The sequence below is a fragment of the Streptomyces sp. NPDC058231 genome, from assembly GCF_042882275.1.
Lineage (GTDB): Bacteria > Actinomycetota > Actinomycetes > Streptomycetales > Streptomycetaceae > Streptomyces.
Genome location: NZ_JBHVWN010000020.1, coordinates 24,615 through 82,285 on the forward strand (window position 1 = coordinate 24,615; position 57,671 = coordinate 82,285).

49 protein-coding genes and 1 tRNA gene (1 of these 50 only partly in view) are annotated in these 57,671 nt (G+C 70.6%); 41 read left to right on the forward strand and 9 right to left on the reverse strand.

Translation table 11 applies throughout. The features are described from left to right. Window positions 1-232 precede the first annotated feature (232 nt). From ACFVXE_RS16470 to ACFVXE_RS16490, 5 genes are all read left to right on the forward strand, one after another. Window positions 233-1,513 carry an ABC transporter substrate-binding protein gene (locus ACFVXE_RS16470; RefSeq protein ID WP_389671824.1) on the forward strand — a complete coding sequence of 427 codons (1,281 nt, stop codon included), beginning with the start codon at window positions 233-235 and terminating at the stop codon, window positions 1,511-1,513. 10 nt (window positions 1,514-1,523) lie between these two features. Next, window positions 1,524-2,516 carry a carbohydrate ABC transporter permease gene (locus ACFVXE_RS16475; protein WP_389671825.1) on the forward strand — a complete coding sequence of 331 codons (993 nt, stop codon included), beginning with the start codon at window positions 1,524-1,526 and terminating at the stop codon, window positions 2,514-2,516. Beyond that, on the forward strand, window positions 2,513-3,373 hold the full coding sequence (locus ACFVXE_RS16480; protein WP_389671826.1) for a carbohydrate ABC transporter permease: 861 nt from the start codon (window positions 2,513-2,515) through the stop codon (window positions 3,371-3,373). The genes ACFVXE_RS16475 and ACFVXE_RS16480 overlap by 4 nt, the downstream gene beginning before the upstream one ends. A gap of 11 nt (window positions 3,374-3,384) precedes the next feature. After that, complete coding sequence (locus ACFVXE_RS16485) at window positions 3,385-3,963, forward strand: hypothetical protein (RefSeq protein ID WP_389671827.1); 579 nt, start codon at window positions 3,385-3,387, stop codon at window positions 3,961-3,963. Between the two features lie 92 nt (window positions 3,964-4,055). Next, window positions 4,056-6,806 (forward strand): Tat pathway signal sequence domain protein, encoded by a 2,751-nt coding sequence (locus ACFVXE_RS16490; protein ID WP_389671828.1) that lies wholly within the window; start codon window positions 4,056-4,058, stop codon window positions 6,804-6,806. A 42-nt stretch (window positions 6,807-6,848) separates the two neighbouring features. On the opposite strand, the gene ACFVXE_RS16495 is transcribed toward ACFVXE_RS16490, so the two are convergent. Then, entirely contained in the window at window positions 6,849-9,395 is a 2,547-nt protein-coding gene (locus ACFVXE_RS16495) for an SCO7613 C-terminal domain-containing membrane protein (RefSeq protein ID WP_389671829.1), read from the reverse strand. A 48-nt stretch (window positions 9,396-9,443) separates the two neighbouring features. Between ACFVXE_RS16495 and ACFVXE_RS16500 the strand changes: the two genes are divergently transcribed. Both ACFVXE_RS16500 and ACFVXE_RS16505 read left to right on the forward strand, forming a co-directional pair. Beyond that, window positions 9,444-9,890 (forward strand): SRPBCC family protein, encoded by a 447-nt coding sequence (locus tag ACFVXE_RS16500; RefSeq protein ID WP_389671830.1) that lies wholly within the window; start codon window positions 9,444-9,446, stop codon window positions 9,888-9,890. Window positions 9,891-9,929: 39 nt separating this feature from the next. Continuing rightward, window positions 9,930-10,001, forward strand: a tRNA-Val gene (locus ACFVXE_RS16505). Window positions 10,002-10,123: 122 nt separating this feature from the next. Here the strand turns inward: ACFVXE_RS16505 and ACFVXE_RS16510 are convergent. After that, entirely contained in the window at window positions 10,124-10,849 is a 726-nt protein-coding gene (locus tag ACFVXE_RS16510) for a 3'-5' exonuclease (RefSeq protein ID WP_389671831.1), read from the reverse strand. Window positions 10,850-11,042: 193 nt separating this feature from the next. On the opposite strand from ACFVXE_RS16510, the gene ACFVXE_RS16515 reads away from it, so the two are divergent. From ACFVXE_RS16515 to thrS, 3 genes are all read left to right on the forward strand, one after another. Next, window positions 11,043-11,609 (forward strand): DUF4365 domain-containing protein, encoded by a 567-nt coding sequence (locus ACFVXE_RS16515; RefSeq protein ID WP_389671832.1) that lies wholly within the window; start codon window positions 11,043-11,045, stop codon window positions 11,607-11,609. Beyond that, a complete protein-coding gene (locus ACFVXE_RS16520) occupies window positions 11,609-12,889 on the forward strand; it encodes a hypothetical protein (protein ID WP_389671833.1) in 1,281 nt (426 codons plus the stop codon). The genes ACFVXE_RS16515 and ACFVXE_RS16520 overlap by 1 nt, the downstream gene beginning before the upstream one ends. Before the next feature lie 138 nt (window positions 12,890-13,027). Next, window positions 13,028-15,004, forward strand: a complete 1,977-nt coding sequence (gene thrS / locus ACFVXE_RS16525; RefSeq protein WP_389671834.1) for a threonine--tRNA ligase — start codon at window positions 13,028-13,030, stop codon at window positions 15,002-15,004. Between the two features lie 28 nt (window positions 15,005-15,032). Here the strand turns inward: thrS and ACFVXE_RS16530 are convergent, their stop codons facing one another. Then, window positions 15,033-15,710, reverse strand: a complete 678-nt coding sequence (locus tag ACFVXE_RS16530) for a potassium channel family protein (protein ID WP_389671835.1) — start codon at window positions 15,708-15,710, stop codon at window positions 15,033-15,035. A 66-nt stretch (window positions 15,711-15,776) separates the two neighbouring features. On the opposite strand from ACFVXE_RS16530, the gene ACFVXE_RS16535 reads away from it, so the two are divergent. Beyond that, entirely contained in the window at window positions 15,777-16,349 is a 573-nt protein-coding gene (locus ACFVXE_RS16535; RefSeq protein WP_389671836.1) for an HIT family protein, read from the forward strand. Window positions 16,350-16,414: 65 nt separating this feature from the next. On the opposite strand, the gene ACFVXE_RS16540 is transcribed toward ACFVXE_RS16535, so the two are convergent. Further along, entirely contained in the window at window positions 16,415-18,085 is a 1,671-nt protein-coding gene (locus ACFVXE_RS16540) for a hypothetical protein (protein ID WP_389671837.1), read from the reverse strand. 147 nt (window positions 18,086-18,232) lie between these two features. Then, window positions 18,233-20,458: an elongation factor G-like protein EF-G2 gene (locus ACFVXE_RS16545; protein WP_389671838.1), complete on the reverse strand. Its 2,226-nt coding sequence runs from the start codon at window positions 20,456-20,458 to the stop codon at window positions 18,233-18,235. A gap of 267 nt (window positions 20,459-20,725) precedes the next feature. On the opposite strand from ACFVXE_RS16545, the gene pgsA reads away from it, so the two are divergent. The 15 genes from pgsA (at window position 20,726) to ACFVXE_RS16620 (ending at window position 36,134) form a co-directional block, all read left to right on the forward strand. Beyond that, window positions 20,726-21,397 (forward strand): phosphatidylinositol phosphate synthase, encoded by a 672-nt coding sequence (pgsA, locus tag ACFVXE_RS16550; RefSeq protein WP_389671839.1) that lies wholly within the window; start codon window positions 20,726-20,728, stop codon window positions 21,395-21,397. After that, window positions 21,394-22,329 carry a phosphatidylinositol mannoside acyltransferase gene (locus tag ACFVXE_RS16555; RefSeq protein WP_389671840.1) on the forward strand — a complete coding sequence of 312 codons (936 nt, stop codon included), beginning with the start codon at window positions 21,394-21,396 and terminating at the stop codon, window positions 22,327-22,329. Before pgsA ends, ACFVXE_RS16555 begins: the two co-directional genes overlap by 4 nt. Next, the gene (locus ACFVXE_RS16560) at window positions 22,326-23,486 is read left to right on the forward strand and encodes a glycosyltransferase family 4 protein (RefSeq protein ID WP_389671841.1); all 1,161 of its coding nucleotides are present in this window, start codon (window positions 22,326-22,328) and stop codon (window positions 23,484-23,486) included. The genes ACFVXE_RS16555 and ACFVXE_RS16560 overlap by 4 nt, the downstream gene beginning before the upstream one ends. A gap of 111 nt (window positions 23,487-23,597) precedes the next feature. Further along, complete coding sequence (locus ACFVXE_RS16565) at window positions 23,598-24,143, forward strand: hypothetical protein (RefSeq protein WP_389671842.1); 546 nt, start codon at window positions 23,598-23,600, stop codon at window positions 24,141-24,143. A 256-nt stretch (window positions 24,144-24,399) separates the two neighbouring features. Then, complete coding sequence (gene pdxS, locus ACFVXE_RS16570) at window positions 24,400-25,320, forward strand: pyridoxal 5'-phosphate synthase lyase subunit PdxS (protein WP_148833401.1); 921 nt, start codon at window positions 24,400-24,402, stop codon at window positions 25,318-25,320. A gap of 6 nt (window positions 25,321-25,326) precedes the next feature. Continuing rightward, the gene (gene pdxT / locus ACFVXE_RS16575) at window positions 25,327-25,920 is read left to right on the forward strand and encodes a pyridoxal 5'-phosphate synthase glutaminase subunit PdxT (protein ID WP_389671843.1); all 594 of its coding nucleotides are present in this window, start codon (window positions 25,327-25,329) and stop codon (window positions 25,918-25,920) included. 62 nt (window positions 25,921-25,982) lie between these two features. Continuing rightward, window positions 25,983-26,735, forward strand: a complete 753-nt coding sequence (locus ACFVXE_RS16580) for a YebC/PmpR family DNA-binding transcriptional regulator (protein ID WP_389671844.1) — start codon at window positions 25,983-25,985, stop codon at window positions 26,733-26,735. A gap of 124 nt (window positions 26,736-26,859) precedes the next feature. Further along, the gene (gene ruvC, locus ACFVXE_RS16585) at window positions 26,860-27,429 is read left to right on the forward strand and encodes a crossover junction endodeoxyribonuclease RuvC (RefSeq protein ID WP_389671845.1); all 570 of its coding nucleotides are present in this window, start codon (window positions 26,860-26,862) and stop codon (window positions 27,427-27,429) included. After that, window positions 27,426-28,052, forward strand: a complete 627-nt coding sequence (gene ruvA / locus ACFVXE_RS16590; RefSeq protein ID WP_389671846.1) for a Holliday junction branch migration protein RuvA — start codon at window positions 27,426-27,428, stop codon at window positions 28,050-28,052. The genes ruvC and ruvA overlap by 4 nt, the downstream gene beginning before the upstream one ends. Window positions 28,053-28,135: 83 nt before the next feature. After that, window positions 28,136-29,209, forward strand: coding sequence for a Holliday junction branch migration DNA helicase RuvB (ruvB, locus tag ACFVXE_RS16595; protein WP_389671847.1), 1,074 nt, complete (start codon window positions 28,136-28,138; stop codon window positions 29,207-29,209). A 164-nt stretch (window positions 29,210-29,373) separates the two neighbouring features. After that, a complete protein-coding gene (yajC, locus tag ACFVXE_RS16600; RefSeq protein ID WP_389671848.1) occupies window positions 29,374-29,859 on the forward strand; it encodes a preprotein translocase subunit YajC in 486 nt (161 codons plus the stop codon). 144 nt (window positions 29,860-30,003) lie between these two features. Further along, a complete protein-coding gene (secD, locus tag ACFVXE_RS16605; protein ID WP_389671849.1) occupies window positions 30,004-31,740 on the forward strand; it encodes a protein translocase subunit SecD in 1,737 nt (578 codons plus the stop codon). A 1-nt stretch (window position 31,741) separates the two neighbouring features. Further along, window positions 31,742-32,854 (forward strand): protein translocase subunit SecF, encoded by a 1,113-nt coding sequence (gene secF, locus ACFVXE_RS16610; RefSeq protein ID WP_389671850.1) that lies wholly within the window; start codon window positions 31,742-31,744, stop codon window positions 32,852-32,854. Then, window positions 32,851-33,402 (forward strand): adenine phosphoribosyltransferase, encoded by a 552-nt coding sequence (locus ACFVXE_RS16615; protein WP_389671851.1) that lies wholly within the window; start codon window positions 32,851-32,853, stop codon window positions 33,400-33,402. Before secF ends, ACFVXE_RS16615 begins: the two co-directional genes overlap by 4 nt. A 179-nt stretch (window positions 33,403-33,581) precedes the next feature. Beyond that, entirely contained in the window at window positions 33,582-36,134 is a 2,553-nt protein-coding gene (locus ACFVXE_RS16620; protein WP_389671852.1) for a RelA/SpoT family protein, read from the forward strand. Window positions 36,135-36,327: 193 nt separating this feature from the next. Here ACFVXE_RS16620 and ACFVXE_RS16625 read toward each other — a convergent pair whose 3' ends face one another. Both ACFVXE_RS16625 and ACFVXE_RS16630 read right to left on the reverse strand, forming a co-directional pair. Next, complete coding sequence (locus tag ACFVXE_RS16625; protein ID WP_389671853.1) at window positions 36,328-37,557, reverse strand: DUF349 domain-containing protein; 1,230 nt, start codon at window positions 37,555-37,557, stop codon at window positions 36,328-36,330. A gap of 183 nt (window positions 37,558-37,740) precedes the next feature. Further along, on the reverse strand, window positions 37,741-38,535 hold the full coding sequence (locus tag ACFVXE_RS16630; protein ID WP_389671854.1) for a peptidylprolyl isomerase: 795 nt from the start codon (window positions 38,533-38,535) through the stop codon (window positions 37,741-37,743). A gap of 159 nt (window positions 38,536-38,694) precedes the next feature. Between ACFVXE_RS16630 and ACFVXE_RS16635 the strand changes: the two genes are divergently transcribed. The 4 genes from ACFVXE_RS16635 (at window position 38,695) to ACFVXE_RS16650 (ending at window position 43,294) form a co-directional block, all read left to right on the forward strand. Beyond that, window positions 38,695-39,381 (forward strand): MBL fold metallo-hydrolase, encoded by a 687-nt coding sequence (locus ACFVXE_RS16635; RefSeq protein ID WP_389671855.1) that lies wholly within the window; start codon window positions 38,695-38,697, stop codon window positions 39,379-39,381. A 10-nt stretch (window positions 39,382-39,391) separates the two neighbouring features. Then, window positions 39,392-40,654 carry a histidine--tRNA ligase gene (gene hisS / locus ACFVXE_RS16640; RefSeq protein WP_389671856.1) on the forward strand — a complete coding sequence of 421 codons (1,263 nt, stop codon included), beginning with the start codon at window positions 39,392-39,394 and terminating at the stop codon, window positions 40,652-40,654. 564 nt (window positions 40,655-41,218) lie between these two features. Beyond that, entirely contained in the window at window positions 41,219-41,854 is a 636-nt protein-coding gene (locus tag ACFVXE_RS16645) for a vitamin K epoxide reductase family protein (protein WP_389671857.1), read from the forward strand. A gap of 66 nt (window positions 41,855-41,920) precedes the next feature. After that, window positions 41,921-43,294 carry a replication-associated recombination protein A gene (locus ACFVXE_RS16650; RefSeq protein ID WP_389671858.1) on the forward strand — a complete coding sequence of 458 codons (1,374 nt, stop codon included), beginning with the start codon at window positions 41,921-41,923 and terminating at the stop codon, window positions 43,292-43,294. A gap of 9 nt (window positions 43,295-43,303) precedes the next feature. Here the strand turns inward: ACFVXE_RS16650 and ACFVXE_RS16655 are convergent, their stop codons facing one another. Further along, a complete protein-coding gene (locus tag ACFVXE_RS16655; RefSeq protein ID WP_389671859.1) occupies window positions 43,304-44,005 on the reverse strand; it encodes a DUF2470 domain-containing protein in 702 nt (233 codons plus the stop codon). A gap of 188 nt (window positions 44,006-44,193) precedes the next feature. On the opposite strand from ACFVXE_RS16655, the gene rpsD reads away from it, so the two are divergent. Next, complete coding sequence (rpsD, locus tag ACFVXE_RS16660) at window positions 44,194-44,808, forward strand: 30S ribosomal protein S4 (protein ID WP_389671860.1); 615 nt, start codon at window positions 44,194-44,196, stop codon at window positions 44,806-44,808. Window positions 44,809-44,825: 17 nt separating this feature from the next. On the opposite strand, the gene ACFVXE_RS16665 is transcribed toward rpsD, so the two are convergent. Then, the gene (locus tag ACFVXE_RS16665; RefSeq protein ID WP_389671861.1) at window positions 44,826-47,027 is read right to left on the reverse strand and encodes an ATP-binding protein; all 2,202 of its coding nucleotides are present in this window, start codon (window positions 47,025-47,027) and stop codon (window positions 44,826-44,828) included. 164 nt (window positions 47,028-47,191) lie between these two features. On the opposite strand from ACFVXE_RS16665, the gene ACFVXE_RS16670 reads away from it, so the two are divergent. The 10 genes from ACFVXE_RS16670 to ACFVXE_RS16715 all read left to right on the forward strand — a co-directional run. Beyond that, window positions 47,192-47,641 carry a DUF948 domain-containing protein gene (locus ACFVXE_RS16670; protein ID WP_389671888.1) on the forward strand — a complete coding sequence of 150 codons (450 nt, stop codon included), beginning with the start codon at window positions 47,192-47,194 and terminating at the stop codon, window positions 47,639-47,641. Window positions 47,642-47,648: 7 nt separating this feature from the next. Next, on the forward strand, window positions 47,649-48,002 hold the full coding sequence (locus tag ACFVXE_RS16675) for a DUF6167 family protein (RefSeq protein WP_389671862.1): 354 nt from the start codon (window positions 47,649-47,651) through the stop codon (window positions 48,000-48,002). After that, complete coding sequence (gene alaS, locus ACFVXE_RS16680; RefSeq protein WP_389671863.1) at window positions 48,002-50,671, forward strand: alanine--tRNA ligase; 2,670 nt, start codon at window positions 48,002-48,004, stop codon at window positions 50,669-50,671. Before ACFVXE_RS16675 ends, alaS begins: the two co-directional genes overlap by 1 nt. Before the next feature lie 17 nt (window positions 50,672-50,688). After that, window positions 50,689-51,153 carry a Holliday junction resolvase RuvX gene (gene ruvX, locus ACFVXE_RS16685; RefSeq protein ID WP_389671889.1) on the forward strand — a complete coding sequence of 155 codons (465 nt, stop codon included), beginning with the start codon at window positions 50,689-50,691 and terminating at the stop codon, window positions 51,151-51,153. A gap of 95 nt (window positions 51,154-51,248) precedes the next feature. Beyond that, window positions 51,249-53,141, forward strand: coding sequence for an endolytic transglycosylase MltG (gene mltG, locus ACFVXE_RS16690; RefSeq protein WP_389671864.1), 1,893 nt, complete (start codon window positions 51,249-51,251; stop codon window positions 53,139-53,141). Further along, entirely contained in the window at window positions 53,138-53,965 is an 828-nt protein-coding gene (locus tag ACFVXE_RS16695) for a shikimate dehydrogenase (protein ID WP_389671865.1), read from the forward strand. The genes mltG and ACFVXE_RS16695 overlap by 4 nt, the downstream gene beginning before the upstream one ends. Window positions 53,966-54,112: 147 nt before the next feature. Further along, on the forward strand, window positions 54,113-55,297 hold the full coding sequence (gene aroC / locus ACFVXE_RS16700; RefSeq protein ID WP_389671866.1) for a chorismate synthase: 1,185 nt from the start codon (window positions 54,113-54,115) through the stop codon (window positions 55,295-55,297). Next, complete coding sequence (gene aroB, locus ACFVXE_RS16705) at window positions 55,294-56,940, forward strand: 3-dehydroquinate synthase (RefSeq protein ID WP_389671867.1); 1,647 nt, start codon at window positions 55,294-55,296, stop codon at window positions 56,938-56,940. The genes aroC and aroB overlap by 4 nt, the downstream gene beginning before the upstream one ends. Next, a complete protein-coding gene (aroQ, locus tag ACFVXE_RS16710) occupies window positions 56,937-57,377 on the forward strand; it encodes a type II 3-dehydroquinate dehydratase (protein WP_389671868.1) in 441 nt (146 codons plus the stop codon). Before aroB ends, aroQ begins: the two co-directional genes overlap by 4 nt. Before the next feature lie 138 nt (window positions 57,378-57,515). Then, window positions 57,516-57,671, forward strand: the beginning of a protein-coding gene (locus tag ACFVXE_RS16715; protein WP_389671869.1) for a Pro-rich N-terminal domain-containing protein. 672 nt of this gene lie beyond the right edge of the window; only the first 156 of its 828 coding nucleotides appear in the window; it begins with the start codon at window positions 57,516-57,518; the stop codon falls past the right edge of the window.

Here is a 57,671-nt window from a genome sequence, read left to right on the forward strand (position 1 = left end):
AGATGTGTGTGGGGGTGGTTTTTTTTTTTATTAGACAGAAACCATTTACGCCCCACCCGCGCCCGCGGCCCCGTTTCTTTTTTATGGTTGGGGGCCGTCGGCGTTTCCGCGTGCTTCCGTTGAAGCGCTTCGATCGATTTTCGTCCGAACTGTTGACGCTGCCTGTGCCGCTCCCTACCTTGACCCGGCAAGCGCTTTCTAAAACGATTCAATCAAGGCGAGGGCGGAACCTATGTCTCGGACAGAAGGCATGGACCGGCGGCAGATGCTGAGACTTGCGGGCCTCTCGGCGGCCGGTCTCGGGCTGACTGCGGCCGGCTGCGGCTCGGGCGGTTCCAGCGGTCCCGTCACCATCAGGCATGCCTGGTGGGGGGCCGACGACCGGGCGAAGAAGATCCAGCAGTGCATCAAGCTCTTCGAGAAGAAGCACCCGAAGATCAAGGTGAAGACGGACTTCCAGCAGTACCCGGACTTCTGGAAGAAGTTCAACACCCAGGCGGCGGGCGGCAACGCGCCGGACGTCATCCAGAATGCCGTGACCTTCCTCCGTAAGTACGAGGCCAAGCACGTCCTGCTGGACCTCGACCCCCAGGTGCAGAAGGGCAACCTCAGCCTCGAGGGCTTCCGTGCCGGGCTGGAGAAGTTCGCCGAGGTCGACGGCAAGCTGCTCGGCGTCCCGGTCGGCAGCAACACGATGTCCCTGGTGTTCGACGAGAAGGTCTTCGACAAGGCGGGTATCAGCCCCGAGATGGGCTGGACCTGGGACGACTGGTACGCGGGCCTGCAGAGGATCCGGAGCGGCCAGAAGATCGCCGGCGACTCGGGGCCGCACGGCGTCATGTACCTGTACGACCTGGTCCTCCGCCAGAACGGCAAGGCCTTCTTCACCGCGGACGGCATGGGCTTCAGCGACGCGGAGCTGCTCCCCTACTGGACCGAGTCCCTCCAGCGGGTCAGGTCCGGGATCTACGCCGACCAGAAGAAGGTCGAGCAGATAAAGCCCGCCTCCGCCCTCGCCAAGGGGATCTCGGCGGGCGAGTTCACCTGGGACAACTTCTCCGTCCGCTACAGCGCCGAGGGCAGCAGCAGCTACGGACTGGCACCGATCCCGAGCACCGACGGCAAGAAGACCGGTCAGTACCTGGGTTCGCTGATGCTGAGCGGCTCGGCGCACACCAGGCACCCGGCCGAGGTTGCGACGTTCATCAACTTCATGACCCACGAACCCGCCGTCGCCCGGATCATGGGCTACGACCGCGGAGTGCCCGCCACCACCGCGCAGTTCGAGGCCTACGAGCCGAGCGACGCCCCGAACAAGGCGATCGCCGCGTACGAGACCGAGGTCGCCGACGCGGGCGTGCTGGAGACCATCACCCCGCACCCGGCCGGCGCCGATGTGATCGAGGCGGCCTTCCTGCGCATCGCCGGTGACATGTCGCTGGGCAAGGCGTCGCCGGAGGACTCCGTGAAGCAGTTCTTCTCCGAGGCGAAGACCGCCCTCGCCTCGAACTGAGAGGAAAGCGGTGACTCACATCCAGACCTCCACCGCCGGCCCGGCCGCCGGCGGCCACCGTGCCGCCGGGGAGCGGAGCGGTGCGGGGGACGACGGACGCCCCGCTGCCCCGCGGCCGCGGGGCAGCCGCGAGAACCTGGCCGGCTTCCTGTTCATGTCGCCCTGGATCGCGGGCTTCCTGTTCCTCGTCGCCGGGCCGATGGTGTTCTCGCTGTACCTGGCGTTCACCGACTACAACCTGTTCGACGCCCCGCGCTGGGTCGGGCTGCGGAACTTCACCGACATGTTCGCCGACCCCCGGTGGCGCCAGTCGGTCAAGGTCACCTCCTGGTACGTGGTGATCGGTACCCCGGTGAAACTGGCTGCCGCCCTCGCCGTGGCCATGCTGCTCGCCCGGAAGAGGTGGGGCCAGTCCTTCTACCGGGCGGCCTTCTACGCCCCGTCACTGATCGGCGCGAGCGTCTCCGCGGCCATCGTCTGGCGGGCGCTGTTCTCGGACGGTGCCGCCGTCGACCGTACGCAGAAGTTGTTCGGCATCGACGCTGGCGGCTGGATCGGCGACCCGGAGCTGATCATCTACTCGCTCGTGGCGCTCACCGTCTGGCAGTTCGGCGCCCCGATGGTGATCTTCCTGGCGGGCCTCAAACAGGTCCCACGCGAGCTGTACGAGGCGGCCGAGGTGGACGGCGCCGGCTCCTGGCGCAGGTTCTGGAACATCACTCTGCCGATGATCTCGCCGGTGCTGTTCTTCAACGTCCTGCTGGAGACCATCCACTCCTTCCAGATCTTCGCCTCGGCGTACATCGTCAGCAACGGCAGCTGCGGCCCGGCCGACGCGACGCTCGTCTACACCTGTTACCTGTACGACCAGGGCTTCGCGAACAGCCGGATGGGCTTCGCCTCCGCCATGGCGTGGATGCTGCTCGTCGCAGTGGGCCTGGTCACCGCAGTGCTGTTCTGGTCCCAGAAGCGCTGGGTGCACTACGAGGAGGGCGGCCGATGAGCCTGCCGACAGCAGCTGTACGGCGCCGCGGCCGTGGCGCCCTGGCCTGGCACCTCGGTGCGCTCGTCCTCCTCGTGGTGGTTCTCTACCCGGTGGTCTGGACGATCGGGGCGTCGTTCAAGCCGAGCGGGGACATCGTCGGCGCCCAGGGGCTCTTCCCCTCGCGTCCGATCGCCGACAACTACCGCCGGCTCACCGAGGGCATCGCCGGTATCCCGATCTGGCGGTTCTTCCTCAACTCCACGTACATCGCGGTCGGTTCGGTCATCGGCGTGGTGTTCTCCTGCTCGCTCACGGCATACGCCTTCGCGAGGATCCGCTTCGCCGGCCGGAACATCATGTTCACCATCATGATCGGCACACTGCTGCTGCCGTACCACGTACTGATCATTCCGCAGTACGTGCTCTTCCAGAAGCTGCAGCTGATCAACACCTTCACGCCGCTGCTGATCGGCAAGTACCTGGCCACCGACGCCTTCTGCGTCTTCCTGATGGTGCAGTTCATGCGCGGACTGCCCAGGGAGCTCGACGAGGCGGCGCGGCTGGACGGCTGCGGGCATCTGCGGATCTACTGGTCGATCGTGCTGCCGCTGTGCAGGCCCGCGCTCATCACCAGTGCGATCTTCACCTTCATCCAGGCATGGAACGACTTCATGGGCCCGCTCCTCTACCTCAACGAGCCCGACAAGTACACGGTCTCGATGGGGCTGAGGATGTTCATCGACCAGGACGTGGTGGCGGACTACGGCGGCATGATCGCCATGTCGCTGGTGGCGCTGCTGCCGGTGCTCGCCTTCTTCCTGGCCTTCCAGCGCTACCTCATCGACGGCATGGCCACCTCCGGCCTGAAGGGCTGAGGAGCGACGTGGTGACGAAGTCCGGTACCGCACGCAGGACTCCGTACGTCCTGGCGCGTTTCAGCGTGTTCTCCGAGTGTCTGCTCGCCGGCGTGTGGATCGCGCTCGCCGCTCTCCCGCTCGTCACGTTCCTCGCGGCCTTCGCCGCCGGGGCGCGGCACCTGCGGCGGTACCTGGCCGGTGAGCGGAGCGGTCTGTGGGAGTTCGTCGCCGATGTACGGGGAGCGGCACGGAGCGGGTGGCGGCTCTCCCTGCTGTGGTGGGCGGGGCTCGCGCTGCTCGCCTTCGACTGGCGGGTCGCCCGATCGGGAATGCTGCCGGGCGGCCGCGCGCTCGCCGCGGTGAGCGCACTCGGTCTGCTGGCCGTGGCCGTCTGGGGACTGCGTACGGCCGCCGCCTGGCGGTCCGGGGCCAACTGGTGGCACACCGCCAGGACCGCGGCCCGCCGGACCGTGACGGACCCGGCCGGTTCGCTCCTGCTCGTCGGCGGGTTCGTGGCGCTCGCCGTCGCCACCTGGCAGGTCCCGCCGCTGGCCGCGCCCGCCCTCGGCTGTCTCGCCGCGGCCGCCGTCGCCGCGGACCGCCGCTGACACCCTGCGCACCCCCCCCACGTGGAGCCTTCCTCCACCACGCACCACCACGCGATCAGTCATGCCCGTTTCCGCAACGAACTGGAGTCGTGATGTCCCCGATCCCCCGCCGTACCGTCCTCAGGGCCGCCGCCGTCGCCGGTGCGGCCACCCCCTTCTCCTGGGTGCTGAGCGACACCGCCCCGAAGGCCGCGGCCGTCCCCGCCGACGCGAGGACCGGCGATGGCCCCGTCGAGATCGGCTGGCTGGAGGAGGGCGGGCTCGGCGCCGCTCCCGGCGCCACCTTCGGTGTGCCGTGGGCGCAGGGCCGCTACCCGGCCGACCAGAAGTTCGCGCTCGCCACCGCCGACGGCAAGGACGTCCCCGTACAGACCTGGCCCACCGCCACCTGGCCCGACGGTTCCCTCAAGTGGACCGCGCACGCCGTCGGACCCGGGGCGGCGGGAGCGAAGAAGTTCACCCTCACCACCGGTGCGCCCGCCGCCTCCGACGCCGAGGTCAGCGTCAAGTCCACCGGCGGCGGGATCACCGTCTCCACCGGCGTCGTCACGGCGAGGATCGCGAAGACCGGCTCCTCCCTGATCACCTCCCTCAGCCGTGGCTCCACGGAGATCGCCAAGCACGGCAGGCTGGTGCTGATCCGGCAGGGCGAGATCGAGGACGGCGACCAGGGACAGGAGAAGTACGAGCGCTTCGAGAGCGCCATCACGAGGACCGAGGTCGAACAGAGCGGCCCGGTCCGCGCCGTCGTCCGTATCGACGGCAAGCACCGCAACGGCGGCCGCTCCTGGCTGCCGTTCTCGGTCCGGCTCTACTTCTACGCGGGCGCCGAGTCGTTCCGCATGATGCACACCATCACCTTCGACGGGAAGCAGGAACCCGGCAAGGCGAGCGGGGACTTCATCCGCGGCCTCGGCGTCCGCTTCACCGTCCCGATGCGCGACGAGACGTACGACCGGCACATCCGCATCGGCGGCGACGAAACCGGCATGCTCCGCGAAGCCGTCAAGGGCGTCACCGGGCTGCGCCGAGACCCGGGCGCCGCCGTCCAGGCCGCCCAGTTCGAGGGCACGAAGCTGCCCGATCCGGCCACCTGGGACCAGCGCGTCACCACCCGGCTGCCGCTCATCCCCACCTGGGGCGACTACACGCTGAGCCAGCTCTCCGCCGACGGCTTCTCGCTGCGCAAGCGCACCAGCAAGGGCCACGGCTGGATCGCCGCGGGCGGCGGCCGGCGCGCGGCCGGCTTCGGGTACGTCGGCGGGGCGAGCGGCGGACTCTCGTTCGGGCTGCGCGACTTCTGGGAGAAGTTCCCCGCCCAGCTCGACATCCGGGGCGCCGACACCGCGGCGGCCGAGGTGACGCTGTGGCTCTGGTCCCCCGAGGCCGAGCCGATGGACCTGCGCTTCTACCACGACGGCATGGGCCAGGACACCTACCCGGAACAGCTCGAAGGCCTCAACATCACGTACGAGGACTACGAGCCCGGGTTCGGCACCCCGTACGGCATAGCGCGCACCAGTGAACTCGTCTTCTGGGCCAACGACTCCACGCCCAGCGCCGAAGCGCTCGCCCAGCAGTCGCGCACCGTCCGCACGCTGCCGCAGCTCGTCGCCCCGCCGTCCCAGCTGATCGGGGCGAAGGTCTTCGGCGGGCTGTTCTCGGAGGTCGACCGGTCGACCCCCGCGAAGGCGAAGATCGAGGACCACCTGGACTTCCTCTTCACCTACTACAGGGACCAGGTCGAGATGCGCCGCTGGTACGGCTTCTGGGACTACGGCGACGTGATGCACTCCTACGACCCGGCCCGTCACCAGTGGCGGTACGACATCGGCGGCTACGCCTGGGACAACTCCGAACTCTCGCCCGACCTCTGGCTCTGGTACGCCTACCTGCGCTCCGGCCGCGCGGACATCTTCCGCTTCGCCGAGGCCATGACCCGCCACACCGGCGAGGTCGACGTCTACCACCTCGGCCAGTGGGCCGGACTCGGGACCCGCCACGGTGTCCAGCACTTCGCCGACAGCGCCAAGCAGCAGCGCATCGCCAACACCACGTACCGCCGCTTCTACTACTACCTCACCGCGGACGAACGCGTCGGCGATCTGATGCGCGCCAACGTCGACTCCGACGAGACCTTCCTCGTCCTCGACCCGCAGCGCAAGGTCCGGACCGATCCCTACACCCCGGACCGGCACGCGCTCTCCATCGGCTTCGGAACGGACTGGAGCGGGCTCGTCTCCGCCTGGCTCACCGAATGGGAGCGCGGCGGCCCGCAGGCCGCGAAGGCGAAGGACCGGGTCATCGGCACGATGGAGACGATCGCCGCCCAGCCCAACGGCTTCGTGCAGGGCAGCGGACTGTACGACCTCGACACCGGAAGGTTCGCGGTCGCCACCGAGCCCGTCGTCAGCGTCTCCCACCTGTCCGGCGTCTTCGGCCTGAACGAACTCTGCGCCGAACTGATCGGCCTCGTCGACATGCCGCAGTTCAAGGAGGCGTACCTGGACTACTGCCGGTACTTCAACGCCACGAAGGCGGAGCAGACCGCGCGATACGGATCGGACTTCGGGAGCCTGCTGCTGTTCCAGGGGCACTCGCGCATGGACGCCTACGCGGCCGTGCAGACGGGTGACGAGAAGCTCGCCGCCCGCGCCTGGGAGAAGTTCTACCGGAGTGACGGCTACCAGGAGTCCGCCCCCTGGAAGACGGAGAAGGTGAGCGGCCCCGTCACCACCGTCGCCGGCACCGAGGCCAACTGGGTGTACACCAACGACACCGCGCTGTACGGACTCGCCGCCATCGAGAACCTCGCACTCGTCGGGGACCGGATGCCGGCCTGAGCCCCGGGACGCCCGGGGCCGGCCCGCCCGGCGGATCCTCCGTCAGCGCATCCGGCCCAGGGCGTCCTTCAGCCGCCGCGCGTCCCGCAACCGCTTTTCGTACGTCGCCCCGACCACCAGCAGCACCACACCCGCCAGCGCGGGCGGCAGCCAGCGCGGTAGCGCACCGACGACCTGGACCACGTACGGCGCCAGTTCGTGCAGGGCGTCCAGCGCCAGCACCGCGCCACCGAGCAGCAGCAGCGCCTGGAGCCGCATCCGGGCGCCCGCGAGCGTGATCACCAGTGCCGCCGTGCCCAGCAGCAGCGGCCGCACCCAGGTGGGGTCGGCCCAGACCGCGAAGAGACTCGGCACCAGCGTCGCCGCGAGACCCGGTCCGTACGCCGTCCACGAGGACGCGGCCGGATCGCGGCGCCGCCGCATCAGACCGACCACGAGCGCGGGTACCGTCGCCGGCAGGGTGTACGCCTCCGGAGCCGACACCCCGGAAGCCGACAGCCGCACCCACGTCGCCAGGACGAACAGGACCACCGCGACCCGGCCGGCCACCTGCCGCCGCTCGGCGCGCACCGCGGTCCCGGCCGCCAGCACACCGCACAGTGCGAGCACCGTCGCCAGCATCGGCCTGTCCGGCACCGCCATCCCGACCGCCACCGCACCCGCCGCGGCGCCGGTCAGCTCGACCGGCAGCGCGGGCGGACCGCCCCGCAGCCGTGCCCCGAGCAGCGCCGTCAGCACGGGAACGACCAGCATGATCGGCGCGGCGGCCCGGTGGGCCGACGGCTCCAGCGACGCCCCGACGGCCCCGGCCAGCACCGCCGCGCACACCACGGCCGCGCACGCCGTCACGCCCTGCACCACCCGGGCCGCCGGCGGCCCTTCGGCGTGCGTCGCCACCGCCGCCGCGGCGAACGTCACCAGCAACGTGCCGAACACCGCGTACGTCGCGGGCTCCGCCGCCAGCGACAGCAGCCCCGCACTCGCCGCCCCGACCGAGCCGCAGGCCAGCGCCGCGGCCACGACCTGGCCCGGCCCGTGCCGCAACCCCCGTACCGCCACCGCGAGTACCGCCGCGACCAGCATCAACTCCACGGCCTGAACAGCCGCGTACGCAGCGTCCAGCGCAACGGGCAGCACCAGCAGCCCCGCCCACCCGAGCACCACCGCAGCTGCTCCCGCCGTGCCCCGTCCCGACCCGCCGGGCGCGACCACCGAACCGGCCACCCGCACCCACCGCGGCCACCAGCGGTACGCCGCGGCCAGCAGCGCGGCCACCACCAGCAGCACCACCGGTGCCGGGTACAGCTGCGACCCGGCCATACCCCGCAACGCCATCGCGCCGCGCACTCCGCCGTCCGGCGCACCCGACCACACCGCGGCGGTCCGCGACACCGGACCCACCACAACAGCCCCGGCCACCGGCACGGCGGTCAGCACCGCGCCCGCGACCACCGCCGCCGAGGCCCCCAGCACCCCCTGCCCGGCCGGACGCGGCAGCGGAGCCCGTACCGCCGCCGACAGCAGCAGACCGCAGAGCAGATACACCGGGACCGCCCACTGCACGGCGACCCCCGCGGCCGGCACGCCGCCCACACCGGCGACCACCGCCAGGCCGGCGGCCGCCCCGCCGGCCACCGCCACGGCCTTCGGCGCCTGCCAGGCGCCGAGGAGCGCGACCGCAGCCGCGGCCAGCAGCAGCGCCCCGGGGGCGACCGCGGACAGCGGTGAGCCGGCCGTCAGCGACTGCACCAGGGCCACCAGCGTCCCGGCCAGCCCCGTCACACACCCGCCGACGCACGCGGTCACCCGGGCACCCGCCCTTGTGCCCCACACGGCGATCGCGCAGTCCGCAGCCGCCGTCAGCAGCAGCGCCCAGCCGAATCCGGACGCCGACGCCCCCGCCGCCCACGCCCACAGCACCCCGGTGAACTGCGCGGCCACCACGGCCGCAGGCAGCGGCAGACGCAGCTTGCCGAGCGCCAGACCGTACGCCGCCCACAGGCCGGCCAGCACGGCCGACGCGACCGCGGCGAATCCGGGACCGTCGGTCTCCGGCGCCGCCACCGCATGCAGCGCGTACGCGTCGAGGACCGTCAGCACCAGAGCGAGCGCGCCGAGCGACTCGGCCGTCGACCTCAGACCGCGGCGCAGCAGCATCGCGGGCGCGGCCAGCGCGGCGACCGTCACCACGGTGAGCACCGCGCAGCGGCCGCCGATCCCCATCCGGCCCCAGCTGAGCAGGGTGAACGCGATCGCCGCGATCGTCAGCAGCAGCCCGCCGAGGCTCAGCAGCACGTTCTGCGCGCCGCGCCGCGAGGCCTGCGCCCCAGGAGTTCCGAACGGGCCCGCGGGCCGGTGCGGACGGGGCTGCCACGGACTGGCGGGAGCCCCTGACACCGGTCCGGAGGAAGAGCCGGGCGGGGTGGCGGGCGGCTGCAGCACACTCAGCAGCCACGCACGGCGGGTCAACAACTCCGACCGGCGGGCGTCCAGCCGGACCAGTTCACGGTCGAGGAGCGCCAATTCCTCGGCGGGCGGCGGCACATGTTCCATGACGGTGAGTGTGGCGCGGACCACACGTCCGGACATGCGCTCGGATACTCAGGTGAGGGAGTGAGTACGCGCAGACTGGGACCCATGGACTGGAACCACTACCGCTTCGTGAGTGTCTGGGACGTGTCCGCCCCGCCCGGCGCCGTGTACGAGGTCCTGGAAGCCGCCGAGGAGTACCCGCGCTGGTGGCCACAGGTCCGGGAGGTCGCCAGGGCCGACGGGGCCAGCGGGACCATGCGCATCCGCTCCGTCCTCCCGTACGACCTGGTCGTGACCGTCCGCGAGCGCCGCCGTGACCCGGCGGCCGGGATTCTCGAGGTGGACATCGGCGGGGATCTCGACGGCTGGGCCCGCTGGACCGTCACCGCGCACGGCAGCGGCAGCCGCGCCACGTACGAGCAGGAGGTCGGCGTGCGGCGGCGGTCGATGCGACTCCTCGCGGTGCCCGGACGTCCGGTGTTCCGGGCGAATCACGCGCTCATGATGCGTGCGGGACACCGCGGACTGGTGGCCCGTCTCGAAGGAGTTTGAACCACACCCGCCGGGACCTGTATGGTTCGTTGCGTTCCCGGGCGATTAGCTCAGTGGGAGAGCGCTTCGTTCACACCGAAGAGGTCACTGGTTCGAAACCAGTATCGCCCACCCCGGGAGAGGCCGGTCCGTCAGTACCACCGACGGACCGGCCTCTGCGTGTCCGGGCCACGGCTCACGGAACCGGCTGCTCCGCCTCCGCGTTCATGCCGAGCCCGGTCCCGTGCCCAGGATCATGCCGCGGCCGGCAGCTCCGGACGCAGCGGCCACGACGGATCCACCGGCTCCGGTGTACCGCTCTTCGCGAACCATGCCTGCAGCCCCCGCGCCTGCGCCGCGTGCCATGCCGCCTGCAGCGTGTGCAGCTCCGTGGGGGACAGCCGTTCCAGCCGCGACGAGAAGCGCCGCCCCACGGCCCGCACCAGCTCCAGCGAGGCCGCCGCGTCGGCCGCCGCGTCATGGGCGCCGTCCAGCACCACCTCGTACAGCGCGCAGAGGTCGGTGAGCGTGCGCCGCCCCTTGCGGTACCGGTCCAGATGCTTGTCCAGGACCCGTGGGTCCAGTACGCACAGCGGGTTGTTCTCCAGATAGCCGGCGAGCGACGACGCCCGGTGCCGCTTCAGCTCCCGGTCCAGCAGCGTCAGATCGAACGGCGCGTTCATCACGACGAGCGGCCGTCCGGCAGCGCACTGCTCGGTCAGCGCCCGGGCTATCTCCTCCACCACCGGCGCGGGCCAGCGGCCGTTGCGCTGCAGGTGGTCGTCGGTCAGGCCGTGGATCTCGGTGGCCCCCACGGGCACCGGCACCCCCGGATTCACCAGCCAGCGGGTGACGCGCATGCGCCCGCCCGCCGAGTCCTGGACCACCAGGGCGGCCGAAACGATCCGGTCCTCCTCGACGTCCACTCCCGTTGTCTCGGTGTCAAAAGCGGCCAGCGGCCCTTCGTACCAGTGAGTCATCCCCGAACTCCTCGTGCCCGAACGGCAGATGGCGTGATTCCCCTGCCCGATTCGGTGATACCCGCGCCCTTTGCCTGATACGCCGTTTGAGGAGCGCTCCGTGCGGTGACAACACAGGTGACAGGCGCGGAAGTTGCCTGCGCACCCACCACCGAACGAACCGATCGGCACAGCCCGGAAGGCATACGGAGCCATGGCGCTCGCGCAGCCCGACCCGAGCGGGCTGCTGCCCCAGCGGATCGCTCCGCTGCGCGGCACACTCGCCACCACCGCCTGCATGGAGACCCTCCAGGTGGGCTACCTGCACGCAGTCGCGGCCGCGGCGGGGTGCTCCCTGTCGCAGCCCTTCCCCGACAACGGCATCGACTGGCACGTCAGCCACGGCGCCCCCGGTCACACCGTCGACGACGAGGTGACCATCAAGGTGCAGCTGAAATGCACCTATCAGATTCCACCGCGCCCGCCCGGACCGACGTTCGCCTTCACGCTGGACAACGCCCACCTCGTGAAGCTCGCCCGGACGCCCGTGTCGGTGCACAAGATCCTGGTCGTGATGCTCGTGCCGCGCAGCCAGGACGAGTGGCTGAGCGCCGGTCACGACCGGCTCGACCTGCGGCACTGCTGCTACTGGACCAACCTGGCCGGCCATGCGGTGACAGGCCGGCACCGGACCACCGTGCGGATTCCGACCACGCGCATATTCGACGACCGCGCGCTCTGCGAGATCATGACGCGGGTCGGGGCGGGAGGGAGACCCTGATGCACCGGCCGATGGACGAGCCCGCTGACGACGCGACCCTGTCGGGTACGCGGCCACACCCCGGCGAGGAGATACGGCACCGCCCCGCGGCCCTGCCGCCCCCCGGGGACATCCCCGACCCGGCCCGCGTCGACCCGGCGGTCCTCGGCGCCCTGCTGGACCGGCACGGCTGGCACCGCCGCGGCGGCGCGGCCGGACGCTACAGCCGGTGGACCCCGCCCGGGGCGGTGGCGCTCTCCGGCGGTACGAGCCTCCTCGTGCCCGACACCACGGCTTTTCCCGACAGCGAGGACCTGCTCGGTGAGGCCCTCACCGCGCTCGCCCGCAGCGCCGCCCCCTCCGCCCGCGACGTGCTGGTCTCCCTCGCCGTGCCCAGCGACGAGATCCGCTGGTGGCGCGATGTCCCAGACGTCGCGGCCGGGCCAGCGAGCGCCGCCGGCGCGGCCGGCTGGACCGGTGCGGAGCAGCTGCGCACCGCGGCCCGGCAGATCCTGCTCGCCGGGGCGCTGGCCGCCCGGGCCCGCAGCGGGTTCCACGGCGCGCGCCACCGCCGGCGGGCGCTCGCCGCGCTCGAAGGCATCCTCGTCGGCCCCGCGCCCGGCGGCCGCGAGCTCACCGCTTACCTGCCCGTCGAACCGGGCCGGGCCGTCGCCGTTCGGCTCTACCACGCCCTGCACGCCACCCGCGAGGCCATCGACTTCCAGCGTGCCACCGGCGGTATGGAGGCTTTCGACAGCGCCGTCGAGGCCGGGGTCAGCCGGGAGCTCACCGAGGCCGTCATCGCGCTGGTCCGAGGCTCGGAAGGGACCCGTATCGCCCTCGCCTGGGCGCCCGCCGCGGGCACCCCCGACGCCTGCCCCGCCCGTCCGGAACCGGTGGAGTTCTCACCGGGCGACCTGCCCGCGCTGCGCCTGGCGGGGGCCCGCTACCAGCAGGAGGAGCCCGCCGTCACGGTACGGATCACCGGGGCCGTCGTCCGGCTGCGCCGGTCGGGACCGCGCGGATCCGGGGTCGTACGACTGCGGGTGCTGGCGGGCGCCGAGGTCCCGCACGTACGGCTGGAGCTCGACGAGGAGGCGTACCGGATCGCCGGTCACGCCCATCTGGTCGGACTGCCGATCCGGGTGGAGGGGCGGCTGGAGAGCCGGGGCGGCTTCCGGCGGCTGACGCGTGCCTCACAGGTCGTGCCCGTGGAGGTCGACGAAGCGGAACGGGACCGGCTGATGAAGTCGCTCCAGGAGAACCTCGACTTCTTCGAGGAGGCGTGCACGGGCGAATAGCGGCGCAGGGGGTGCCACGGGAGAGCCCGGGGGGCGGCCGGAGCGAACCCTTTCGCGAGGGGGGCCGTCGGCTCGGTACGATTCCTCTTGCGCGCGCAGTGGAACAGCGTGTGCGCCCCCTTCAGTCAGGAGAGACCGGTGTCAGACGTCCGTGTGATCATCCAACGCGATTCCGAGCGGGAAGAGCGCGTGGTGACGACGGGCACTACGGCTGCCGAGCTCTTTCCCGGCGAGCGCACCGTCGTCGCCGCCCGGATCGCCGGCGAGCTGAAGGACCTCGCCCACCTCGTGGCCGACGGCGAGGTCGTCGAGCCCGTGGAGATCTCCTCCGAGGACGGCCTGAACATCCTCCGCCACTCGACCGCGCACGTCATGGCGCAAGCGGTGCAGGAGCTCTTCCCGGAGGCCAAGCTCGGCATCGGGCCGCCGGTCAAGGACGGCTTCTACTACGACTTCGACGTCGAGAAGCCGTTCACTCCCGAGGACCTCAAGGCCGTCGAGAAGAAGATGCAGGAGATCCAGAAGCGCGGACAGCGGTTCTCCCGCCGGGTCGTCACCGACGAGGCCGCCCGTGAGGAACTGGCCGCCGAGCCGTACAAGCTGGAGCTCATCGGCATCAAGGGTTCGGCCTCCTCCGACGACGGCGCGGATGTCGAGGTGGGCGGCGGCGAGCTGACCATCTACGACAACCTCGACCCGAAGACCGGCGAGCTGTGCTGGAAGGACCTCTGCCGTGGTCCGCACCTGCCGACCACCCGGAACATCCCGGCGTTCAAGCTGATGCGGAACGCCGCCGCTTACTGGCGGGGCAGCGAGAAGAACCCGATGCTGCAGCGCATCTACGGCACCGCGTGGCCCACCAAGGACGAGCTCAAGGCCCACCTGGAGTTCCTGGAGGAGGCCGCCAAGCGCGACCACCGCAAGCTCGGCAACGAGCTGGACCTGTTCTCCTTCCCCGACGAGATCGGCCCCGGCCTCGCCGTCTTCCACCCCAAGGGCGGCGTCATCCGCCGGGCCATGGAGGACTACTCGCGCAAGCGGCACGAGGAGGAGGGCTACGAGTTCGTCTACTCGCCGCACGCCACCAAGGGCAAGCTCTTCGAGAAGTCCGGCCACCTGGACTGGTACGCCGACGGCATGTACCCGCCCATGCAGCTCGACGACGGGGTGGACTACTACCTCAAGCCGATGAACTGCCCGATGCACAACCTGATCTTCGACGCGCGCGGCCGTTCGTACCGTGAGCTGCCGCTCCGCCTCTTCGAGTTCGGCACGGTGTACCGGTACGAGAAGTCCGGCGTGGTGCACGGCCTGACCCGCTCGCGCGGCTTCACGCAGGACGACGCACACATCTACTGCACCAGGGAGCAGATGGCGGAGGAGCTGGACAGGACGCTCACCTTCGTCCTGAACCTGCTGCGCGACTACGGCCTGACCGACTTCTACCTGGAGCTGTCCACCAAGGACCCGGAGAAGTTCGTCGGATCGGACGAGGCCTGGGAAGAGGCCACCGAGACGCTGCGTCAGGTCGCCGAGAAGCAGGGGCTGCCCCTGGTCCCGGACCCGGGCGGCGCTGCGTTCTACGGCCCGAAGATCTCGGTCCAGTGCAAGGACGCGATCGGCCGTACCTGGCAGATGTCGACCGTGCAGCTCGACTTCAACCTGCCGGAGCGCTTCGACCTGGAGTACACCGGCCCGGACGGCACCAAGCAGCGCCCGGTCATGATCCACCGCGCCCTGTTCGGTTCCATCGAGCGCTTCTTCGCGGTGCTCCTTGAGCACTACGCGGGTGCGTTCCCGGTGTGGCTGGCCCCGGTCCAGGCGGTCGGCATCCCGATCGGCGACGCGCACATCCCCTACCTCCAGGAGTTCGCCGCCAAGGCGAGGGCCAAGGGGCTGCGGGTCGAGGTGGACGCCTCCTCGGACCGGATGCAGAAGAAGATCCGCAATCAGCAGAAGGCCAAGGTTCCGTTCATGATCATTGCTGGTGACGAGGACATGGCCAACGGCGCCGTCTCCTTCCGTTACCGCGACGGATCGCAGGAGAACGGCATCCCCGTCGAGGACGCCATCGCCAAGATCCAGCGGGCCGTCGAGGACCGCGTCCAGGTCTGACCCGGTGGGCGAAGAGGCCCCCGGAGCGCTAGCCGCGCTCCGGGGGCCTCTTCTCGTCCTCCCGCGTGAACAGCTGCACCAGCCACGACGAGAACGAGCCCGTCACCGCCCCCAGCAGCGCCAGACCGCAGAACATCAGCCCCACCGCGACGACCCTGCCCCCCGGCGTGATCGGCGTCATGTCCCCGTACCCGACCGTGGTGAGCGTCTCGCAGGTCCACCACACCGAGTCGCCGAAGGTCCGGATCGTGGCGCCCGGGACGGTGTGCTCCTGGTGGTACACGGCGAGCGCGGCCGAGAATCCGAGCAGCAGCGCGGTCAGCCCGGAGTAGGCGATCACCCGGGCGTACAGGCCCAGCCGCGGCTGGGCCCTGCGCCGCTGGACCGCCGCGTAGACCTCGACCAGGCGCAGCGGCCGCAGCAGCGGGAGCAGCAGCACCAGGGTGTCCAGCCAGTGGTCGCGGAAGAAGCGCAGACCCTGGCGGCTGAGCCGGATCCGCACGGCGTAGTCCACCGCGAAGACCAGCCAGGTGGAGCAGACCAGGATCAGGGCGATGCCGCGCCAGGGCTGGGCGTCGTGGGGGGCGAGGACCCGGACCGCGTACCCGAGGAGGAAGAGGAACGACGCCAGGAAGAGCGGACCCTCCGTCCTCCGGTCCCAGCGAGTGAACCGGGAGGGAGTGGAATCCGCGGGCTGCTCGCTCATTTCCTCAGGATCGCCGTCCGCCGGCGGGCGCGGCCCCGGCGACACGCTCCGCAGGAGTGAAGCAATATGCTGATCGGCATGACGACTGAGCCGGAGCAGCAGATCGGAGTGGGAACGCCCGACGCGTTCCAGCGCCTGTGGACGCCTCATCGGATGGCATACATCCAGGGGGAGAACAAGCCGACCGGCCCGGAGGCCGGCGACGGCTGTCCGTTCTGTGCCATCCCGGCCAAGTCGGACGAGGACGGGCTCGTCGTGGCGCGCGGCGAGAAGGTCTATGCCGTGCTGAATCTGTACCCGTACAACGGTGGGCATCTGATGGTGGTGCCCTACCGGCATGTCGCCGACTACACGGAGCTGGACGGGCCGGAGACGCTGGAGCTCGCCGACTTCACCAAGCGGGCGATGACGGCGCTGCGGGCGGCCTCGGGAGCCCACGGTTTCAACATCGGGATGAACCAGGGAGCGGTGGCGGGCGCGGGTATCGCCGCCCATCTTCACCAGCACCTGGTGCCGCGCTGGGGTGGTGACACCAACTTCATGCCGGTGGTCGGTCATACGAAGGTGCTGCCGCAGCTGCTCGCCGACACGCGGAAGATGCTGGCCGACGCCTGGCCCGCGGGCCGGGCCGGGCGGTAGGCAGGAGCACAGGGCGCCCGGGATTCTCCCGGGCGCCTTTTCCGTACCCCGGCGCCGCGCCCCGGCTAAGCCTCGTACAGGTCGGCCTTCCGCGGCGTCGGGTCCTGCACCAGTCCGCTGAGGATCATCGAGCGGGTGTCGAAGCGCTCGGTGTCGACGCCGTTCTCGTTCAGGACACGCATCGCCGCGCTGTGCACGGCACGCAGGACGGGGGTGGCGGCGCGCATCGCGTCGTCCGCCATGAAGCGGTGACGCCACGGCTTCTCGGCCCAGGCGTGGCGCAGCCCGAACGGCTCCGGGAGGGTGATCTTGCCGCCCAGGTAGTCGAGGAGCGGCGGGTACCAGGTGAAGGGCGCGCGCAGCGCGAGCCGGACGACCTCCTCGGACTCGACCAGCGGAAGCGTGATCTTGCGGGTCTCCCAGAACCTGACGGTCTTGTTGACCGTCTTCTCCTTGGCTTTCGGCTTGCTCGTGAAGAGCGAGTGGACGGGGCCCAGGGCGTGCCCGGTGACCTCGATCCGCAGCGTTTCGTGGAGCACCGTGACAGTGATCATCATGGTGATCACCAACTGGCCGTCCCAGAGGGTGAACTGGACGCCCAGGTAGTGCCGGTCGCCGCTGCCGAACTGCTGATGGTTGCAGATCCGCTGTATCTCGTGCGGCTTGATCTGGAAGGTGGCGACGTCCTCGCCGGCCGGGCGGGTGACCTCGTCGGCGTTCTCGCCGACGGGCGAGACGATCCAGTGCGTGACCGAGGGGGTGGGGAACCCGCCGGTGTGCAGCGGTCCGCGTTCCAGCATCTTGAGCTGGTCGTGGATGACGCGTATCAGGTCCCAGCTGCGGAACTGGTGGAATTCCTTGCCGGGCTCCTTGGAGACGAGCTCCTCGGCGAGCTGCCAGCTGCCCCAGCGGGTGCCCATCCCGAGGATGCCCTTGGGGCCGGCGTAGAAGACCGCGTTGGACTGCTGTTCGGCCGCCAGCTTCTCCAGCCCCTGGCGGAGCGCCTCACGGGCGGTCTCGTTGGGGTTCTTCGGCACGGCCTCGGGGATCTTGGCGATGACACCCCCACCGGAGAGCAGCCCGTTCCAGCGGGCGCGCATGTCCTTGGCGGAGGCCTCGGCGATCCGCTTGGCGATCAGCCAGCCGATGACCGGGGCGACGACCATCGCGCGCAGATACAGCGCGAGGAATCCGGTGACCGGCAGCTTGACCAGGAAGACGAGCGCCACGATGCCGACGAGGGGGAGCAGGGCGTTGCCGAGGGCTCCGAGAGCCTTGTCCTTGGTCCCACTCAGGCCGTCGCGGAGGCGGAACACGAGGACCCACAGCAGCAGTCCGGGCAGGAACAGGAAGCCGAACAACGCGGTCACCAGCGTCAGCCTGGTGTCCCGCGCCTTGCGCAGCCGGGTCGCGGACAGGCAGTGCTCGACCACCGTCTGCGGCTCGGTGCCGAAGGACTGGATGAGCGCCTTGCGGGCGCCGCCCAGCATGCGTTCCTGGACGGCTCGGGAGTAGGCCTCACCGAGGCTGGGGGCGAAGTACTTGCTCTTGAAGAGCTTGGAACGGCCCTCCTCGACTTTGGACTTGTGCCACTCGCTGTTGGCCTTGAGGATGTCCGACACCGGGCTGTCGCGGTACGCGGCGGAGGCCAGGGCGTTCGTCGCCACCGCCTGTCCGGCCGACCCCTGGAGCGGGATCTGCGCTCCGGGAGAGAAATCGAATCCGTTGCTGGCCACTGTCGCCCCCACTCGCCACCGAGGAACTGCTCCTGCGGCTGTTTCCCAACTGCCGTGCCCGGCACACCTTCTGAGCTGGGGTCAAAGCGTATCGTCCGGATCGGAACCCCGCCTGCCTCTGTGGACAAAGGCAGGCGGATCCGTCAACTATGCGCCTTTTGCCATACTTTCCTGCTGTTCGCGGAGGCGCTCGGCGAGCTGCGGGGGCATCGGTTCGTGCCGGGCGTACGCCCGGTCGAAGCGGCCGGTGCCGTGCGACAGGGAACGCAGATCGATCGCGTACCGGTCGATCTCCAGCTCCGGGACCTCGGCCCGGACGAGCGTGCGGCCCGGCCCGGACTGCTCGGTGCCGACCACCCGGCCGCGCCGCCCCGACAGATCGCTCATCACCGGACCCACGTAGTCGTCGGGGACGAGAACCTGCACCTCGGAGACGGGTTCGAGGAGCTGGATACGGGTGTCGGCGGCCGCCTCACGCAGGGCCAGCGCGCCCGCCGCCTGGAACGCGGCGTCGGAGGAGTCCACCGAGTGCGCCTTCCCGTCCCGCAGAGTGATCCGTATGTCGACGAGGGGGTGGCCGGCCACGACGCCGCGGGCGGCCTGGGCGCGGATCCCCTTCTCCACGGACGGGATGAACTGGCGCGGCACCGCCCCGCCCACCACCTTGTCGACGAATTCGATCCCCGAACCGACCGGCAGCGGTTCCACGTCGATCTCGCAGATGGCGTACTGGCCGTGTCCGCCGGACTGTTTGACGTGCCGCCCGCGTCCGGTCGACTGCCCGGCGAACGTCTCGCGCAGCGCCACCCGGTACGGAACCGCGTCGACCTGCACCCCGTACCGGGTCCGCAGCCGGTCGAGCGCCACGTCCAGATGCGCCTCGCCGAGGCACCAGAGCACCACCTGATGGGTGTCCTGGTTCTGTTCGAGACGCATGGTCGGGTCCTCGGCGACGAGCCGCGCGAGCCCCTGGGAGAGCTTGTCCTCGTCCGCCTTGCTGTGCGCCTCGATGGCGAGCGGCAACAGCGGGTCCGGCATGGCCCACGGCTCCATCAGCAGCGGGTCGTCCGGAGCCGAGAGGGTGTCACCGGTCTCGGCGCCGCCCAACTTGGCGACGCAGGCCAGGTCCCCGGCGATGCAGCTGGTCAGGGCGCGCTGCTGCTTCCCGAACGGGGCGGACAGCGCGCCGACGCGGACCTCCGTCTCATGGAGGGCGCCGGATCCCGGTCCGTGGCCGTTCGGGCCGTGGCCGAGGACATGGACGGCCTCGTCGGGACGCAGGGTGCCGGAGAACACGCGGACGAGCGAGACGCGCCCGACGTACGGGTCCGAGGCGGTCTTGACCACCTCGGCGACCAGCGGGCCCGCCGGGTCGCAGGACGGAGCGGGACGGGGGGCGCCCTGCGGGGTGGTGACATCGGGCAGCGGATGCTCCAGCGGGGTCGGGAAGCCGCCGGTGATCAGGTCCAGGAGTTCGACGGTGCCGATGCCCTGGCGGGCGCCATCGACTGCGGGCGCCGCCGTGAGCACGGGGTGGAAGGTGCCGCGGGCGACGGCGTGCTCCAGGTCGTCGACGAGGGTCGTGACGTCGATGTCCTCGCCGCCGAGATAGCGATCCATCAGTGTCTCGTCCTCGCTCTCGGCGATGATCCCTTCGATCAGCCGGTTGCGGGCGTCCCGGAGCGGTGCGTGCTGGTCGTCGGCGGGCGGCGTCTCCTTCCGCTCGCCGGACGAGTAGTCGAGGACCCGCTGCGTGAGCAGCCCGGTGAGCCCGGTCAGCGGGGCGTGCCCGTCCGGGCTCTCGGGGCCGAGCACGGGCAGGTAGAGCGGCAGTACCGCGTCCGGGTCGTCACCCCCGAAGATCTCGCCGCAGACACGGGTCATCTCGTCGAACGAGGTGCGTGCGGTGTCGAGGTGGGTGACGACGATGGCGCGCGGCATGCCGACGGCCGCGCACTCCTCCCACACGGCGCGGGTGGTGCCCGCGACGGCGTCGGCCTCCTGGGCGGCCGAGACGACGAAAAGGGCCGCGTCCGCTGCCCGCAGACCGGCCCTGAGTTCCCCGACGAAATCGGCGTATCCGGGGGTGTCCAAGAGATTGATCTTGTATCCGCCCCATTCGACGGGGACGAGGGAGAGCTGTACCGAACGTTGCTGGCGGTGCTCGATCTCGTCGTAGTCGGAGACCGTTCCGCCGTCCTCGACCCGGCCTGCCCGGTTGACCGCTCCGGCGGTCAGCGCGAGGGCCTCGACGAGGGTGGTCTTGCCCGATCCGCTGTGGCCGACCAGCACCACGTTCCGGAGGGAAGAGGGCCGGTCGGCCGTCGCTGCTCTGCCGGCGGCCCCGGTGTGTGCGTGTGCCTTGTCGCCCATGATGTGCCTCCCGGTGGTGTGCGCTGTGCGGGGAGATTGGCTGGCGCGGTGAGGGGAGAAATACGGGCGCGGGCACGTGGAGCCGCCGCGGCGGCTGCGGCGACGCCCGCGGTAATTCGAGCTTTCCACTCAGGTCAGGCTGCGTCCATACGTCGGACGCCGACGCCCGGGGACCGATGCCCCGACAGTGGACCGCCGCACTGGTGACTACGATGGGCCAGCCGGTGGCCGAAGGGGCCGCGCGGCCCACCGACCCTCGGGAAGGCCATGCTGAACAAGTACGCGCGTGCATTTTTCACGCGTGTCCTCACACCGTTCGCCGCACTGCTGCTCCGTCTCGGCGTGAGCCCTGACGCGGTCACGCTCATCGGTACCGCCGGAGTGATGGCAGGTGCGCTGGTCTTCTTCCCCATGGGGGAGTTCTTCTGGGGCACGATCGTCATCACGGTCTTCGTCTTCTCCGACCTCGTCGACGGCAACATGGCCCGGCAGGCCGGTATCTCCAGCCGCTGGGGCGCATTCCTGGACTCGACGTTGGACCGAGTCGCCGACGGCGCCATCTTCGGCGGGTTCGCGCTCTGGTACGCGGGCAACGGCGACGACAACGTGCTCTGCGCGGTGGCGATCTTCTGCCTGGCCAGCGGCCAGGTGGTCTCGTACACCAAGGCCCGCGGCGAGTCGATCGGCCTGCCGGTCGCGGTCAACGGCCTGGTGGAACGCGCCGAACGGCTGGTGATCTCACTGGTGGCCGCCGGGCTCGCCGGGCTCCACAAATTCGGAGTGCCCGGCATCGACGTCCTGCTGCCGATCGCGCTGTGGATCGTCGCCGCGGGCAGCCTGGTGACGCTCGTGCAGCGGGTGGTGACCGTGCGCCGCGAGTCCGCCGAGGCCGACGCGGCCGCTGCCGCGGCCGACCGGGGGAGCGGGGCCGCGCAGTGACCGGCGACAGCGGGAAGCCGGGGACCGGGCTGAGGGACCGGCTGACCGACGGGCTGTACGGACTCGGCTGGGGCGCGGTCAAGAAGCTCCCCGAGCCCGCTGCCCGGGCCCTGTTCCGCACCCTCGCCGACCAGGTGTGGAAGCGGCGGGGCAAGAGCGTGCTGCGGCTGGAGTCGAACCTGGCGAGGGTGGTGCCGGACGCGAGCCCGGCCCGGCTCGCCGAGCTGTCGAAGGCCGGGATGCGCTCGTACATGCGCTACTGGATGGAGTCGTTCCGCCTGCCCACCTGGAGTCCGGAGCGGATCAAGGCAGGCATAGACGTCACGGACGTCCACCGGCTGACCGACGGTCTCGACTCCGGGCGCGGCGTGCTCCTCGCCCTGCCGCACCTGGGGAACTGGGACCTGGCCGGGGCGTGGGTCACCACCGACCTGAAGGTGCCGTTCACCACGGTCGCCGAGCGGCTCAGGCCCGAGTCGCTGTACGACCGGTTCGTCGCCTACCGCGAGGGGCTCGGCATGGAGGTCCTGCCGCACACCGGCGGGTCCGCCTTCGGCACCCTGGCGCGGCGGCTGCGGGACGGCGGACTCGTCTGTCTCGTCGCCGACCGTGACCTCTCCGCCTCCGGTGTGGAGGTGACGTTCTTCGGCGGCACGGCGCGGATGCCCGCTGGACCCGCGCTGCTCGCGCAGCAGACCGGCGCGCTGCTGCTGCCCGTCACGCTCTGGTACGACGGGACGTCCGTGATGAAGGCGCGGATCCATCCGGCCGTCGAGGTACCCCCGTCGGGCACCCGCGCCGAGAAGACGTCGGTGATGACGCAGGCGCTGGCCGATGCCTTCGCCACCGGAATCGCCGAGCACCCGGAGGACTGGCACATGCTGCAGCGTCTCTGGCTCGCCGACCTCGAACCCCGTGGGGAGCAGCCGTGAAGATCGGCATCGTCTGTCCGTACTCCTGGGACGTGCCGGGCGGCGTGCAGTTCCACATCAGGGACCTGGCCGAGCACCTGATCCGGCTCGGACACCAGGTGTCGGTACTGGCCCCCGCCGACGACGAGACGCCGCTGCCGCCGTACGTGGTCTCCGCGGGCCGGGCCGTGCCCGTCCCGTACAACGGCTCGGTGGCCCGGCTGAACTTCGGCTTCCTGTCCGCCGCGCGGGTGCGCCGCTGGCTGCACGACGGCACGTTCGACGTGATCCACATCCATGAGCCGACCTCGCCGTCGCTGGGGCTGCTCGCCTGCTGGGCCGCGCAGGGACCGATCGTCGCCACGTTCCACACCTCCAACCCGCGCTCCCGGGCGATGATCGCCGCGTACCCGATCCTGCAGCCCGCGCTGGAGAAGATCAGCGCGCGCATCGCGGTGAGCGAGTACGCGCGCCGGACCCTGGTCGAGCACCTGGGCGGCGACGCGGTCGTCATCCCGAACGGGGTCGACGTGGGCTTCTTCGACAGGGCCGAGCCCAAGGCCGAGTGGCAGGGCGGGACGATCGGTTTCATAGGGCGTATCGACGAGCCCCGGAAGGGTCTGCCGGTCCTGATGAGGGCCCTGCCCGCGATCCTTGCCGCCCGCCCCGGGACCAGGCTGCTGGTGGCCGGGCGCGGCGACGAGGAGGAGGCGGTCGCCTCGTTGCCCGCGGAGATGCGCGAGCGCGTCGAATTCCTCGGGATGGTGAGCGACGAGGACAAGGCGCGACTGCTGCGCAGCGTCGACGTGTACGTGGCCCCCAACACCGGCGGCGAGAGTTTCGGGATCATCCTGGTCGAGGCGCTGTCGGCGGGCGCGCCGGTCCTGGCCAGCGATCTGGACGCGTTCACCCAGGTGCTGGACCTCGGCTCGGCGGGGGAACTGTTCGCCAACGAGGACGCGGACGCGCTCGCGGCGGCGGCCGTCCGGTTGCTGGGCGACCCGGAGCGGCGTGCGGAGCTGCGCGAGCGGGGCCGTGCGCATGTGCGGCGGTTCGACTGGTCGACGGTCGGGGCGGACATCCTCGCGGTCTACGAGACGGTGACGGACGGAGCCGCCTCGGTGGCGGCGGACGAGCGCACGGGGCTGCGGGCCCGGTTCGGGCTGGCCCGCGACTGACGAGGGGCCCGGGCGCAGGCCCGCGCGGGCGGTGCGGTCCCCGACCGGGCTGCGGTCGGGACCGGGCCGGGGGGACAGGCCGTGACGCCCGCGACGGTAGCCTTGCGGTCCGTGACCGAAACCCTCATCTGGATCGTCGTCGCGCTCGTCGCGATCGGCCTGTACCTCAGCTGGACCGCCGGACGGCTGGACCGGCTGCACACCCGCATCGACGCCGCCCGCGCCGCCCTCGACGCACAGCTGCTGCGCCGCGCCTCGGTCACCCAGGAACTGGCCACGTCCGGGGTTCTCGACCCGGCCGCGTCCATCGTGCTGTACGAGGCCGCACACGCCGCCCGGCAGTCCGAGGAGGAGCACCGGGAGGTCGCCGAGAGCGAGCTCAGCACCGCGCTGCGAGCCGTCTTCGGTGAAACGGCGCAGGTGGAGGCGGTGAAGGAGGTTCCGGGCGGCGAGGAGGCGGCAACCGAACTGGCCGCGGCCGTGCGCCGCGTCCCGATGGCGCGACGGTTCCACAACGACGCGGTGCGTGCGGCGCGGGCGCTGCGCCGACACCGCACGGTGCGCCTGTTCCGGCTGGCCGGACACGCGCCGTTCCCGCTGGCCTTCGAGATGGACGACGAGCCGCCGGTCGCCCTGGCCGACCGCCCGGTCAGCTGACCCGCCCCGCACACGACGGTCTCGCGCCCGCTGAGGCCGCTCCGCGCGCCCCGCGGCGGGTGCACCACGTCCCGTACCGGGCTCCGTCGTCCGGGTTCCGTGCCCGGGCGGCGGCCCGGGCCATACGCAGCCGTACGCGGCCAAAACGATCCACCGGCCTCTCATTGGCCCTTGCAGTGGACTGGTCCCGGGGAGTTTGCTCTGACTGCGTCAACCAGCACTTCCAGCATCTCTTTTCACCGAGTGAGGTCGATCCGTGTCCACGCTTCCCAGCACCCCGCAGTCCGCTGACTCCCCGGCCACCGGCACCGCCCGAGTCAAGCGCGGCATGGCCGAGCAGCTCAAGGGCGGCGTGATCATGGATGTCGTCAACGCCGAGCAGGCGAAGATCGCCGAGGACGCGGGCGCCGTGGCCGTCATGGCCCTGGAGCGGGTGCCCGCCGACATCCGCAAGGACGGCGGCGTGGCCCGGATGTCCGACCCGAACATGATCGAAGAGATCATCGAGGCCGTCTCCATCCCGGTGATGGCGAAGTCCCGCATCGGCCACTTCGTCGAGGCCCAGGTGCTGCAGTCGCTCGGCGTCGACTACATCGACGAGTCCGAGGTGCTCACCCCGGCCGACGAGGTCAACCACAGCGACAAGTTCGCCTTCACCACGCCGTTCGTCTGCGGTGCCACCAACCTGGGCGAGGCGCTGCGCCGGATCGCCGAGGGCGCGGCCATGATCCGCTCGAAGGGCGAGGCCGGCACCGGCAACGTCGTCGAGGCGGTCCGCCACCTGCGCCAGATCAAGAACGAGATCGCCCGTCTGCGCGGCTACGACAACAACGAGCTGTACGCCGCCGCCAAGGAGCTCCGCGCCCCGTACGAGCTGGTCAAGGAGGTCGCCGAGCTCGGCAAGCTGCCCGTGGTGCTGTTCTCCGCGGGTGGCGTCGCCACGCCGGCCGACGCCGCGCTGATGCGCCAGCTCGGCGCCGAGGGCGTCTTCGTCGGCTCCGGCATCTTCAAGTCCGGCGACCCGGCCAAGCGTGCCGCCGCCATCGTGAAGGCGACCACCTTCTACGACGACCCGAAGATCATCGCGGACGCCTCCCGCAACCTGGGCGAGGCCATGGTCGGCATCAACTGCGACACGCTGCCCGAGACCGAGCGCTACGCCAACCGCGGCTGGTAGTCACTGATGAGCGACACCCCTGTGATCGGAGTCCTGGCTCTCCAGGGCGACGTACGGGAGCACCTGATCGCCCTGGCCTCGGCTGACGCCCTGGCCAGGCCGGTCCGGCGCCCCGAGGAGCTCGCCGAGGTCGACGGTCTGGTCATCCCCGGCGGTGAGTCCACCACCATGTCCAAGCTGGCCACCCTGTTCGGCATGCTCGAACCGCTCCGCGAGCGGGTGCGGGCCGGCATGCCGGTCTACGGCACCTGCGCCGGAATGATCCTGCTGGCCGACAAGATCCTCGACCCGCGTTCGGGCCAGGAGACCGTCGGCGGCATCGACATGATCGTGCGCCGCAACGCCTTCGGACGGCAGAACGAGTCCTTCGAGGCGGCCGTCGAGGTCGCCGGGATCGACGGCGGCCCGGTCGAGGGCGTCTTCATCCGCGCCCCCTGGGTGGAGTCGGTCGGGGCGCAGGCCCAGGTCGTCGCCGAGCACGGCGGGCACATCGTGGCGGTGCGTCAGGGGAACGCCCTGGCGACGTCATTCCACCCGGAACTGACCGGGGACCACCGGGTCCACGCGCTCTTCGTCGACATGGTGCGCGCAATCGGCTGACTCGATCCCGGTAGGATCTCTCGGGTTCGTTAAGAAATTGGTGACGCGAAGGAGACAGGCAGATGTCCGGCCACTCTAAATGGGCTACGACGAAGCACAAGAAGGCCGTGATTGACGCCAAGCGCGGCAAGCTCTTCGCGAAGCTGATCAAGAACATCGAGGTCGCGGCCCGCACCGGCGGAGTCGACATCGAGGGCAATCCGACCCTCGTCGACGCGATCCAGAAGGCGAAGAAGAGCTCCGTCCCGAACAAGAACATCGACTCCGCGGTCAAGCGCGGTGGCGGTCTCGAAGCGGGCGGCGTCGATTACCAGACGATCATGTACGAGGGTTACGGCCCGAACGGTGTCGCGGTGCTCATCGAGTGCCTCACCGACAACCGCAACCGTGCCGCCTCCGACGTGCGTGTCGCGATGACCCGTAACGGCGGCTCGATGGCCGACCCGGGTTCGGTCTCGTACCTCTTCAATCGCAAGGGCGTCGTGATCGTCCCCAAGGGCGAGCTGTCCGAGGACGACGTCCTCGGCGCGGTCCTCGACGCGGGAGCCGAGGAGGTCAACGACCTCGGCGAGTCCTACGAGGTCGTGAGCGAGGCCACCGACATGGTCGCGGTCCGTACCGCGCTCCAGGAGGCCGGCATCGACTACGACTCGGCCGAGGCCAACTTCCTGCCCACCATGCAGGTCGAACTGGACGAAGAGGGCGCGCGCAAGATCTTCAAGCTGATCGACGCGCTGGAGGACAGCGACGACGTGCAGAACGTCTTCGCCAACTTCGACGTCTCGGACGAGGTCATGGAGAAGGTCGACGCCTGAGGCGTACTCGGCACAGCCGCTCTGCACGGGCCGACGGGGACACACCCCCCGTCGGCCCGTCGCATTGTCAGTGCGAGCCGATAGCCTGCGGGAACAGTTGACCGATCGGCAGAGGGGGCGCTTCATGCGGGTACTGGGCGTGGACCCGGGGCTCACCCGGTGCGGCGTCGGCGTCGTCGAGGGCGCCGCGGGCCGTCCGCTGACCATGCTCGGGGTCGGCGTCGTCCGCACCCCGGCCGACGCCGAGCTCGGCCACCGGCTGGTCGCCATCGAGCGCGGCATCGAGGAGTGGCTCGACGAGCACCGCCCCGAATTCGTCGCCGTGGAGCGGGTGTTCAGCCAGCACAACGTGCGTACGGTGATGGGGACCGCCCAGGCGAGCGCGGTCGCCATGCTCTGTGCGTCCCGCCGCGGCATCCCCGTGGCCCTGCACACCCCCAGCGAGGTCAAGGCCGCCGTCACCGGCAGTGGCCGCGCCGACAAGGCACAGGTCGGAGCGATGGTCACCCGGCTGCTGCGGCTCGACGCCCCGCCGAAACCCGCCGACGCCGCCGATGCCCTGGCGCTCGCCATCTGCCACATCTGGCGGGCCCCGGCCGTCAACCGCCTCCAGCAGGCGCACGCGGCGGCCGCCGCCCGCGTCCCGCGCGTTCCCCGTACGCCCGCAGTTCCCGTCCGGAAGGTCCCCCGATGATCGCCTTCGTCAGCGGCCCCGTCGCCGCACTCGCCCCGACCACGGCCGTGATCGAGGTCGGCGGCATCGGCATGGCCGTCCAGTGCAGCCCGCACACCCTCGCCGACCTGCGGATCGGTCAGGAGGCCAGGCTGGCCACCTCTCTCGTCGTACGCGAGGACTCGCTCACCCTGTACGGCTTCGCCGACGACGACCAGCGGCAGGTCTTCGAGCTGCTCCAGACCGCGAGCGGCGTCGGCCCGCGGCTCGCCCAGGCGATGCTCGCCGTGCACAGCCCGGACGCCCTGCGCGTCGCCGTCTCCACCGGCGACGAGAAGGCGCTCACCGCCGTCCCCGGCATCGGCAAGAAGGGCGCGCAGAAACTCCTCCTCGAACTGAAGGGCAGGCTCGGCGAGCCCGTCGGCGCCCACATCGGCCGGCAGGGCATCGGCACCGCCGTCACCTCCTCCTGGCGCGACCAGCTGCAGGCCGCCCTGATCGGGCTGGGGTACGCGACCCGTGAGGCCGACGAGGCGGTCACCGCCGTCGCACCCCAGGCCGAGGCCGCGCTCGCGGAGGGTGCCCAGCCGCCCGTACCGCAGCTGCTGCGTGCCGCGCTGCAGACCCTCAACCGTGCACGCTGACCGCAGACCGGCCGGACGCGACACGCCCGACGCACGGGCACCGCACGGCCCGTCACCGAAACACCCGAGGCGGGATTGACCGAATGAACTGGGACGAGACCGGACCCGACACCGGCGAGCGGCTCGACGAGCGGCTCGTCGACGCCGGCGCGGACGGGGAGGACACCGCGGTCGAAGCCGCCCTGCGCCCCAAGGACCTGGACGAGTTCGTCGGTCAGGAGAGGGTGCGCGAGCAGCTCGACCTGGTCCTGAAGGCGGCCCGCGCCCGCGGCGCCACCGCCGACCACGTCCTGCTCTCCGGCGCTCCCGGCCTCGGCAAGACCACCCTTTCCATGATCATCGCCGCCGAGATGGGCGCACCGATCCGGATCACCTCGGGCCCCGCCATCCAGCACGCGGGCGATCTCGCCGCGATCCTCTCCTCCCTCCAGGAGGGCGAGGTCCTCTTCCTCGACGAGATCCACCGCATGTCACGGCCGGCCGAGGAGATGCTCTACATGGCGATGGAGGACTTCCGGGTCGACGTCATCGTCGGCAAGGGCCCCGGCGCCACCGCCATCCCGCTGGAGCTGCCGCCCTTCACCCTGGTCGGCGCCACCACCCGGGCCGGACTCCTGCCGCCCCCGCTGCGCGACCGCTTCGGCTTCACCGGTCACATGGAGTTCTACGCCCCCGCCGAACTGGAACGGGTCATCCACCGCTCCGCCCGCCTCCTCGACGTCGCGATAGACGCCGACGGCGCCGCCGAGATCGCCGGCCGCTCCCGCGGCACGCCGCGCATCGCCAACCGGCTGCTGCGCCGCGTCCGCGACTACGCCCAGGTCAAGACGGACGGCCGGGTCGACCGCTCCGTGGCCTCCGCCGCCCTCGCGGTGTACGAGGTCGACGCGCGCGGGCTCGACCGGCTGGACCGGGCGGTACTCGGTGCCCTGCTGAAACTCTTCGGCGGCGGCCCCGTCGGCCTGTCCACCCTCGCGGTGGCGGTGGGGGAGGAGCGCGAGACGGTCGAGGAGGTCGCGGAGCCCTTCCTGGTACGGGAAGGGCTGCTGGCCAGGACGCCCAGGGGGCGGGTCGCCACTCCGGCGGCCTGGGCCCACCTCGGTCTCGTTCCGCCCCGGCAAGGCGGAATAGGACAACAGGGTCTCTTCGGGGCGTGATGCGTCACAGGTTCGCCCCCACAGGAACCAGGGTGCGATGCTGGGCGTTGTTCCATCGATGCGGACTCGCTTAGACTCCGCCGATGCCGCCTGTACAGGGCGGTGTACCCACCCCCGTAGATCAGGCCGCATTCCACCGCGGTCGTGCGAAGGAAACCCGTCCCGTGAATCCCGTGACTCTCCTCCCCTTCATCGTGCTTATCGGGGCCATGTTCCTGATGACCCGGTCCGCCAAGAAGAAGCAGGCTGCCGCCTCGCAGATGCGCAACGAGATGCAGGCCGGCACCGGCGTCCGCACGATCGGAGGCATGTACGCCACCGTCAAGGAGCTTCACGACGACTCGGTTGTCCTTGAGGTCGCGCCCGGCGTCCACGCCATCTATGCCAAGAACGCCATCGGCGCCGTCCTCTCCGACGAGGAGTACAACCGCATCGTCCACGGTGACGGCGACGACGACGACATCGACGGCGCGGTCGTGCCGGACGACGCCTCCTCGCTGACCGAGCCGGTCGAATCCGACGCGGACTCCTCGGACGATGCCAAGATCGACCTGGGCAAGAAGGCCGAGGCCGACGAGGCCGAGCCGAAGGACGCCAAGGCCGACGAGAAGTCCGAGGGCAAGGCCGACGGCGAGGCCGACGCGAAGTAGCTCACGTCCCGGGGATGCCGATTCCATCGGCGTCCGGCATCCCCAGGACCGTGCGATCTTCTGCGGGGGCAGGTCCCCACAACACTTCGTGGCCGCTCGGGCGCGTACCCGGCGCGGGGCGGTTGGACAGGGAGAAACGAGAAGGTGGCAGCACCGAAGAAGGGCCGAGGGCCGTCCGGCGGTCAGGGCAGGCCGGGGCGTGCCCTGGCTCTGATCCTGATCGCCATGGTCGCGCTCACCGGCGGGATGTTCCTGTCCGGTCACACCACGCCTCGGCTGGGTATCGACCTGGCGGGCGGCACGTCGATCACGCTCAAGGCGCAGCCCCAGCCGGGCAAGCCGGACGCGATCAACCAGACCAACATGGACACCGCGGTCAGCATCATCGAACGCCGTGTCAATGGTCTGGGTGTCTCCGAGGCCGAGGTCCAGACCCAGGGCCGGGACAACATCATCGTCAACATCCCCAAGGGGACGAACTCGAAGCAGGCACGGGAACAGGTCGGCACGACCGCCCAGCTCTACTTCAGGCCCGTGCTCGCCGTCACCGAGGGGAAGGCGACACCGGCCGGCACGGCCACCCCCTCGGCCTCCGGTTCCACGAAGCCGAGCGCGTCGCCGAGCACGAAGGAGACGGCCTCCGGCTCGTCCCCCACTCCCAAGGCGAGCGCCACCACCCAGGGCCGCGCGGTCACCGGCGCCCTGACGAAGGACACCTCGCCCAGCCCGAGCACCTCCGGCACGCCGAAGGCGGCGGCGACCCCGTCGGCCTCGGTCGACCCGGCCACCGCCGCGCTGCAGCAGAAGTTCGCCGCGCTCGACTGCTCCACCAAGACCGGCCGCGCGAAGGCCGGCGCCAACGCGAAGCCCACCGACACCACGATCGCGTGCAGCTCCGAGGGTGACGCCAAGTACGTCCTCGGCCCGGCCGAGGTCTCCGGTACGGACGTGGACAGCGCCAAGGCCACGATCGACCAGCAGCGCGGCATGTGGATCGTCCAGATGGACTTCACGGACAAGGGTTCGAAGAAGTTCCAGGCCATCACCTCCAAGCTGTCCACGCAGCAGTCGCCGATGAACCAGTTCGCCATCGCGCTCGACGGCGAGGTCGTCTCCGCGCCCCAGGTGAACCAGACGCTCAGCGGCAGCGCCGAGATCTCGGGCAGCTTCACCCAGCAGTCCGCCCAGGACCTGGCGAACGTGCTGTCCTACGGTGCGCTCCCGCTGTCCTTCCACGAGGACACGGTCACCACCGTCACCGCCGCACTCGGCGGCGAGCAGCTCCAGGCGGGCCTGATCGCCGGCGCCATCGGCCTGGCCCTGGTCGTCATCTACCTGGTCGCCTACTACCGCGGTCTCGCGATCATCGCGCTCCTCTCGCTGCTGACCTCGGGCATCCTGACCTACACGCTCATGGCGCTGCTCGGCCCGGCCATCGGCTTCGCGCTGAACCTCCCCGCGGTCTGTGGTGCCATCGTCGCCATCGGTATCACCGCGGACTCGTTCATCGTGTACTTCGAACGCATCCGGGACGAGATCCGTGACGGCCGCACCCTGCGTCCGGCCGTCGAGCGTGCCTGGCCGCGTGCCCGGCGCACCATCCTGGTCTCCGACTTCGTGTCGTTCCTCGCCGCCGCGGTGCTCTTCATCGTCACCGTCGGCAAGGTGCAGGGCTTCGCGTTCACGCTGGGCCTCACCACCCTGCTCGACGTGGTCGTCGTGTTCCTCTTCACCAAGCCCGTGATGACGCTCATGGCCCGTACGAAGTTCTTCTCCAGCGGCAACCCGTGGTCCGGCCTGGACCCGAAGCGGCTCGGCGCCAAGCCGCCGCTGCGCCGCTCGCGCCGTGTCAACGCCCCCACCGACCCGAAGGAGGCGTGAGATGTCGCGACTCGGCAGTCTCGGCGCCCGGCTGTACCGCGGCGATGTCGGTTACGACTTCATCGGCAAGCGCAAGATCTGGTACGGCGTCTCGATCCTGATCACCATCACGGCCATCGTGGCCCTGGCGGTGGGCGGCCTGAACATGGGCATCGAGTTCAAGGGCGGCGCGGTCTTCACCACCCCGTCCACCAGCGCCTCGGTCGCCCAGGCGGAGGAGTCCGCAGTCGCGGCCTCCGGCCACCAGGCGATCGTCCAGAAGCTCGGCAAGGGCGGTCTGCGCATTCAGATCACCGAAGTCGACCTGGCGAAGTCCGATGCGATCAAGGCGGAGCTCGCCAAGGACCTCAAGGTCCCCGAGGAGCAGATCAACGCCGACCTGGTCGGCCCCAGCTGGGGTGAGCAGATCGCCAACAAGGCCTGGACCGGCCTCGGCGTCTTCATGGTCCTCGTGGTGATCTACCTGGCCATCGCCTTCGAGTGGCGCATGGCGATCGCGGCGCTGGTCGCGCTGATCCACGACATCACCATCACCGTCGGGATCTACGCCCTGGTCGGCTTCGAGGTCACCCCGGGCACCGTGATCGGTCTGCTGACCATCCTCGGTTACTCCCTGTACGACACGGTCGTCGTCTTCGACAGCCTCAAGGAGGGCACGAAGGGGATCACCAAGCAGACCCGCTGGACGTACAGCGAGATCGCCAACCGCTCGATCAACGGCACGCTGGTCCGTTCCATCAACACCACCGTGGTGGCGCTGCTGCCGGTCGCCGGTCTGCTGTTCATCGGTGGCGGCGTCCTCGGCGCCGGCATGCTGAACGACATCTCGCTGTCGCTCTTCGTCGGCCTCGCGGCCGGTGCGTACTCCTCGATCTTCATCGCCACTCCGCTGGTCGCCGACCTCAAGGAGCGCGAGCCGCAGATGAAGGCCCTGCGGAAGCGGATCCTCGCCAAGCGAGCGGCGGCCGCCGCCAAGGGCGAGTCCGCGGAGGACGAGCAGTCGTACGACGACACCGACGACAACGGCGAGGAGGCGGCGCCCGCCGCCGCCGTCGTCGGCCAGCGCCAGCAGCCTCCCAGGGGCCACGGCCGGACCTCGGGGAAGCGTCGATGACCAGCACCACCGAGAGCACCAGGGAACTGCTGCTCAGCCGGATCCGTGACGTGGCGGACTACCCGAAGCCGGGCGTGATGTTCAAGGACATCACGCCGCTGCTCGCGGACCCGGTGGCGTTCACGGCGCTCACCGACGTCCTCGCGGAGTTGTGCGTCCGGCACGGCGCCACCAAGGTCGTCGGCCTGGAGGCACGCGGCTTCATCCTGGCCGCGCCGGTCGCGGTCCGGGCCGGGCTCGGCTTCGTACCGGTCCGCAAGGCCGGGAAGCTGCCCGGAGCCACGCTCAGCCAGGCGTACGAGCTGGAGTACGGCACCGCGGAGATCGAGATCCACGCCGAGGACCTCACCGCCGACGACCGGATCATGGTCATCGACGACGTGCTCGCCACCGGTGGCACCGCCGAGGCCTCGCTGGAGCTGATCCGGCGGGCCGGTGCCCGGGTCGCGGGCGTCGCGGTCCTCATGGAGCTCGGTTTCCTCGCGGGCCGGGCGAGGCTCGAGCAGGGCCTCGAAGGGGCCCCGCTGGAGGCCCTGATCACGGTCTGAGCAGGGGCCGCGCGGTTTCGGACCGTATGCGGACGGCACCCTTCGTACACAGGACGGGCACTCGGGAACACCCGGGTGCCCGTCCGCGTTGTGAGGGTCCCGAGGTCCCCGGGGGAGGTCTGGCCGCAGGGTCGATACGATGGCCTTTCCGGGTGTCCGGATCCGCACGAGGAGCGCTCTTGCCAGACGAGGCCCAGCCAGTCGCCGCCCCGCAGCCCGACAAGCCCGCGGCGGCCCCAGCCACGCCCGAGAAGAAGCAGCCCGCGGAGAAGGGGATGCCCAAGCCCCCGGCGCCCGAACCTGCGGACACCGTGTCGCGGACGCCCCCCCGAGCGAACGGCCCCGCCCCGGCCTCCCCGCCGCCGACCGCCCCGAAGCCCCCGGCCAAGCCCGCCGCCAAGCCCGTGGTACCGGTCGGCCCGGTGTCCCGCTCCAGCGGCTCCTCCAACCGGGTGCGGGCCAGGCTCGCGCGGCTCGGTGTGCAGCGCTCCAGCCCGTACAACCCGGTCCTCGAACCGCTGCTGCGAGCGGTCCGCAGCAACGACCCCAAGATCGAGACCTCCACGCTGCGCCAGATCGAGCGCGCCTACCAGGTCGCCGAGCGCTGGCACCGCGGCCAGAAGCGCAAGAGCGGCGACCCGTACATCACGCACCCGCTCGCCGTCACGACGATCCTGGCCGAGCTCGGCATGGACCCGGCGACCCTGATGGCCGGCCTCCTGCACGACACGGTCGAGGACACCGAGTACGGCCTGGACACCCTGCGCCGCGACTTCGGCGACCAGGTCGCGCTGCTGGTCGACGGCGTCACCAAGCTCGACAAGGTCAAGTTCGGCGAGGCCGCGCAGGCTGAGACCGTACGCAAGATGGTCGTCGCCATGGCCAAGGACCCCCGGGTCCTCGTCATCAAGCTCGCCGACCGGCTGCACAACATGCGCACCATGCGCTATCTCAAGCGGGAGAAGCAGGAGAAGAAGGCCCGCGAGACGCTCGAGATCTACGCGCCCCTGGCCCACCGCCTGGGCATGAACACCATCAAGTGGGAGCTGGAGGACCTCGCGTTCGCGATCCTCTACCCCAAGATGTACGACGAGATCGTCCGCCTCGTCGCCGAGCGCGCCCCCAAGCGCGACGAGTACCTCGCCATAGTGACCGACGAGGTCCAGTCCGACCTGCGTGCCGCCCGGATCAAGGCCACCGTCACCGGACGGCCGAAGCACTACTACAGCGTCTACCAGAAGATGATCGTGCGAGGCCGGGACTTCGCCGAGATCTACGACCTGGTGGGCATCCGCGTACTGGTCGACACGGTCCGTGACTGCTACGCGGCCCTCGGCACGGTGCACGCGCGATGGAATCCGGTACCCGGCCGGTTCAAGGACTACATCGCGATGCCCAAGTTCAACATGTACCAGTCGCTGCACACCACGGTGATCGGTCCCAGCGGCAAGCCCGTCGAGCTGCAGATCCGTACGTTCGACATGCATCGCCGCGCCGAGTACGGGATCGCCGCGCACTGGAAGTACAAGCAGGAGGCCGTCGCGGGCGCCTCCAAGGTGCGTACCGACGTACCCAAGAACACCGGCCGTGGCCAGGACACCGTCAACGACATGGCGTGGCTGCGCCAGCTCCTCGACTGGCAGAAGGAGACCGAGGACCCCAGCGAGTTCCTGGAGTCGCTCCGCTTCGACCTCTCGCGCAACGAGGTCTTCGTCTTCACACCCAAGGGCGACGTCATAGCGCTTCCCGCGGGTGCGACCCCGGTCGACTTCGCCTATGCCGTGCACACGGAGGTCGGCCACCGGACCATAGGGGCGCGGGTCAACGGGCGGCTCGTGCCGCTCGAATCGACTCTCGACAACGGCGACCTGGTGGAGGTCTTCACCTCCAAGGCGGCCGGCGCCGCACCGTCCCGGGACTGGCTGGGCTTCGTCAAGTCCCCCCGCGCCCGCAACAAGATCCGCGCCTGGTTCTCCAAGGAACGCCGCGACGAGGCGATCGAGCAGGGCAAGGACGCCATCGCGCGCGCCATGCGCAAGCAGAATCTGCCGATCCAGCGGATCCTGACCGGCGACTCCCTGGTGACGCTCGCCCACGAGATGCGCTACCCCGACATCTCGTCCCTGTATGCGGCGATCGGTGAGGGGCATGTCGCCGCCGCGGGCGTCGTGCAGAAGCTGGTCCAGGCACTCGGGGGCGAGGACGCGGCCAACGAGGACCTCGCGGAGAGCTCGCCGCCCTCGCGCAGCCGCGGCAAGCGCCGCTCCAACGCCGACCCCGGCGTGGTCGTCAAGGGTGTCGAGGACGTCTGGGTCAAGCTCGCCCGCTGCTGTACGCCGGTGCCGGGCGACCCGATCATCGGCTTCGTGACACGCGGCAGCGGCGTCTCCGTGCACCGTGCCGACTGTGTCAACGTGGACTCGCTGTCCCAGCAGCCGGAGCGGATCCTGGAGGTCGAATGGGCCCCGACCCAGTCCTCGGTCTTCCTGGTCGCCATCCAGGTCGAGGCACTGGACCGGTCGCGACTGCTCTCGGACGTCACCCGTGTCCTGTCCGACCAGCACGTCAACATCCTGTCGGCGGCCGTACAGACCTCGCGGGACCGGGTGGCCACCTCGCGGTTCACCTTCGAGATGGGTGACCCCAAGCACCTCGGACACGTCCTGAAGGCCGTACGCGGCGTGGAGGGCGTCTACGACGTCTACCGAGTGACCTCGGCCCGCAGGCCCTGACCCCGCTCGTCCCGGCAGCCCCTCGCACGCTCGTACGAGGGGCTGCCGCGCGTCGCGCCCGCACGGCTTCGGGGCGGGGCACGGCGCCCCGGCGGCGGCGCGGACACCCTCGTGCGCCGCGCCGGTCCGGTGGCCCACCGCACGCAGAAGGCCCTCCGTCACCGACGGAGGGCCTTCGCTGTCCAGCCGGCTGTCAGCCGCCGAACTCCTCCAGGCCCTTCAGCGCCTGGTCCAGCAGTGCCTGACGGCCCTCCAGCTCACGGCCCAGCTTGTCGGCCCGGGCGTTGTTGCCCGAGGCGCGCGCCGCGTCGATCTGCGTACGCAGTTTGTCCACGGCCGCCTGCAGCTGACCGGTCAGACCCGCGGCGCGTGCTCGCGCCTCCGGGTTGGTCCGGCGCCACTCCGACTCCTCGGCCTCCTGGAGCGCACGCTCCACCGCCTGCATCCGCCCCTCGACCTTCGGACGGGCGTCGCGCGGCACGTGACCGATGGCCTCCCAGCGCTCGTTGAGGGCACGGAAGGCGGCCCGGGCCGCCTTCAGCTCCTTCACCGGCACCAGCTTCTCGGCCTCGGCAGCGAGTTCCTCCTTCAGCTTGAGGTTCTCGCCCTGCTCCGCGTCCCGCTCGGCGAAGACCTCGCCCCGGGCGGCGAAGAAGACGTCCTGCGCACCGCGGAAACGGTTCCACAGATCGTCCTCGGCCTCGCGCTGGGCGCGGCCCGCCGCCTTCCACTCCGTCATCAGGTCGCGGTAACGCGCCGCCGTGGTACCCCAGTCCGTCGAACCGGAGAGCGACTCGGCCTCGACGACCAGCTTCTCCTTGACCTTGCGGGCCTCCTCGCGCTGGGCGTCCAGCGAGGCGAAGTGCGCCTTGCGGCGCTTGGAGAATGCCGAGCGCGCGTGCGAGAAGCGGTGCCACAGTTCGTCGTCCGACTTGCGGTCGAGCCGAGGCAGGCCCTTCCACGTGTCGACGAGCGCCCGCAGCCGCTCGCCCGCCGAGCGCCACTGCTCGCTCTGCGCCAGCTCCTCGGCCTCGACGACCAGCGCCTCCTTGGCGTGCTTCGCCTCGTCGGTCTGCTTCGCCTTCTGGGCCTTGCGCTCCTCACGACGGGAGTCGACCGTCGCGACCAGCGCGTCGAGCCGCACACGAAGTGCGTCGAGGTCGCCGACGGCGTGGTGCTCGTCGACCTGCTGACGCAGATGCTCGATGGCGGTCGTCGCATCCTTCGCCGACAGATCGGTGGTCTTCACCCGTCGTTCGAGGAGGCCGATCTCGACCACGATGCCCTCGTACTTGCGCTCGAAATAGGCCAGAGCCTCCTCGGGAGATCCGGCCTGCCACGATCCGACGACCTGCTCGCCATCGGCTGTACGCACGTACACGGTGCCCGTCTCGTCGACACGGCCCCACGGGTCGCTGCTCACAGCGCCTCCTCCACCTGATGCCTGCGAGGGGTCGCCCCCCTGGCATCGTCCACAGTTTCCTGGGGCGGGCTGCGCCCGCCCTGCACAACGCCAATCTAGGCGACCGGCCACCCGGCTGTCCGCACTAAGCGCGGCCGAAATTCTTCGGCCGCGCCCGGGGCCTCTCTTTCGGATCCGGCCGGATCAGGCCTTGTCGACGGCCGCCTTCGAGATGGTGACGGCCTTCTGCGGGGCGCCGTCGGCAGCGCCACCGGCGACACCCGCCTTCCCGACCTTCTGCACGGCCTTCAGCGAAGCGGCGTCCATCGTGCCGAACGGCGTGTAGGTCGGCGGCAGCTTGCTGTCCTTGTAGACCAGGAAGAACTGGCTGCCGCCGCTGTGCTGCTGGCCGGTGTTGGCCATCGCCACGGTGCCTGCCGGGTACGTCACCGTGCCGTCCGAGCCCGCCTTGCCGAGCGCGGTCAGGTTCTCGTCCGGGATCGTGTACCCGGGGCCGCCCGTGCCGTCGCCCTTGGGGTCGCCGCACTGCAGCACGAAGATGCCCTGCGTGGTCAGACGGTGACACTTCGTACCGTCGAAGAACTTCTTGTCCGCGAGCGACTTGAACGAGTTCGCCGTGTGCGGGGTCTTCGCCGCGTCCATCGTGAACGCTATGTCGCCCTGGCTCGTCTTGAGCGAGAACGTGTACTTCGCCTTCTTGTCGATCTTCATCGCAGGCTCGGGCGCACTGCTCTCGGTCGCCGAGGGCGACGCGGACGCGGACGGGCTCGCGCTCGCGGCCGCGTCGCTCTTGCCCTTGTCGTCGTCGTTGCCGACGGAGACATACGCGGCAACCCCGACGACCGCCACCACGGCCACCGCCGACGCGATGATGACGGTGAGGCGCCTCGTCCGCCGGCGGGCCTCCTCCCGGCGTTGCTGCTGCCGCTCGAACTTCTCCCTGGCGAGCTGCCGCCGCCGCTGATCGCTGCTGACCACCGGGTGATCTCCTTGTACGTCGTCTGATCGGGCCTGGGTTGCCCCGTACCGTATATGGGTTAGCTGTGGAATGAGGAGCGCCGGTAGGCTCTGAACTGCCGCGACCGCCTCAGCCGCGGTCACCGCAACCCCTCCGTCGGACGACCATTAAGGACGATCGTGCTCATTGCCGGGTTCCCCGCCGGGGCCTGGGGGACCAATTGCTACCTGGTCGCCCCTGCCGCAGGCGAGGAGTGCGTGATCATCGACCCGGGCCATCAGGCCGCCCAAGGTGTCGAGGAGACGCTGAAGAAGCATCGGCTGAAGCCCGTCGCCGTCGTGCTCACCCACGGCCACATCGACCATGTCGCCTCGGTCGTCCCGGTGTGCGGCGCCCACGACGTCCCCGCCTGGATCCACCCGGAGGACCGGTACATGATGAGCGACCCGGAGAAGGCCCTCGGCCGCTCCATCGGGATGCCGCTCATGGGCGAGCTGACGGTGGGGGAGCCGGACGACGTCAAGGAACTGGCCGACGGCGCGCTGCTGAAGCTCGCCGGTCTGGAGTTCGGTGTCGCGCATGCGCCCGGCCATACCAAGGGGTCGGTGACGTTCAGGATGCCCGAGGCCGCGGATGTGCCGCAGGTTCTCTTCTCGGGCGACCTGCTCTTCGCCGGCTCCGTCGGACGCACCGACCTGCCCGGCGGCGACCAGGCCGAGCTGCTCGAGTCGCTGGCCCGTGTGTGCCTGCCGCTCGACGACTCGACCGTGGTGCTGTCCGGCCACGGCCCCCAGACGACCATCGGCCGCGAGCGCGCCACGAACCCGTACATGCACGGCATGGACGCGCCCCGACGAGGAATGTGACGAGAGACCTGTGAGCACGTTCAAGGCCCCCAAGGGCACGTACGACCTGACCCCGCCCGACTCCGCGAAGTTCCTCGCGGTGCGCGAGGCGATCTCCGCCCCCCTGAAGAACTCCGGCTACGGCTACATCGAGACGCCCGGCTTCGAGGATGTCGCGCTCTTCTCGCGCGGTGTCGGTGAGTCCACCGACATCGTCTCCAAGGAGATGTACACCCTCACCACCAAGGGCGGCTCCGAGCTGGCACTGCGCCCCGAGGGCACCGCGTCGGTGCTGCGCGCCGCGCTGGAGGCCAACCTCCACAAGCTCGGCAACCTGCCGGTCAAGCTCTGGTACTCCGGCTCGTACTACCGCTACGAGCGCCCGCAGAAGGGCCGCTACCGGCACTTCTCGCAGGTCGGTGCCGAGGCGATCGGCGCCGAGGACCCGGTGCTGGACGCCGAGTTGATCATCCTGGCCGACCAGGCGTACCGCTCGCTGGGGCTGCGGAACTTCCGGATCCTGCTGAACTCGCTGGGCGACAAGGAGTGCCGCCCCGTCTACCGGGACGCGCTCCAGGGCTTCCTGCGTGAGCTCGACCTGGACGAGGAGACCCGCCGCCGCATCGAGCTCAACCCGCTGCGGGTACTCGACGACAAGCGCGCCGAGGTGCAGAAGCAGCTGGTCGGCGCCCCGGTGCTGCGCGACTACCTCTGCGACGCGTGCAAGGCGTACCACGAGGAGGTCCGCGACCTGCTGACCGCCGCCGGTGTGGTGTACGAGGACGACGAGAAGCTCGTCCGTGGCCTCGACTACTACACCCGCACCACCTTCGAGTTCGTCCACGACGGACTCGGCTCGCAGTCGGCGGTCGGCGGCGGCGGCCGCTACGACGGCCTGTCCGAGATGATCGGCGGCCCGGCGCTTCCGTCGGTCGGCTGGGCGCTCGGCGTGGACCGTACGGTGCTGGCGCTGGAGGCGGAGGGGATCGAGCTCGAACTCCCCGCGTCCACCAGCGTCTTCGCCGTACCGCTCGGCGAGGAGGCCCGGCGGGTGCTGTTCGCCAAGGTCACCGAGTTGCGCCGGGAGGGTGTCGCCGCCGACTTCGCGTTCGGCAGCCGCGGCCTCAAGGGCGCGATGAAGAGCGCCAACCGGTCCGGCGCCCGCTTCACCGTGGTCGCCGGCGAGCGTGATCTCGCCGAGGGTGTGGTCCAGCTCAAGGACATGGAGTCCGGCGAGCAGCAGCCCGTCGCCCTCGACGCGCTGGTCGCCGAGATCAAGCAGAAGCTCGCCTGATCCACCGCATACGGCTGTGCCCCGCCCGGACCGGGCGGGGCACAGCCGTATGGACCGGGCCGGCGCCTCGCACCGGCTCCGGCCCCGGCACGACGCCACCGGTGTCCTGGGGGCGGCGACGCCCGGAGTACGCGGCCGTCTTCCGTACCGTCAACCCGGCGGTCACCGATTCATCCTGCCGGACGGTCCCGGCCGGGGAACGCAGGTGGCGGCGCGTGGCTCGCGGCGCCGGAGCCGAATGTCGGGACCGTCCCCGGGCCGCGCGGTCCGACGCCCGGAGAGCCGTCACCGCCGCGCCCTTCCCGGCCCCGCCCGGCCCGCGGAGCCGTACGCGCCGGCGCGCCGGATCCCCAGGTCAGGCATGTCCGTGGCCGTCAGCTCCCCGTGCCCCCGCACGGTCCGCAGCGTCCGTGGCGCATGCGGCCGCGGCGTGAACCGTCCCGCGGAACCGCCGGGTTCCGTGCCGGTCGCGTGCACATGTTTATGTCCATCGAACGGTCGGCCGGTGAAGGGGTGCGGCACAATGACCATGCCCAGCAGGCCACTCACTGATGGAACGGCGATATGACGACTGCAGCGGTTGACCATCCCTCCTCCGACCAGGACGAGGACGGCGGGAAGAGGACCATCGGCGGCAGTCGCGCGTTCGCACTGCTGCTGGTGATCACGGGCGCTGCCGGCCTCCTCGCCGCCTGGGTCATCACGATCGACAAGTTCAAGCTGCTCGAAGACCCCAGCTTCACCCCCGGCTGCAGCCTCAACCCCGTCGTCTCGTGCGGCAACATCATGAAGAGCGAGCAGGCGGCGGCCTTCGGGTTCCCCAACCCGATGCTCGGGCTCGCCACCTACTCGGTGGTGATCGGGATCGGCATGGCGCTGCTCGCCGGGGCCCGGTTCCGCAGCTGGTACTGGCTCGGCCTGAACGCGGGCACGCTGTTCGGCGTCGGCTTCTGCACCTGGCTGCAGTACCAGTCGCTGTACAACATCAACTCGCTCTGCCTGTGGTGCTGCCTGGCCTGGGTCGCCACGATCTTCATGTTCTGCTACGTCACCACGCACAACATCAAGCACCGGATCGTGCCCGCGCCGAGCTGGCTGCGCAACGGGCTGACGGAGTTCCACTGGGTCCCGCCGGTCCTGTGGATCGGCATCATCGGCATGCTGATCCTGACCCGCTGGTGGGACTTCTGGACCAGCTGAGCCCGCCGGGTACGGGCGGGGACCGGCCCGGCGGTGTTGTCGGTGCGGTGACATAGGCTTCGAAACGTGGAGCCCGACCTCTTTACCGCAGCCGCCGAAGACCGCCAGGAGAAGGACCCGTCCAGCAGCCCGCTCGCTGTCCGGATGCGTCCTCGTACCCTCGACGAGGTCGTCGGGCAGCAGCATCTGCTGAAGCCCGGATCGCCGCTGCGCCGCCTGGTCGGGGAGGGGAGCGGCGGTCCCGCCGGCCCGTCGTCGGTGATCCTCTGGGGCCCGCCGGGCATCGGCAAGACGACGTTGGCGTACGTGGTCAGCAAGGCGACCAACAAGCGGTTCGTCGAACTCTCCGCGATCACCGCGGGCGTCAAGGAGGTACGGGCGGTCATCGAGGGCGCTCGCCGCGCCACCGGCGGCTACGGCAAGGAGACCGTCCTCTTCCTCGACGAGATCCACCGCTTCTCCAAGGCCCAGCAGGACTCCCTGCTGCCCGCTGTGGAGAACCGCTGGGTGACGCTCATCGCCGCGACGACCGAGAATCCGTACTTCTCGATCATCTCGCCGCTGCTGTCGCGCTCACTGCTGCTCACCCTCGAATCGCTCACCGACGAGGACCTGAGCGGGCTGATCCGCCGCGCCCTGACCGACGAGCGCGGACTCGGCGGCGCGGTCACGCTGCCCGGGGACGCGGAGGCGCATCTGCTGCGCATCGCCGGGGGAGACGCGCGGCGTGCGCTGACGGCGCTGGAGGCCGCGGCCGGTGCCGCCCTCGCCACGCAGGAGAAGGAGATCACCCTCCAGACCGTCGAGGCGACCGTCGACCGGGCGGCGGTGAAGTACGACCGGGACGGCGATCAGCACTACGACGTGGCGAGCGCCCTCATCAAGTCGATCCGCGGTTCCGACGTGGACGCCGCGCTGCACTATCTGGCCCGGATGATCGAGGCGGGGGAGGACCCCCGGTTCATCGCCCGGCGGCTGATGATCTCCGCCAGCGAGGACATCGGCCTCGCCGACCCGACGGCGCTGCCCACGGCGGTCGCGGCCGCCCAGGCCGTCGCCATGATCGGTTTCCCGGAGGCGGCACTCACCCTCAGCCACGCCACCATCGCGCTGGCACTCGCCCCCAAGTCCAATGCGGCGACGCTGGCGATCTTCGCCGCGCAGGAGGACGTACGGAAGGGGCTCGCCGGCCCGGTCCCGCCGCATCTGCGCGACGGCCACTACAAGGGCGCCGCCAAGCTGGGTCACGCGCAGGGATATGTCTACCCGCACGACGTCCCCGGCGGCATCGCCGCCCAGCAGTACGCCCCGGACGCGGTCCGCGACAAGCACTACTACCGGCCCACGCGGTACGGCGCTGAGGCGCGGTACGCGGACGTGGTGGACCGGGTCCGCGACCGGCTCGGCCGGGGTGGTGCGGAGGGCACCGCGGACGCCTGAGGCGCACGTTCAGCCGGCGGCCGCCTCGAAGAGCGTGTGCATGGCCCGGCGCAGTTCACCGATGTGGCGTACCGGCTCCGGGAAATCGAAGCGTGCGTCGAAGCAGCGGCCGTCGGCCTCGCAGAATCGCACGCGCAGGCCGAGGCGGTCGAGTGCGACCGGGACGACGTCGGGCCGCTGGGCCGCGCAGCGTTCGCCGGCCCGTCCCCCCAGCAGTCCGCACAGCCCGCCCAGCTGTTCGCCGTGGGCCGTGTGCAGATGCTGCAGCAGTTCCGCCTCGTGGGCGACGAGCGGATCGGCGGCGGCGTCCCGGAATTCCTCCGGCTCGACGTCCTGCGCGCCCCACAGGTCCTCGATGTACGCCTCACCGGTCTCCAGCCGCAGCAGCGTCCTGCCGGGCCCGGCCATCCCGGGTACGGTCGTGAGCCAGCCGGAGACACGGCAGCGGCCACGGATCCGGTACGGCACCGACACCGGGGCCACGTCCGTGATCTCCAGCACAGCGGTCAGCTCGTCGTCCTGGGCGTGCGTCGCGGCTCGTACGGCCGGGGAATCGGCGGGGAATTCGAGGAACAGATCGCCCTCGGGCCCCACGCTCCGGTCCAGCGGCACCAGCTGGTCGAAGCCCGTGGCGGTCAGGCCGGGGATGAGCAGCACCGCCGAACAGGTACTCTGTACGAGAGTTCGTGTGCGCTCGGCTGCTGACGGCATCCGTGTGTTTTCTGGCCCGCTGGGACGCGGCTGACCACGATCTGATCGGTCCTCCGTCGTATCGACGCCCTCGGTGGCGTCGACGCTGTCAGTGCTGTCCGTGACGTGTGTGGTGTTCCCAGGGCGAGACATGCGATCTCCTTGAGTAAGGTGAGCCTAACCTAACCCACAACGGAGGTCTGGAGAACGTGCCTAACCAGTCGCGTCCCAAGGTCAAGAAGTCCCGTGCGCTCGGCATCGCCCTGACGCCGAAGGCCGTCAAGTACTTCGAGGCCCGCCCCTACCCGCCGGGCGAGCACGGCCGTGGCCGCAAGCAGAACTCGGACTACAAGGTCCGTCTGCTCGAGAAGCAGCGTCTGCGCGCCCAGTACGACATCAGCGAGCGCCAGATGGCGCGCGCCTACGACCGTGCCAAGAAGGCCGAGGGCAAGACGGGCGAGGCGCTCGTCGTCGAGCTCGAGCGCCGTCTCGACGCGCTGGTCCTGCGTTCGGGCATCGCCCGCACCATCTACCAGGCCCGTCAGATGGTCGTCCACGGCCACATCGAGGTCGACGGCCACAAGGTCGACAAGCCGTCCTTCCGCGTCCGTCCCGACAACATCGTGATGGTCCGCGAGCGCAGCCGCGACAAGCACCCCTTCCAGGTGGCCCGCGAGGGTGGCTACGCCCCCGACGGCGAGACCCCGCGCTACCTGCAGGTGAACCTGAAGGCCCTGGCCTTCCGCCTGGACCGGGACCCGAACCGCAAGGAGATCCCGGTGATCTGCGACGAGCAGCTCGTCGTCGAGTACTACGCCCGCTGATCCAGGCGTAGCCGCTCTCACCAGCGCTCCGGCCCGCCCCTCCCCGGCATCGGGGAGGCGGCGGGCTTCCGCGTTCTGCCGTCCGGCACGGGACCGGGCCGCGACCCCTCGGCGCCCGGCCGCTGCGCGGGCCGGCTCGCCAGAGCCCTGGTCACCGCCGCGTCCGGATCCAGCCGCCCGCCCGCCCGCCGCCCCGACTCGTACGGTGCGTCGCCGAGCTCCTGCCGGGCCAGCTCCTCGCACTCGGCCCGGGGCCTTCCGTAATGCGCCGAACCGAACAGCGGCAGCCCCACCGACGGCCAGATCCGCTCGGCCGCCCCCTGCAGCACCGCCGCCTCCGTCGCATTCCCCTCGACCGCCGTGACCAGCGCCAGCAGTTCCAGTGCGAGCACCGTACCGAGCAGGTCGTCGAAGGTGTGACCGATCGCCAGCGACTCCCCGAGCAACTCCCGAGCGTGGTCCGGGCGCTCCCGCTTCAGGGCCGCATAGGCCAGTACGTAGAGCGCGTACGAGAGTGCCCACTGCTCGCCGTGGTCCTCGCAGATCTCCCTGACCTCCTCGCAGATCGTCGCGGCAGCCTCCAGATCCCCGCGGAACCCGACCGCCATCGCCAGTTCGACCTGCGCCATCAGGACGTTGCTGTTCAGCTCGCCCAGATCCCGGTAGCGGCGCAGCGCGTCCTGCAGCAGCTCCTCCGCGCGGAGCATGTCGTCCGTGACGAGGGCCAGACAGCCCGTGCGGTGCACCGCGTAGGCCAGAGCTGTCTCGTCACCCACCCGGTCCGCCTCCTCCCGGCACTCCTGCAGCGCCGAGATCGCGCCGACCGGATCGCCCTGGAGCACCGCCACGTGGCCGAGCACCCACAGCGCCTTCAGCCGCGCGGCGTCGTGCGGTGACTCCTCCTCCAGAACGTGGGCCAGCCAGTACCGCCCCTCCGAGAGGCGCCCGCAGCCGACCCAGAGGAACCAGAGTGTGCCCGCCAGGTGCTGCGCGAGATGGACGTCGTCCGGGCTCTCCAGCGAACACTCCATCGCCAGACGGAGGTTGGGCAGTTCGCTTCCGGCCCGGGCCGCCACCTCGCCCTGCCGGGGGCCGAACCAGTCGAGTTCGCACCAGGTGGCGAACCCCAGGAACCAGTCCCGGTGACGCCGTCGCAGCCGGTCCGTGTCTCCGGTGGCGGCCAGCCACTCGGCGCCGTACTCACGCACCGTGTCCAGCATCCGGTAGCGGGTGCCCGCCGCCGAGTCCTCGCGCAGCACCACGGACTGCGTCAGCAGCCCGGTGAGCGCGTCGAGCACCGATTCGGCCGGCAGGTCGGGGCCGCTGCAGATGTATTCGACCGCCTCCAGATCGAACTGTCCGGCGAAGACCGAGAGCCGGGCCCACAGCAGCCGTTGTTCCGGTGCGCACAGCTCATGGCTCCAGCCGATGGCCGTACGGAGCGTCTGGTGGCGCGCCAAGGAGCCGCGGCTGCCGCCGGTCAGCAGCCGGAAGCGGTCGTCGAGGCGCTGCAGCACCTGATCCGTGGACAGGGCGCGCAGCCGGCCGGCGGCCAGCTCCAGCGCGAGCGGGATCCCGTCCAGCCGGCGGCAGAGCTCCCGCGCGGACTCGCGGTTGTCCTCGGTCAGCCGGAAGTCCGGCCGCACCGCGGCGGCCCGGTCGGCGAAGAGCGCCATCGCGTCGTCGTCGGCCATCGGCGCGAGCGGGTAGCCGATCTCTCCGTCCAGCTCCAGGGGGAGCCGTCCGGCGGCGAGCACGGACAGCTGCGGGGCCCGGCGCAGCAGTTCCCGTACCAGTCCGGCGCAGGCGTCCACGAGGTGCTCGAAGCCGTCGAGCACCAGGAGGAGTTGGCGATCGGTGAGATGTTCGAGGAGTGTCGCGCGGGCCGGTCTGTTGGTGTGATCGGTGAGTCCCAGTGCGTCGGCCACGGCGTGTTCCAGGAGCTCGGCATCGTGGACGGCGGACAGTTCCACCAGCCAGACCCCGTCGCAGTACCGTTTCTCCACAAGCGCGGCGGCCCTGCTGACGCAACGTGTCTTTCCCACGCCGCCCACCCCGACCACGGTGACCAGTCTCGACTCCCGCAGCAGGCGGCCGAGATCGGCCAGCTCGTTCTCGCGTCCCACGAATCGGTTCAGTTCCGCCGGGAGATTGCCACGAGTCGCAGTGCCCGGGCTCGGATCGTCGGGGGAGGCGCAGGGGGGCTGGGGGCGTTGCATGAAACACGCAGAGTACTGCGGTGAGCGCTCTCCGTACAATCTCCATTGTGCAACGCCCGCCCCGCCCACCAGGAATGCGGTAGGGGACGAGTCCCCCGGCGCGATAGGGTCGGGATACGACGATTCGACAAGCCAGAGAGCGGTGCACTGTGTCCGGTGGAGAGGTGGCCGGGATCCTGGTGGCCGTCTTCTGGGCGATTCTGGTCTCGTTCCTCGCCGTCGTCCTGGTGAGGCTGGCCCAGACGCTCAGGGCGACCACCAAACTCGTGGCGGACGTGACCGAGCAGGCGGTTCCGCTGCTCGCCGACGCGTCCGCGACCGTGCGCTCCGCGCAGACCCAGCTCGACAAGGTCGACGCGATCGCGACGGACGTCCAGGAGGTCACCTCCAACGCGTCCGCGCTCTCCACCACGGTCGCCTCGACGTTCGGCGGACCGCTGGTCAAGGTCGCCGCCTTCGGCTACGGGGTGCGACGGGCCATCGGCCTGCGCACCGCGCCGGAATCCGAGCCGGCCGGCCGGGCGTCCCGCCGCACCGTGGTCGTCGGCCGCACGGTGCCGTCCGCGCGCACAAGGAAGCGCAACGGCAGAAGCTCCCGCGGATCGAAGGACTGACGCAGCGATGTTCCGCCGTACGTTCTGGTTCACCGCCGGCGCCGCCGCCGGCGTCTGGGCCACCACCAAGGTCAACCGGAAGCTCAAGCAGCTGACCCCCGAGAGCCTCGCGGCGCGCGCCGCCGACAAGGCGATCGAAAGCGGTCACAAGCTCAAGGACTTCGCCCTCGACGTCCGCGACGGCATGGTCCGGCGCGAGGCCGAACTGGGCGAGGCGCTGGGCCTCGAGGCGCCGGTCGACCCCGAACTCCCCGTGCGGCGTCACCTCGCGGTCGGAGCGGCCGAGCCCGCCCCGGACGGTGACGCCGCCACGTACCGCACACTTCCCTACAACTCGTACAACCGGAATGAGGACCACTGATGGAGTCGGCTGAAATTCGCCGCCGCTGGCTGAGCTTCTTCGAGGAGCGCGGGCACACCGTCGTGCCTTCGGCGTCGCTCATCGCGGACGACCCGACTCTGCTGCTGGTCCCCGCGGGCATGGTCCCCTTCAAGCCGTACTTCCTCGGTGAGGTCAAGCCCCCCGCCCCGCGCGTCACCAGCGTGCAGAAGTGTGTGCGTACGCCGGACATCGAAGAGGTCGGCAAGACCACCCGGCACGGCACCTTCTTCCAGATGTGCGGCAACTTCTCCTTCGGCGACTACTTCAAGGAAGGCGCCATCAGCTACGCCTGGGAGGCGCTCACCACCTCCGTGGCGGACGGCGGCTTCGGCCTCGACCCCGAGCGACTGTGGATCACGGTCTACCTCGACGACGACGAGGCCGAGCAGATCTGGCGCGACAAGATCGGTGTCCCCGCCGAGCGCATCCAGCGCCTGGGCAAGAAGGACAACTTCTGGTCCATGGGCGTCCCCGGCCCGTGCGGTCCCTGCTCCGAGATCAACTACGACCGCGGCCCCGAGTTCGGCGTCGAGGGCGGCCCGGCCGTCAACGACGAGCGGTACGTGGAGATCTGGAACCTGGTCTTCATGCAGTACGAGCGGGGCGCCGGCGACGGCAAGGAGGACTTCCCGATCCTCGGCGACCTGCCGTCCAAGAACATCGACACCGGCCTCGGCCTCGAGCGCCTCGCGATGATCCTGCAGGACGTGCAGAACCTGTACGAGATCGACACCTCGATGGCCGTCATCGAGAAGGCCACCGAGCTGACCGGGGTGCGCTACGGCGAGAACCACACCTCCGACGTCTCGCTCCGGGTCGTCACCGACCACATGCGTACGTCCGTCATGCTCATCGGTGACGGTGTCACCCCCGGCAACGAGGGCCGCGGCTACGTGCTGCGCCGCATCATGCGCCGCGCCGTCCGCAACATGCGCCTCCTCGGCGCCACCGGGCCGGTCGTGGCCGAGCTCGTCGACACGGTCATCAAGTCGATGGGCCAGCAGTACCCGGAGCTGATCACCGACCGCAAGCGCATCGAGACCGTCGCGCTCGCCGAAGAGGCCGCCTTCCTCAAGGCCCTCAAGGGCGGCACCAACATCCTCGACACCGCCGTCACCGAGACCAAGGCCGCAGGCGGCAAGGTCCTCGCCGGCGACAAGGCGTTCCTGCTCCACGACACCTGGGGCTTCCCGATCGACCTCACCCTGGAGATGGCCGCCGAACAGGGCCTCGCCGTGGACGAGGACGGTTTCCGCCGCCTGATGAAGGAGCAGCGGGACCGCGCCAAGGCTGACGCCAAGGCCAAGAAGACGGGGCACGCAGACCTGTCGGCCTACCGCGAGGTGGCCGACCGCGCGGGCTCCACGGAGTTCACCGGCTACACCGCCACCGAGGGCGAGTCGACCATCGTCGGCCTCCTCGTCGACGGCGTGTCGTCGCCCGCCGCCAGCGAGGGCGATGACGTCGAGGTCGTCCTCGACCGCACCCCGTTCTACGCCGAGGGTGGCGGCCAGCTCGCCGACCAGGGCCGGATCCGGCTCGACACCGGCGCCGTCATCCAGGTGCGCGACGTCCAGCAGCCGGTCCCGGGCGTCTCCGTCCACAAGGGCACGGTCCAGGTCGGAGAGGTGACGGTCGGCGCCTCCGCCTACGCCGCCATCGACAACACCCGCCGCCGCGCCATCGCCCGCGCCCACAGCGCCACGCACCTCACGCACCAGGCGCTGCGCGACGCCCTCGGCCCGACGGCCGCCCAGGCCGGTTCGGAGAACTCGCCGGGCCGCTTCCGCTTCGACTTCGGTTCGCCCGCCGCCGTACCCGGCACCGTCCTCACCGACGTCGAGCAGAAGATCAACGAGGTCCTCTCCCGGGAGCTGGACGTCCAGGCCGAGGTCATGTCGATCGACGAGGCCAAGAAGCAGGGTGCCATCGCCGAGTTCGGCGAGAAGTACGGCGAGCGGGTCCGCGTCGTCACCATCGGTGACTTCTCCAAGGAGCTGTGCGGCGGTACGCACGTCCACAACACCGCCCAGCTGGGTCTGGTGAAGCTGCTCGGCGAATCCTCCATCGGTTCCGGTGTGCGCCGTATCGAGGCCCTCGTCGGCGTCGACGCCTACAACTTCCTCGCCAAGGAGCACACGGTCGTCGCCCAGCTCCAGGAGCTGGTCAAGGGCCGCCCGGAGGAGCTTCCGGAGAAGGTCTCCGCCATGCTCGGCAAGTTGAAGGACGCCGAGAAGGAGATCGAGAAGTTCCGCGCGGAGAAGGTCCTGCAGGCCGCCGCCGGACTCGTCGAGTCCGCCAAGGACGTACGCGGTGTCGCCGTGGTCACCGGTCAGGTGCCGGACGGGACCTCGGCCGACGACCTGCGCAAGCTGGTCCTCGACGTCCGCGGGCGCATCCAGGGCGGCCGTCCGGCCGTCGTGGCCCTGTTCACCACGGCGAACGGCCGCCCGCTGACGGTCATCGCCACCAACGAGGCCGCTCGCGAGCGCGGTCTCAAGGCCGGCGACCTGGTCCGTACGGCCGCCAAGACCCTCGGCGGCGGAGGCGGCGGCAAGCCGGACGTGGCCCAGGGCGGCGGCCAGAACCCGGCCGCCATCGGCGAGGCCATCGCCGCTGTCGAACGCCTCGTCACCGAGACGGCGTGACGGCGGAAGTGACGCAGATGCGCCGCGGACGCCGCCTCGCGATCGACGTCGGGGACGCCCGGATCGGGGTCGCTTCGTGCGACCCCGACGGGATCCTCGCCACGCCGGTGGAGACCGTGCCGGGACGAGACGTCCCGGCCGCCCACCGGCGGTTGCGGCAGATCGTCGAGGAGTACGAGCCGATCGAGATCATCATCGGTCTGCCCCGCTCCCTGGGCGGCGGTGAAGGGCCCGCGGCCGCGAAGGTACGGCTCTTCGCCCAGGAGTTCGCCCGCTCGGTCGTACCCGTTCCGGTGCGGCTGGTGGACGAGAGAATGACCACGGTGACGGCCGGCCAGGGACTGCGCGCCTCGGGCGTGAAATCCAAGAAGGGCCGGTCCGTCATCGACCAGGCCGCTGCCGTGGTGATCCTCCAGAACGCACTGGAGTCCGAACGGGCGTCAGGTAAAGCTCCGGGCGAGGGCGTCGAAGTGGTTGTCTGATCGCGATACGGTAACGTTCCGCGCGATGCGGCGGTGTTCGAACAAACACCGCACAGCAAAGAGACGGAGCATCGTCTCGCGGCTCAAGGGGATCGATGACTGAGTATGGCCGGGGCCCCGGCTCCGAACCGTGGCATCCCGAGGATCCCCTTTACGGGGACCAGGGATGGGGAGGCCAGCAGGCCGCCCACGGCCAGGGCCAGTACGACGGCGGTCAGCCGGCCTACCCGCAGGACCCCTCCGCCCAGCAGCCGCAGCAGGCGTACCAGCAGCCACAGCAGCCGACGCACCAGCAGTACGGGGCTCCGCAGGACCCGTACGCGCAGGACCCCTATGCGCAGCAGCAGCACGATCCGTACGGCCGGCAGCCGCAGCAGCAGCACGATCCGTACGGTCAGCAGCCGCAGCAGCAGCACGATCCGTACGGTCAGCAGCCGCAGCAGCAGCACGATCCGTACGGCCGGCAGCCGCAGCAGCAGCACGATCCGTACGGCCGGCAGCCGTACCAGCAGCACGATCCGTACGGCCGGCAGGCGCCCCACCAGTCGCCGCAGTACGACGGCGGCTGGGACACCGGCCGGCAGGCGGCTGCGATGCCGTACGACGGCCATCCGCAGGACCCGTACGGGAACCGGACCGCCGGCTACGGCGAATCGCAGGACCACTACGGCACCCCCGACGCGTACCCGCCGCCGCAGCCACCGGGCAGGCGCCAGGACGTTCCCGAGGCGGCTCCACCGCAGAACCCCGACTGGGACCCGGACGTGCAGGAGGAGGAGACGCACCCCTTCTTCACGGGCGCCGACGACGACGGTGACGGCCGGGACCCGCAGGACGACGACGAGTACGACGACGACCCGCGCGACGGGCGCAGGGGCGGTGGCGAGCGCCGCGGCAAGGGCAAGAAGAAGAACCGCAACGGCTGCGCCTGCCTCGTCGTCGCCCTGGTGCTCGCCGGAGGGGTCGGCGGGGCGGGGTACGTCGGCTACACGTACTGGCAGAACAAATTCGGTGCGGCACCCGACTACTCGGGCCAGGGCTCCGGCAGCGTCGAGGTGCAGGTCCCCCAGCACGCCCTGGGCAATGAGATCGGCAACATCCTGAAGGAGCGGGGCGTCGTCAAGAGCGTCGACGCCTTCATCGCGGCGCAGGCCGCGAACCCCAAGGGGAACTCGATCCAGGCGGGTGTCTATCTCCTCAACAAGCAGATGTCCGCCGCCGAGGCCGTGAAGATGATGCTCGACCCGAAGAGCCAGAATCTGCTGATCATTCCTGAGGGCCTGGCCAACAGGAACGTCTACAAGCTGATCGACAAGAAGCTCGGGCTCAAGGACGGCACCACCAGCGGGGTCGCGAAGAAGAAGGCGGGCAGTCTCGGACTGCCGGACTGGGCCGAGGACGACCCGGTGGTCGACGACCGGCTGGAGGGCTTCCTCTACCCGGCGGCCTACCCGGTCACCAAGGAGATGAAGCCGGAGGACGTCCTCAAGTCGATGGTGTCCCGGGCCGACGACGAGTACGGCAAGGTCGACCTGGAGGCGAACGCCAAGAAGCTCGGCCTGAAGAGCCCCTGGCAGCTGATCACGGTCGCGAGCCTCGTCCAGGCGGAGGGCAAGTACAAGCGGGACTTCGACAAGGTCGCGCGGGTCGTCTACAACCGGCTCAAGCCGAACAACACCGAGACGTACGGGCTGCTCGACTTCGACTCCACGGTGAACTACGCCAAGGCGCAGAGCACCCTGGACACCGGCGCGGTGTCGGACCTGCGCAAGTTCAAGAACCCGTACAACACGTACTACGTCCATGGCCTGCCGCCGGGTCCCATCAACAACCCAGGGGCGGCCGCGCTGCATTCGGCGATCAAGCCGACCCCCGGGCCCTGGTACTACTTCGTGTCCGTGACCGAGGACAAGACGCTGTTCGCGGTGACCAACGAAGAGCACGAGCGCAACCGCAAGAAGTACGAACAGGAGAAGTCGGGCCAGTGAGCACCATTCGGCGGGCGGCCGTTCTGGGGTCGCCCATCGCCCACTCGCTCTCCCCGGTCCTGCACCGGGCCGCGTACGCCGAACTCGGCCTCGATCACTGGTCGTACGACCGCTTCGAGGTGGACGAGGCCGGGCTCCCCGGCTTCGTCGAGGGGCTCGACGCCTCGTGGGCCGGCCTGTCGCTGACCATGCCGCTGAAGCGGGCGGTCATCCCGCTGCTGGACTCCGTCAGCGAGACCGCCTCCTCGGTCGAGGCCGTCAACACGGTCGTCCTCACGGAGGACGGCCGCCGTGTCGGCGACAACACCGACATCCCCGGCATGATCGCCGCCCTGCGCGAACGCGGCGTGGAGAAGACCGAGTCCGCCGCCGTCCTCGGCGCCGGCGCGACCGCCTCCTCCGCACTCGCCGCACTGTCGGAGATCTGCACCGGCCCGGTCACCGCCTTCGTGCGCAGCCGGCATCGCGGCGACGAGATGCGCGGCTGGGGCGAACGGCTCGGCATCGACGTACGGGTCGCCGACTGGGCGGAGGCGGAGCAGGCGCTGCACGCGCCGCTGGTGATCGCGACCACCCCGGCCGGCACCACGGACGCGCTCGCGGGCGCGGTACCGGACGCTCCCGGCACGCTCTTCGACGTGCTGTACGAGCCCTGGCCGACCGCACTCGCCACCGCCTGGTCGGCCAGGAACGGCGCAGTCGTCGGAGGTCTCGACCTCCTGGTGCACCAGGCCGCCCTCCAGGTCGAGCAGATGACGGGCCGCTCGCCCGCTCCGCGCGCGACCATGCGACGGGCCGGCGAACAGGCACTCGCCGCCCGCTGACCGCACGCGTTCCGCGGCCCGATCCGTCCGTCTGCTGGACCGGCGGCCGGTCCGGTGCCCCGGGCGTGGGAAGATCGAGGGCGGCGGGCCAGGGCCGCGCACCCGGTCGCGCCGTTGCAGTTCCAGGCGCGAGCATGAGGAGCACCGTTGAGCAGGTTGCGCTGGCTGACCGCGGGGGAGTCGCACGGCCCCGCACTGGTGGCGACGCTGGAGGGCCTTCCCGCCGGCGTCCCGGTCACCACGGAGATGGTGGCGGACGCACTCGCCCGGCGGCGGCTCGGCTACGGCCGCGGCGCGCGGATGAAGTTCGAGAAGGACGAAGTCACCTTCCTCGGCGGGGTGCGCCACGGTCTCACCATGGGTTCCCCGGTCGCCGTGATGGTGGGCAACACCGAATGGCCCAAGTGGGAGCAGGTCATGTCGGCCGATCCGGTCGACCCCGAGGAGCTGGCCAAGCTGGCCCGTAACGCCCCGCTGACCCGCCCGCGGCCCGGCCACGCCGACCTCGCGGGCATGCAGAAGTACGGCTTCGACGAGGCCCGCCCGATCCTGGAGCGCGCCAGCGCCCGGGAGACCGCGGCCCGGGTGGCGCTCGGCGCCGTCGCACGGTCGTACCTCAAGGAGACCGCGGGCATCGAGATCGTCAGCCACGTGGTCGAGCTGGCGGCGGCCAAGGCACCGTACGGCGTCTACCCCACGCCCGCCGACGTCGACAAGCTCGACGCCGACCCGGTGCGCTGTCTCGACGCCGCCGCGAGCGAGGCGATGGTCGCCGAGATCGACCAGGCCCACAAGGACGGCGACACCCTCGGCGGTGTGGTCGAGGTGCTCGCCTACGGTGTGCCGGTCGGCCTCGGCTCGCACGTGCACTGGGACCGCCGTCTCGACGCGCGCCTCGCCGCGGCCCTCATGGGCATTCAGGCCATCAAGGGTGTCGAGGTCGGCGACGGCTTCGACCTGGCCCGGGTCCCCGGCTCGAAGGCACACGACGAGATCCTGGTCACCGACGAAGGCATCAAGCGCGCCTCCGGACGTTCCGGCGGCACCGAGGGCGGTCTGACCACCGGTGAGCTGCTCCGGGTCCGCGCCGCGATGAAGCCCATCGCGACCGTGCCTCGCGCGCTGGCCACCGTCGACGTCGTCACCGGGGAGCCCGCCAAGGCCCACCACCAGCGCTCCGATGTCTGTGCCGTGCCGGCCGCCGGCATCGTCGCCGAGGCGATGGTCGCACTGGTCCTGGCCGACGCCGTCGCTGAGAAGTTCGGCGGGGACAGCGTCGCCGAGACCCACCGCAACGTGCAGTCGTACCTCGACCACCTCCAGATCCGATGAGCGGCCCGCTGATCGTCCTCGTCGGCCCGATGGGCGTCGGCAAGTCCACGGTCGGTGAGCTCCTCGCCGACCGGCTCGGCACCACCTACCGGGACACCGACGCGGACGTCGTGGCCACGGCGGGCAAGCCGATCTCCGAGATCTTCTACGACGAGGGCGAGGAACACTTCCGCGAGCTCGAGCGGGAGGCGGTACGCGCCGCGGTCGCCGAGCACACGGGCGTCCTCTCGCTCGGCGGCGGATCCGTACTCGACGGGACGACCCGCACCCTGCTCGCCGACCACGCGGTCGTCTACCTCTCGATGGACGTCGAAGAGGCCGTCAAGCGGGTCGGGCTGAACACCGCGCGCCCGCTGCTCGCCGTCAACCCGCGCCGGCAGTGGCGCGAGCTGATGGACGCCCGCCGCCATCTCTACACCGAGGTGGCCAGGGCGACCGTCGCCACCGACGGGCGCACCCCCGAAGAGGTCGCCCAGGCGGTCCTCGACGCACTGGAACTGCCGGAGCACGCGGGCGACCCCGCGGCGCCCGGCCGGGAGAACACACGCATGACGGACCAGGGACCCACGCGCATCCAGATCGCCGGAAGTGCGGGCACCGACCCGTACGAAGTACTGATCGGCCGGCAGCTTCTCGGAGAGCTGCCGTCACTCATCGGCGACCGCGCCAAGCGGGTCGCGGTCCTGCACCCCGAGGCGCTCGCCGAGACCGGTGAGGCGGTCCGTCAGGACCTCGCCGACCAGGGGTACGAGGCCATCGCGATCCAGCTGCCGAACGCCGAGGAGGCCAAGACCGTCGAGGTCGCGGCCTACTGCTGGAAGGCGCTCGGCCAGACCGGGTTCACCCGCAGCGACGTCGTCGTGGGTGTCGGCGGCGGCGCCACCACCGATGTGGCCGGGTTCGTCGCCGCGACCTGGCTGCGCGGAGTGCGCTGGATCGCCGTACCGACGACCGTGCTCGCCATGGTCGACGCGGCCGTCGGCGGCAAGACCGGCATCAACACCGCCGAGGGCAAGAACCTCGTCGGCGCCTTCCACCCGCCGGCCGGGGTGCTCTGCGACCTCGCCGCCCTCGACTCGCTCCCCGTGCACGACTACGTCAGCGGCATGGCCGAGATCATCAAGGCCGGTTTCATCGCCGACCCCGCGATCCTCGACCTGATCGAGGCCGACCCGGAAGGCGCCCGTACGCCGGCCGGACCGCACACCGCCGAGCTGATCGAGCGTTCCATCCGGGTCAAGGCGGAGGTCGTCTCCAGCGACCTCAAGGAGTCCGGCCTGCGCGAGATCCTCAACTACGGTCACACCCTTGGCCACGCCATCGAGAAGAACGAGCGCTACAAGTGGCGCCACGGCGCGGCCGTCTCCATCGGGATGGTCTTCGCCGCCGAACTCGGCCGCCTGGCCGGCCGCCTCGACGACGCCACCGCCGACCGGCACCGGGCGATCCTGGAGTCGGTCGGGCTGCCGCTCACCTACCGCGGTGACCAGTGGCCCAAGCTGCTGGAGAACATGAAGATCGACAAGAAGTCCCGCGGCGACCTGCTCCGCTTCATCGTCCTCGACGGCCTGGGCAAGCCCACTGTCCTTGAGGGCCCCGACCCGGCCGTGCTGCTCGCCGCGTACGGGGAGGTGTCGGCGTGACCCGCAGGGTCCTCGTGCTCAACGGGCCGAACCTCGGCCGGCTCGGCTCCCGCGAGCCCGAGGTGTACGGCGCCACGTCCTACGCCGGACTGGTCGAGACCTGCCAGGAGCTCGGCAAGGAGCTCGGCTTCGACGTCGACGTCCGGGAGACCAACGACGAGGGCGAACTGATCCGCTGGCTTCACGAGGCCGCAGACGGTTCGATTCCGGTCGTTCTCAACCCCGGCGCCTTCACGCACTACTCGTACGGGATGCGGGACGCGGCCTCCCAGCGCACCGCCCCGCTCATCGAGGTGCACATCTCGAACCCGTACGCGCGGGAGGAATTCCGCCACACCTCGGTGGTCGCCCCGGTGGCCACGGGGACGGTGGCCGGATTCGGCATCGGCTCCTACCGCCTCGCCCTGCGTGCCCTCGCCGACGAAGTGACGGACTGACACGGTGCCCCGCCGGCCGGACGACCGGCCGGCGGGGCACTCCGTACCGTTCCCGACCGTTCCCTCTGCGGCGGCCGGGGACGGTACGGTTGCCGTTCCATCAGCGCCAGTTGCCTGTACGAGACGGAGTGGCACCGGATGCAGCACGCAGTGGGGGCCCCGCTGCCGCCGCCCCAAGGGCCCGGAAACGGACCTGGCGGCTGGACGCACCAGGCCCAGCACCCCGGCCACCCCGGTCCGCCGGGGCCGCCGCCCACCTCCCCTCCCGCGCCCCAGGGCCACGACTGGACGGGC

Bases quoted from the DNA above. Each gene is read 5' to 3' on its own strand.
- ACFVXE_RS16615 (WP_389671851.1), top strand. From the start codon at position 32,851: ATGACCAGCACCACCGAGAGCACCAGGGAACTGCTGCTCAGCCGGATC.
- ACFVXE_RS16535 (WP_389671836.1), top strand. From the start codon at position 15,777: ATGCTGATCGGCATGACGACTGAGCCGGAGCAGCAGATCGGAGTGGGA.
- ACFVXE_RS16580 (WP_389671844.1), top strand. From the start codon at position 25,983: ATGTCCGGCCACTCTAAATGGGCTACGACGAAGCACAAGAAGGCCGTG.
- ACFVXE_RS16645 (WP_389671857.1), top strand. From the start codon at position 41,219: ATGACGACTGCAGCGGTTGACCATCCCTCCTCCGACCAGGACGAGGAC.
- alaS (WP_389671863.1), top strand. From the start codon at position 48,002: ATGGAGTCGGCTGAAATTCGCCGCCGCTGGCTGAGCTTCTTCGAGGAG.
- ACFVXE_RS16520 (WP_389671833.1), top strand. From the start codon at position 11,609: ATGCACCGGCCGATGGACGAGCCCGCTGACGACGCGACCCTGTCGGGT.
- ACFVXE_RS16665 (WP_389671861.1), bottom strand. From the start codon at position 47,027: ATGCAACGCCCCCAGCCCCCCTGCGCCTCCCCCGACGATCCGAGCCCG.
- ACFVXE_RS16490 (WP_389671828.1), top strand. From the start codon at position 4,056: ATGTCCCCGATCCCCCGCCGTACCGTCCTCAGGGCCGCCGCCGTCGCC.
- aroB (WP_389671867.1), top strand. From the start codon at position 55,294: ATGAGCGGCCCGCTGATCGTCCTCGTCGGCCCGATGGGCGTCGGCAAG.
- secF (WP_389671850.1), top strand. From the start codon at position 31,742: ATGTCGCGACTCGGCAGTCTCGGCGCCCGGCTGTACCGCGGCGATGTC.
- ACFVXE_RS16480 (WP_389671826.1), top strand. From the start codon at position 2,513: ATGAGCCTGCCGACAGCAGCTGTACGGCGCCGCGGCCGTGGCGCCCTG.
- ruvB (WP_389671847.1), top strand. From the start codon at position 28,136: ATGAACTGGGACGAGACCGGACCCGACACCGGCGAGCGGCTCGACGAG.
- ACFVXE_RS16545 (WP_389671838.1), bottom strand. From the start codon at position 20,458: ATGGGCGACAAGGCACACGCACACACCGGGGCCGCCGGCAGAGCAGCG.
- ruvC (WP_389671845.1), top strand. From the start codon at position 26,860: ATGCGGGTACTGGGCGTGGACCCGGGGCTCACCCGGTGCGGCGTCGGC.
- mltG (WP_389671864.1), top strand. From the start codon at position 51,249: ATGACTGAGTATGGCCGGGGCCCCGGCTCCGAACCGTGGCATCCCGAG.
- ACFVXE_RS16495 (WP_389671829.1), bottom strand. From the start codon at position 9,395: ATGTCCGGACGTGTGGTCCGCGCCACACTCACCGTCATGGAACATGTG.
- ACFVXE_RS16530 (WP_389671835.1), bottom strand. From the start codon at position 15,710: ATGAGCGAGCAGCCCGCGGATTCCACTCCCTCCCGGTTCACTCGCTGG.
- ruvX (WP_389671889.1), top strand. From the start codon at position 50,689: ATGCGCCGCGGACGCCGCCTCGCGATCGACGTCGGGGACGCCCGGATC.
- ACFVXE_RS16510 (WP_389671831.1), bottom strand. From the start codon at position 10,849: ATGACTCACTGGTACGAAGGGCCGCTGGCCGCTTTTGACACCGAGACA.
- ruvA (WP_389671846.1), top strand. From the start codon at position 27,426: ATGATCGCCTTCGTCAGCGGCCCCGTCGCCGCACTCGCCCCGACCACG.
- ACFVXE_RS16515 (WP_389671832.1), top strand. From the start codon at position 11,043: ATGGCGCTCGCGCAGCCCGACCCGAGCGGGCTGCTGCCCCAGCGGATC.
- ACFVXE_RS16470 (WP_389671824.1), top strand. From the start codon at position 233: ATGTCTCGGACAGAAGGCATGGACCGGCGGCAGATGCTGAGACTTGCG.
- ACFVXE_RS16675 (WP_389671862.1), top strand. From the start codon at position 47,649: ATGTTCCGCCGTACGTTCTGGTTCACCGCCGGCGCCGCCGCCGGCGTC.
- ACFVXE_RS16500 (WP_389671830.1), top strand. From the start codon at position 9,444: ATGGACTGGAACCACTACCGCTTCGTGAGTGTCTGGGACGTGTCCGCC.
- pgsA (WP_389671839.1), top strand. From the start codon at position 20,726: ATGCTGAACAAGTACGCGCGTGCATTTTTCACGCGTGTCCTCACACCG.
- pdxT (WP_389671843.1), top strand. From the start codon at position 25,327: ATGAGCGACACCCCTGTGATCGGAGTCCTGGCTCTCCAGGGCGACGTA.
- ACFVXE_RS16655 (WP_389671859.1), bottom strand. From the start codon at position 44,005: ATGCCGTCAGCAGCCGAGCGCACACGAACTCTCGTACAGAGTACCTGT.